The 57,057-nt window shown below is 72.4% G+C and carries 51 protein-coding genes (1 of these 51 only partly in view); 8 read left to right on the top strand and 43 right to left on the bottom strand.

Annotated features, from left to right (window positions below; all coding sequences use genetic code 11):
- Positions 1–46: 46 nt before the first annotated feature.
- The 27 genes from fmt to ACODR5_RS00890 form a co-directional block, all read right to left on the bottom strand.
- Entirely contained in the window at positions 47–982 is a 936-nt protein-coding gene (gene fmt / locus ACODR5_RS00760; protein WP_488982424.1) for a methionyl-tRNA formyltransferase, read from the bottom strand.
- Between the two features lie 65 nt (positions 983–1,047).
- Positions 1,048–3,024, bottom strand: a complete 1,977-nt coding sequence (locus ACODR5_RS00765) for a primosomal protein N' family DNA-binding protein (RefSeq protein ID WP_488982505.1) — start codon at positions 3,022–3,024, stop codon at positions 1,048–1,050.
- A gap of 112 nt (positions 3,025–3,136) precedes the next feature.
- Positions 3,137–4,330, bottom strand: a complete 1,194-nt coding sequence (gene metK / locus ACODR5_RS00770) for a methionine adenosyltransferase (RefSeq protein ID WP_488982506.1) — start codon at positions 4,328–4,330, stop codon at positions 3,137–3,139.
- Positions 4,331–4,435: 105 nt separating this feature from the next.
- A complete protein-coding gene (gene rpoZ / locus ACODR5_RS00775; protein WP_449853163.1) occupies positions 4,436–4,690 on the bottom strand; it encodes a DNA-directed RNA polymerase subunit omega in 255 nt (84 codons plus the stop codon).
- Positions 4,680–5,654, bottom strand: coding sequence for a guanylate kinase (gmk, locus tag ACODR5_RS00780; protein WP_449853164.1), 975 nt, complete (start codon positions 5,652–5,654; stop codon positions 4,680–4,682). Before gmk ends, rpoZ begins: the two co-directional genes overlap by 11 nt.
- On the bottom strand, positions 5,651–6,508 hold the full coding sequence (gene pyrF / locus ACODR5_RS00785; RefSeq protein WP_488982425.1) for an orotidine-5'-phosphate decarboxylase: 858 nt from the start codon (positions 6,506–6,508) through the stop codon (positions 5,651–5,653). Before pyrF ends, gmk begins: the two co-directional genes overlap by 4 nt.
- A complete protein-coding gene (gene carB / locus ACODR5_RS00790) occupies positions 6,508–9,801 on the bottom strand; it encodes a carbamoyl-phosphate synthase large subunit (RefSeq protein WP_488982426.1) in 3,294 nt (1,097 codons plus the stop codon). Before carB ends, pyrF begins: the two co-directional genes overlap by 1 nt.
- Positions 9,794–10,954, bottom strand: coding sequence for a glutamine-hydrolyzing carbamoyl-phosphate synthase small subunit (gene carA, locus ACODR5_RS00795; RefSeq protein WP_449853301.1), 1,161 nt, complete (start codon positions 10,952–10,954; stop codon positions 9,794–9,796). Before carA ends, carB begins: the two co-directional genes overlap by 8 nt.
- A gap of 14 nt (positions 10,955–10,968) precedes the next feature.
- A complete protein-coding gene (locus tag ACODR5_RS00800; protein WP_449853167.1) occupies positions 10,969–11,481 on the bottom strand; it encodes a PH-like domain-containing protein in 513 nt (170 codons plus the stop codon).
- Positions 11,481–12,782, bottom strand: coding sequence for a dihydroorotase (locus ACODR5_RS00805; RefSeq protein ID WP_449853168.1), 1,302 nt, complete (start codon positions 12,780–12,782; stop codon positions 11,481–11,483). Before ACODR5_RS00805 ends, ACODR5_RS00800 begins: the two co-directional genes overlap by 1 nt.
- Entirely contained in the window at positions 12,779–13,738 is a 960-nt protein-coding gene (locus ACODR5_RS00810; RefSeq protein ID WP_449853169.1) for an aspartate carbamoyltransferase catalytic subunit, read from the bottom strand. Before ACODR5_RS00810 ends, ACODR5_RS00805 begins: the two co-directional genes overlap by 4 nt.
- Complete coding sequence (pyrR, locus tag ACODR5_RS00815) at positions 13,735–14,271, bottom strand: bifunctional pyr operon transcriptional regulator/uracil phosphoribosyltransferase PyrR (protein WP_449853170.1); 537 nt, start codon at positions 14,269–14,271, stop codon at positions 13,735–13,737. The genes ACODR5_RS00810 and pyrR overlap by 4 nt, the downstream gene beginning before the upstream one ends.
- Before the next feature lie 107 nt (positions 14,272–14,378).
- Positions 14,379–14,786: a transcription antitermination factor NusB gene (gene nusB, locus ACODR5_RS00820; protein WP_449853171.1), complete on the bottom strand. Its 408-nt coding sequence runs from the start codon at positions 14,784–14,786 to the stop codon at positions 14,379–14,381.
- A 1-nt stretch (position 14,787) separates the two neighbouring features.
- Positions 14,788–15,351 (bottom strand): elongation factor P, encoded by a 564-nt coding sequence (gene efp, locus ACODR5_RS00825; RefSeq protein ID WP_449853172.1) that lies wholly within the window; start codon positions 15,349–15,351, stop codon positions 14,788–14,790.
- A 107-nt stretch (positions 15,352–15,458) separates the two neighbouring features.
- Positions 15,459–16,577 (bottom strand): 3-dehydroquinate synthase, encoded by a 1,119-nt coding sequence (gene aroB, locus ACODR5_RS00830; RefSeq protein WP_449853173.1) that lies wholly within the window; start codon positions 16,575–16,577, stop codon positions 15,459–15,461.
- Position 16,578: 1 nt separating this feature from the next.
- Positions 16,579–17,133: a shikimate kinase gene (locus tag ACODR5_RS00835; protein ID WP_449853174.1), complete on the bottom strand. Its 555-nt coding sequence runs from the start codon at positions 17,131–17,133 to the stop codon at positions 16,579–16,581.
- Positions 17,120–18,373 (bottom strand): chorismate synthase, encoded by a 1,254-nt coding sequence (gene aroC / locus ACODR5_RS00840; RefSeq protein ID WP_488982427.1) that lies wholly within the window; start codon positions 18,371–18,373, stop codon positions 17,120–17,122. The genes ACODR5_RS00835 and aroC overlap by 14 nt, the downstream gene beginning before the upstream one ends.
- A gap of 5 nt (positions 18,374–18,378) precedes the next feature.
- A complete protein-coding gene (locus ACODR5_RS00845) occupies positions 18,379–19,200 on the bottom strand; it encodes a shikimate dehydrogenase (RefSeq protein ID WP_488982428.1) in 822 nt (273 codons plus the stop codon).
- Positions 19,194–20,690 carry an endolytic transglycosylase MltG gene (mltG, locus tag ACODR5_RS00850; RefSeq protein ID WP_488982429.1) on the bottom strand — a complete coding sequence of 499 codons (1,497 nt, stop codon included), beginning with the start codon at positions 20,688–20,690 and terminating at the stop codon, positions 19,194–19,196. The genes ACODR5_RS00845 and mltG overlap by 7 nt, the downstream gene beginning before the upstream one ends.
- Positions 20,691–20,696: 6 nt before the next feature.
- Complete coding sequence (gene ruvX, locus ACODR5_RS00855) at positions 20,697–21,164, bottom strand: Holliday junction resolvase RuvX (protein ID WP_488982430.1); 468 nt, start codon at positions 21,162–21,164, stop codon at positions 20,697–20,699.
- 2 nt (positions 21,165–21,166) lie between these two features.
- The gene (gene alaS, locus ACODR5_RS00860) at positions 21,167–23,827 is read right to left on the bottom strand and encodes an alanine--tRNA ligase (protein ID WP_488982431.1); all 2,661 of its coding nucleotides are present in this window, start codon (positions 23,825–23,827) and stop codon (positions 21,167–21,169) included.
- 74 nt (positions 23,828–23,901) lie between these two features.
- Entirely contained in the window at positions 23,902–24,090 is a 189-nt protein-coding gene (locus tag ACODR5_RS00865; protein ID WP_449853180.1) for a hypothetical protein, read from the bottom strand.
- Positions 24,091–24,271: 181 nt separating this feature from the next.
- The gene (gene rpsD, locus ACODR5_RS00870) at positions 24,272–24,901 is read right to left on the bottom strand and encodes a 30S ribosomal protein S4 (protein WP_449853181.1); all 630 of its coding nucleotides are present in this window, start codon (positions 24,899–24,901) and stop codon (positions 24,272–24,274) included.
- Positions 24,902–25,062: 161 nt separating this feature from the next.
- Positions 25,063–26,316, bottom strand: a complete 1,254-nt coding sequence (locus ACODR5_RS00875) for an ABC transporter permease (protein ID WP_488982432.1) — start codon at positions 26,314–26,316, stop codon at positions 25,063–25,065.
- A complete protein-coding gene (locus ACODR5_RS00880; protein ID WP_460815468.1) occupies positions 26,313–27,044 on the bottom strand; it encodes an ABC transporter ATP-binding protein in 732 nt (243 codons plus the stop codon). Before ACODR5_RS00880 ends, ACODR5_RS00875 begins: the two co-directional genes overlap by 4 nt.
- A 1-nt stretch (position 27,045) precedes the next feature.
- Positions 27,046–27,993: a permuted SH3 domain-containing protein gene (locus ACODR5_RS00885; RefSeq protein WP_460815466.1), complete on the bottom strand. Its 948-nt coding sequence runs from the start codon at positions 27,991–27,993 to the stop codon at positions 27,046–27,048.
- Positions 27,994–28,175: 182 nt separating this feature from the next.
- Positions 28,176–29,483 carry a replication-associated recombination protein A gene (locus ACODR5_RS00890; protein ID WP_449853302.1) on the bottom strand — a complete coding sequence of 436 codons (1,308 nt, stop codon included), beginning with the start codon at positions 29,481–29,483 and terminating at the stop codon, positions 28,176–28,178.
- A gap of 101 nt (positions 29,484–29,584) precedes the next feature.
- On the opposite strand from ACODR5_RS00890, the gene ACODR5_RS00895 reads away from it, so the two are divergent.
- From ACODR5_RS00895 to ACODR5_RS00905, 3 genes are all read left to right on the top strand, one after another.
- Positions 29,585–29,863, top strand: a complete 279-nt coding sequence (locus ACODR5_RS00895) for a dioxygenase (protein WP_449853185.1) — start codon at positions 29,585–29,587, stop codon at positions 29,861–29,863.
- 78 nt (positions 29,864–29,941) lie between these two features.
- Positions 29,942–31,546 (top strand): DUF349 domain-containing protein, encoded by a 1,605-nt coding sequence (locus tag ACODR5_RS00900; RefSeq protein ID WP_488982433.1) that lies wholly within the window; start codon positions 29,942–29,944, stop codon positions 31,544–31,546.
- A 98-nt stretch (positions 31,547–31,644) separates the two neighbouring features.
- Positions 31,645–32,199, top strand: coding sequence for a type IV toxin-antitoxin system AbiEi family antitoxin (locus ACODR5_RS00905; protein WP_449853187.1), 555 nt, complete (start codon positions 31,645–31,647; stop codon positions 32,197–32,199).
- Here ACODR5_RS00905 and ACODR5_RS00910 read toward each other — a convergent pair.
- The 12 genes from ACODR5_RS00910 to ACODR5_RS00965 form a co-directional block, all read right to left on the bottom strand.
- Entirely contained in the window at positions 32,178–34,427 is a 2,250-nt protein-coding gene (locus ACODR5_RS00910; protein WP_449853188.1) for a RelA/SpoT family protein, read from the bottom strand. The two genes, ACODR5_RS00905 and ACODR5_RS00910, sit on opposite strands and share 22 nt — an antisense overlap.
- Positions 34,428–34,482: 55 nt before the next feature.
- Positions 34,483–35,472 (bottom strand): protein translocase subunit SecF, encoded by a 990-nt coding sequence (gene secF, locus ACODR5_RS00915; RefSeq protein ID WP_449853189.1) that lies wholly within the window; start codon positions 35,470–35,472, stop codon positions 34,483–34,485.
- Complete coding sequence (secD, locus tag ACODR5_RS00920; protein WP_449853190.1) at positions 35,472–37,187, bottom strand: protein translocase subunit SecD; 1,716 nt, start codon at positions 37,185–37,187, stop codon at positions 35,472–35,474. The genes secF and secD overlap by 1 nt, the downstream gene beginning before the upstream one ends.
- Before the next feature lie 21 nt (positions 37,188–37,208).
- Positions 37,209–37,619, bottom strand: a complete 411-nt coding sequence (locus tag ACODR5_RS00925) for a preprotein translocase subunit YajC (RefSeq protein ID WP_449853191.1) — start codon at positions 37,617–37,619, stop codon at positions 37,209–37,211.
- A 97-nt stretch (positions 37,620–37,716) separates the two neighbouring features.
- A complete protein-coding gene (gene ruvB, locus ACODR5_RS00930; protein WP_488982434.1) occupies positions 37,717–38,757 on the bottom strand; it encodes a Holliday junction branch migration DNA helicase RuvB in 1,041 nt (346 codons plus the stop codon).
- Positions 38,750–39,367 carry a Holliday junction branch migration protein RuvA gene (gene ruvA / locus ACODR5_RS00935; RefSeq protein WP_460815451.1) on the bottom strand — a complete coding sequence of 206 codons (618 nt, stop codon included), beginning with the start codon at positions 39,365–39,367 and terminating at the stop codon, positions 38,750–38,752. The genes ruvB and ruvA overlap by 8 nt, the downstream gene beginning before the upstream one ends.
- 136 nt (positions 39,368–39,503) lie before the next feature.
- On the bottom strand, positions 39,504–40,058 hold the full coding sequence (gene ruvC / locus ACODR5_RS00940) for a crossover junction endodeoxyribonuclease RuvC (RefSeq protein WP_460815621.1): 555 nt from the start codon (positions 40,056–40,058) through the stop codon (positions 39,504–39,506).
- A 185-nt stretch (positions 40,059–40,243) separates the two neighbouring features.
- Positions 40,244–40,657 (bottom strand): nucleoside-diphosphate kinase, encoded by a 414-nt coding sequence (gene ndk, locus ACODR5_RS00945; protein WP_460815449.1) that lies wholly within the window; start codon positions 40,655–40,657, stop codon positions 40,244–40,246.
- Positions 40,658–40,698: 41 nt separating this feature from the next.
- On the bottom strand, positions 40,699–41,079 hold the full coding sequence (locus tag ACODR5_RS00950) for a DUF4233 domain-containing protein (protein WP_488982435.1): 381 nt from the start codon (positions 41,077–41,079) through the stop codon (positions 40,699–40,701).
- Entirely contained in the window at positions 41,076–42,428 is a 1,353-nt protein-coding gene (locus ACODR5_RS00955) for a bifunctional folylpolyglutamate synthase/dihydrofolate synthase (protein ID WP_488982436.1), read from the bottom strand. The genes ACODR5_RS00950 and ACODR5_RS00955 overlap by 4 nt, the downstream gene beginning before the upstream one ends.
- On the bottom strand, positions 42,425–45,763 hold the full coding sequence (gene ileS, locus ACODR5_RS00960) for an isoleucine--tRNA ligase (RefSeq protein WP_488982437.1): 3,339 nt from the start codon (positions 45,761–45,763) through the stop codon (positions 42,425–42,427). The genes ACODR5_RS00955 and ileS overlap by 4 nt, the downstream gene beginning before the upstream one ends.
- 370 nt (positions 45,764–46,133) lie before the next feature.
- Positions 46,134–46,970, bottom strand: a complete 837-nt coding sequence (locus ACODR5_RS00965) for a DUF559 domain-containing protein (RefSeq protein WP_488982438.1) — start codon at positions 46,968–46,970, stop codon at positions 46,134–46,136.
- Positions 46,971–47,204: 234 nt separating this feature from the next.
- On the opposite strand from ACODR5_RS00965, the gene ACODR5_RS00970 reads away from it, so the two are divergent.
- The 4 genes from ACODR5_RS00970 to ACODR5_RS00985 all read left to right on the top strand — a co-directional run bounded on the left by ACODR5_RS00970 (position 47,205) and on the right by ACODR5_RS00985 (position 52,738).
- Positions 47,205–47,741 (top strand): pentapeptide repeat-containing protein, encoded by a 537-nt coding sequence (locus tag ACODR5_RS00970; RefSeq protein ID WP_488982439.1) that lies wholly within the window; start codon positions 47,205–47,207, stop codon positions 47,739–47,741.
- A 91-nt stretch (positions 47,742–47,832) separates the two neighbouring features.
- Positions 47,833–50,400 carry a valine--tRNA ligase gene (gene valS, locus ACODR5_RS00975; RefSeq protein WP_488982440.1) on the top strand — a complete coding sequence of 856 codons (2,568 nt, stop codon included), beginning with the start codon at positions 47,833–47,835 and terminating at the stop codon, positions 50,398–50,400.
- Positions 50,397–50,633, top strand: a complete 237-nt coding sequence (locus tag ACODR5_RS00980; protein WP_460815437.1) for a hypothetical protein — start codon at positions 50,397–50,399, stop codon at positions 50,631–50,633. The genes valS and ACODR5_RS00980 overlap by 4 nt, the downstream gene beginning before the upstream one ends.
- Positions 50,634–50,695: 62 nt before the next feature.
- Positions 50,696–52,738, top strand: a complete 2,043-nt coding sequence (locus tag ACODR5_RS00985; RefSeq protein ID WP_488982441.1) for a M3 family metallopeptidase — start codon at positions 50,696–50,698, stop codon at positions 52,736–52,738.
- A gap of 57 nt (positions 52,739–52,795) precedes the next feature.
- On the opposite strand, the gene clpX is transcribed toward ACODR5_RS00985, so the two are convergent.
- The 3 genes from clpX to ACODR5_RS01000 form a co-directional block, all read right to left on the bottom strand.
- Positions 52,796–54,067, bottom strand: coding sequence for an ATP-dependent Clp protease ATP-binding subunit ClpX (clpX, locus tag ACODR5_RS00990; RefSeq protein ID WP_488982442.1), 1,272 nt, complete (start codon positions 54,065–54,067; stop codon positions 52,796–52,798).
- Positions 54,068–54,206: 139 nt separating this feature from the next.
- The gene (locus ACODR5_RS00995; protein WP_449853204.1) at positions 54,207–54,866 is read right to left on the bottom strand and encodes an ATP-dependent Clp protease proteolytic subunit; all 660 of its coding nucleotides are present in this window, start codon (positions 54,864–54,866) and stop codon (positions 54,207–54,209) included.
- 21 nt (positions 54,867–54,887) lie between these two features.
- Positions 54,888–55,475, bottom strand: a complete 588-nt coding sequence (locus tag ACODR5_RS01000) for an ATP-dependent Clp protease proteolytic subunit (RefSeq protein ID WP_449853205.1) — start codon at positions 55,473–55,475, stop codon at positions 54,888–54,890.
- A 215-nt stretch (positions 55,476–55,690) separates the two neighbouring features.
- On the opposite strand from ACODR5_RS01000, the gene ACODR5_RS01005 reads away from it, so the two are divergent.
- Positions 55,691–56,662, top strand: a complete 972-nt coding sequence (locus ACODR5_RS01005; RefSeq protein ID WP_488982443.1) for a TIGR03557 family F420-dependent LLM class oxidoreductase — start codon at positions 55,691–55,693, stop codon at positions 56,660–56,662.
- A 61-nt stretch (positions 56,663–56,723) separates the two neighbouring features.
- Here the strand turns inward: ACODR5_RS01005 and tig are convergent, their stop codons facing one another.
- Positions 56,724–57,057: the 3' portion of a trigger factor gene (gene tig / locus ACODR5_RS01010; protein ID WP_488982444.1), read on the bottom strand. It continues 1,004 nt past the right edge of the window; only the last 334 of its 1,338 coding nucleotides appear in the window; its start codon lies off the right edge, out of view; it ends in the stop codon at positions 56,724–56,726.

The following is a 57,057-nucleotide window of genomic DNA, read 5'->3' on the forward strand; positions in this document are numbered from 1 at the left end:
CTGCCTCGCTCGCGGCGCGCGCCGCCGGCCGCGTCGTCCCGCTCGCTCACGCGCCCAGCCTCGGCACGGTGCGCAGCCCGCGGAACCAGTCGGCGGCGGCCATCTCGGCGCGCCCGGCGGGCTGCAGCCGCGTCACGAGCAGCGGCGCGCTCGCCGTGCCGACGAGCACGCCGCCCTTCGCGGGGGCGATCTCGCCGGGGCGCAGCGCGGCGGCGTCGCCGAGGTGCGAGGAGGCCGGCGCCGGCGACAGCGCGCGGATCTTCAGGCGCTCCTCCCCGATCGTCGTGAAGGCGCCCGGCTCGGGCGTGACGCCGCGGAAGCGGTCGCGCACGCGCTCGGCGGGCTGCGCCCAGTCGAGCCGCCCGTCCTCGAGCGCGAGCTTGGGCGCGAACGTCGGCTCGCCCTGCTGCGCCCGCGGCACGGCGGTGCCGGCGGCGATGGCGTCGACCGTGTCGCGCAGCAGCTCGGCGCCGCTCGCGCTCAGCGTCTCGAGCAGGTCGCCGGCGGTCGCGTCCGGCCCGACCTCGTGCTCCGCCATGCCCAGGATGTCCCCCGCGTCGAGCTCCGGCACGAGCTGGAAGACCGTCGCGCCGGTCACGGCGTCGCCGGCCATGAGGGCGTGCTGCACGGGCGCCGCGCCGCGCCAGCGCGGCAGCAGCGAGAAGTGCAGATTGATCCAGCCGTGCGCGGGGCCGGAGAGCAGCGGCTCCCGCACGAGCCCGCCGTAGGCGACGATCACGCCGAGGTCGGGCTCGTGCGCGAGGATGCGCGCGGTGGCCTCGTCGTCCAGCCGGGCGGCCTTGATCACGGGCAGCCCCAGCTCCTCGGCCGTCCGGCCGACCGGCGAGGGCGTCAGCACGCGCTTGCGCCCCAGCGGGGCGTCGGGGCGCGTGACGACGGCGGCGACCTCGTGGCCGGAGGCGTGCAGCGATCGCAGCGACGGCGCCGCCGCGGACGGGGTGCCGGCGAAGATCAGCCTCATGCGGTCCTTTCGGGTGGTTCTGTGGTGCGGCGGATCGGGTGCGCGGCTCGTGCGACGAGTCGGTCTCAGAGCTCGGGATCGGCGATGTCGACCCGCACTGCGAGTGTATTGCGCGTGCCTGCGTGGCCGCCGGGGCGGCGCCCCCCGCCGCGGCGGCGTCGGCCCGCGACGGCCTCGGCGACGACGGATGCGCGCAACGAGGCCGTGACACGGGCGCCCCTCGCGTAGTCGAAGCGGATGAGCGCCCGCGCGCCGGGCGGCCCGTCGGCCCCCTCGAGCGGGACGGGCCCGAGCACCGCGTCGGGCGGCAGGTCGGGCACGTCCTCGCGCAGCGACGCGAGCGCACGGTCCACCGCCGCCGCGTCGCCGTCGAGGCGGGCGATGCGCGCGGCCGGCGGCAGGTGCAGCGGCAGACGCTCGGCGAGCTCCTGCCGCGCGTAGGCGGGCTGGGTCCACGACGCGAGCGCCCGCGCCACGGGCCCCGTGACGCCGACGAGGTGCACGGGGGCGCCCGGGGCCGCGAGCGCCGCCGCGTTCGACCACCAGCGCAGGCACGCCTCCCCCACGCGCAGATCCGGCGACTGCAGCATGCGCTCGCCGTCCAGCAGGATGACGGCGCGGTAGCCGCCGCGCGCCACCGGCTCCGCGCCGCGCGTGGCCACGACGAGGGCGGGCCGCTCGTCGACCTCGGTGACCGGGTGGGCGCCGTCCGACACGATCACGCGCGTGCCGGCGAAGGCCCGGCCCAGCTCGTCCGCGGTCCGCTCGCTGCCGGAGGAGGCCAGGCGCACGCGCACCGACGAGCACTTCGGGCACGCCCACGCGTGCGCCGACCGGCCGCACCAGCCGCACACCGGCACGGCCCCGCGGGAGCGGGCGTGCAGCGGACCGCCGCACGCCGCGCACCGGGCCGGCACGCGGCAGTCGGCGCAGACGAGGGAGGGCGCGTAGCCGGGCCGAGACACCTGCACGAGCACCGGACCGTGCGCGAGCGCCTCGCGCGCCGCCCGGAACGCCGCCGACGGCACGCGCGCGCCGCGCTCCCCCTCGTGCACGGGGCTCAGCACGACGTTCGGCACCGGCCGTCGCTGCTGCGGCGCCTCCTTCACCCAGTCGAGCTCGACGAGCCGCTGCACGTCGCTCGTGCGGGTGTGGCCGGCGAACAGCAGCGCGCAGCCGTCCAGCTCCTGCCGCACGAGGGCGGCGTCGCGCGCGTGCACGTAGGGCGCGAGCTGCTCCTCGAACAGCGTGTCGCCGTCGTCCCACAGCGCGACCAGGCCGGGATCGGCCACCGGCGCGTACACCGCCGAGCGGTTTCCCACCACGACGCACGGGGCCTCCTCGAGCGTGCGCAGGTAGCCCGCATAGCGCTCCGGCCCCGACTGCGCGGCGTCGTGGCGCACGATCGCCTCGGCAGGCACGAGGGGCGCGAGCGCGGCCTGCAGGCGGTCGAGGTCGCGGTGATCGGGTACGGCGAGGATCGCCGAGCGCCCGCGCGCGAGGGTGTCGGTCGCGGCCGCCGCGAGCAGCAGCGCCCAGGCGGGCAGCACGGCGTCACCGACCTCCACGAGGCCGGGCGGTGCGTCGACCGCCAGGCGCTCGCCCTGCGCGATCCGCTCGCCCAGCCCGGGGAACTCGCCGAGCGCGGCCGCGGCCCGCTCGCGGGCCCCGGCCGTGACCACCGGCGCGGCGGCGCGCGGCCCGGCCAGCCACGACTTCTCCGCCCGCACCATGCGCTTGGGCACCGCGAGGCGCAGGATGTCGGAGGCCGAGCCCGCGGCGCGATCGGCCACGCGGCGCGCGAGCCGGTAGAGCCGATCGGGCAGCACCGGCGCGGCCGACACGACGGCGTCGAGCTCCGACAGCGCGCGGTCGGCGTCGCTCTCGACGGCGCGCTCGACGACGAAGCCCTCGATCACCCGGCCCGCCGTGCGCAGCGGCGCCTTCACGCGCACGCCGGGCTGGGCCTGCTCCTCCAGCTCGGGCGGGATCGCGTAGTCGAACAGCCGGTCCAGCTGCGGCAGCGGCGAGTCGATGAGCACCCGCGCGACGGATCGCGGACCCCGCGCGGCGCGGCCGCCATCCGCGTCCGGCCGCGCGCCATCGGCGCCCCGGTCGGTGACCGGCTCCTGGTCGGGCGGCGCGGTCACGCCCTCAGAGCCCGGCGGCCCGGCGCAGCTCGTCGACGCGGTCGACGCGCTCCCACGTGAACTCGGGCAGCTCGCGCCCGAAGTGGCCGTAGGCCGCCGTCTGCGCGTAGATGGGCCGCAGCAGGTCGAGGTCGCGGATGATGGCCGCGGGGCGCAGGTCGAACACCTCGCGGATCGCCGAGATGATGGCCTCATCCGCCACCGCGCCCGTGCCGAACGACTCCACGTAGAGGCCCACGGGGTTCGCCTTGCCGATGGCGTACGCCACCTGCACCTCGAGGCGCTCGGCGAGCCCCGCCGCGACGGCGTTCTTCGCCACCCAGCGCATGGCGTAGGCCGCCGAGCGGTCGACCTTCGAGGGGTCCTTGCCGCTGAACGCGCCGCCGCCGTGCCGCGCCGCGCCGCCGTAGGTGTCGATGATGATCTTGCGCCCCGTCAGGCCCGCATCGGCCTTCGGGCCGCCGAGCACGAAGCTGCCGGAGGGGTTGATGTGCAGCTGCACACCCGAGGCGTCGAGGCCGGTCTCCTCGAGCACGGGCCGGATCACGACGCGCTCGACGGCGTCGGCGAGGTCGGCCTGCGAGATGTCCGGGTGGTGCTGCGTCGACAGGACCACCGTCTCGACCGTCTTCGGCGTCTGCCCGTCGTAGCCGAGCGTCACCTGCGTCTTGCCGTCGGGGCGCAGGAAGGCGAGCTCCCCCGACTTGCGCACCTTCGTGAGCCGCTCCGACATGCGGTGCGCGGCCCAGATGGCCATCGGCATGTACTCGGGCGTCTCGTTCGTGGCGTAGCCGAACATGATGCCCTGGTCGCCGGCTCCCTGGCGGTCGAGCTCGTCGCCCGACAGGCCACCGCGCTGCTCCTCCGACGACGTCACGCCGTCGCCGATCTCGCGCGACTGCTCGCCCACCGACACCGTGACGCCGCACGAATCGGCGTCGAAGCCCATCTCGCTCGAGGTGTAGCCGATGCCGCGGATGACGTCGCGGACGATCGACGAGATGTCGGCGTATCCCTCGGTGCGGATCTCGCCGGCGACGTGGACGAGGCCCGTCGTCACGAGCGTCTCGACGGCGACGCGCGCCCGCGGATCCTGCGCCAGCAGCGCGTCGAGCACGCTGTCGGAGATCTGATCGCAGATCTTGTCGGGGTGGCCCTCGGTGACGGACTCCGAGGTGAACAGGCGCAGGGTCATGATGCTCCGAGGGGAATGCGGCGGGATCGCGCCCGGTCGGGGGCGCGGCTCAGAAACAGGAACGGTGGTCGCCGTCCATGATGACAGCGACCACCGACTCCGATGGGATCACTCCACAGGACGAAGGCGCAGCTTGTCCTCGTGGATCTCGCGCAGCGCGATCGTGAGCGGCTTGTCCTGGATCTCCGAGTCGACGAGCGGGCCGACGTTGTCGAACAGGTTCCCCTCGTGCAGATCGGTGTAGTAGTCGTTGATCTGACGGGCGCGCTTGGCGCCGTAGATCACGAGCTGGTACTTCGAGTCGACTCGATCGAGCAGCTCGTCGATGGGCGGGTCGATGATGCCCTTGTTCTCAGCGGCCATGCGCGTCCTCCTGAATTCGCGATCCGAGCGGATCGAAAGCCTGTCCCCCGGCGCCGGGGCGCGCGGGTCCATCCGTCAATTCTACGACCTGGCGCGCGGCGTCGGCGACGACGTCGTTGACGACGAAGAAGTCGAACTCGCGCTGCGCCGCCAGCTCGACCTTCGCGGTGCGCAGGCGGCGCGCCCGCTCCTCCGCGTCCTCGGTGCCGCGGCCCACGAGCCGGTGCACCAGCTCGTCCCAGCTCGGCGGCAGCAGGAACACGAGCGTCGCGCTCGGATCGGTCGCCCTCACCTGGCGCGCGCCCTGCAGATCGATCTCGAGCAGCACGGTGTGGCCGGCCTCCAGCGCCTGCTGCACCGGTCCGCGCGGCGTGCCGTAGCGGTAGGCGTTGTGCACGGTGGCGTACTCGAGCAGCTCGCCGTCGGCGATCATCCGGTCGAACTCCGCGTCGTCGACGAAGTAGTAGTGCTCGCCGTGCACCTCCCCCGGCCGGGGCTTGCGCGTCGTGGCGCTCACGGAGAGGCGCACCTCGGGATAGTGGTCGCGGATGTACGTCGACACCGTGCCCTTGCCCACCGCCGTCGGGCCGGCGAGCACGATGAGCCGACTGCGACCGGGCCGGGGGCGCGGCTCGGGCATGCGGCGGTCGAGCCACGCGGCGAGGTCGGTGCGCTGGCGCGGCCCGAGGCCCCCGAGTCGCTTCACGGGCGAGATGCGCAGCTCGGCCAGGATGCGGTCGCGCTTGCCCTCGCCGATGGCGGGAAGGGCGGTCAGGAACTCCGTGACGCGCAGGGTGCCGGCGGGTGAGGCGGGATCGGCCACGGCGCGGCGCAGCACCTCCTGGGGCGTGACCACGCGCATGGCGATGTCGCGCTTCAGGCTCGCGCGGGCGCGCCGCGCGGCGACCGCCTTGCGCGAGGCGGCGGCGCGGTCGACCTCGGGGGGACGGCGTGCGTCGGTCATGTGTCTACTCCCCTGTCCGGTAGCGCTGTCCGGTACGCGGCGGCCGCGCCGCGGACCGCGTCGGCGACGCCCGCGGGCCCCGCCGACAGGATCGACCGGCTCTCCGCGGCCAGCACGCACGGGGCCATCGCCCCGAAGCGGGCGGCCAGATCACTCGGCACGGCGCCCTGGTGGCCGAACCCGGGCGCGAGGATCGGCGCGGGCGGGGCGAACGGCTCCAGTCCGACCTCGGCCCAGTCCACCGTCGCGCCGACGACGAGGCCGAGCGAGCCCCACTCGTCGCCGCTCACGGATGCCGCGTTGCGCGCGGCGACCTCCGCGACCACGCGGGCCGCGACCGTGCCGCCGTCCACGGCGGCGGACTGCAGCGCGCGCGCCTCCGGGTTGCTCGTGGCGGCGAGAACGAACACGCCCTTGCCCTCGCGGTAGGCGAGGTCGAACGTGCCCGTCAGCGCGCCGACACCCAGGTACGGGCTCGCCGTCAGCGCGTCGGCCTCGAGCGCGGCGCCCGGCCGCAGCCACGCCTCGGCGTAGGCGTCCATGGTGGAGCCGATGTCGCCCCGCTTGGCGTCGGCGATGACGATCAGCCCCGCCGCGCGCGCGGCCGCGATCACCTGCTCGAGGGCGGCGAGGCCGGCCGACCCGTGCCGCTCGAAGAACGACACCTGCGGCTTGACGACGCCGGTGCGGCCGGCGGCGGCCTCGACCACACGCAAGCCGAAGTCGCGCACGCCCTCGGCCGAGTCGTCCAGCCCCCACTCGCCCAGCAGGCCCGCGTGCGGGTCGATCCCCACGCACAGGCGTCCGCGCGACGCGATCGTCTCGCGCACGCGGGCGCCGAAGGACTGCACCATCAGGCGCCCACCCGGGCCGCGCGGTCGGCGGCGTACTCCTGCAGGCTCTTCACCTCGTAGCCCGCGCGCGTGGCGTCCATCGCGCTCACCGCGGCGCCGAGGGTGACGATCGTCGTGAACAGCGCCTTGTCGGCCGCCACGGCGGCGGCGCGGATCTCGTAGCCGTCGGCGCGTGCCGACATGCCGCTCGGCGTGTTCACCACGATGTCGATGGCGCCCTCGTTGATGAGGTCGACGACGTTCTTCTGACCCGAGTCCTGCGTCTCGCTGTACTTCGCGACCACCTCGGCGGGGATGCCGTTGCGCACGAGGATCTCGGCCGTGCCCTCGGTCGCGTACAGGCGGAAGCCCAGCTGGTGCAGGCGGTGCGCCGGCAGGATGACGTCGCGCTTGTCGTCGTCGGCCACCGAGATGAACACGGATCCCTCGGACGGCACGCCGCCGTAGGCCGCCGACTGGCTCTTGGCGAACGCGATCGGGAAGTTCCGGTCGATGCCCATCGCCTCGCCCGTGGAGCGCATCTCGGGGCCGAGCACGGAGTCGACGACCTTGCCGTCCTTCGTCCGGAAGCGCTTGAACGGCAGCACGGCCTCCTTGACGGAGACCGGCGAATCGGCGGGCACGACCGACCCGTCCCGTGCCGGCAGCAGGCCCTCGGCCTTCAGCTGCGCGATCGTCGCGCCGGCCATGATGCGGCTGGCCGCCTGCGCCATCGGCAGGCCGAGCGCCTTCGACACGAACGGCACCGTGCGGCTGGCGCGCGGGTTGGCCTCGATGACGTAGAGCACGCCGGCGCTGATCGCGAACTGCACGTTGAGCAGCCCGCGCACGCCCACGCCCTCGGCGATGGCGCGGGTCGCCTCGCGCACGCGGTCGATCTCGCCCTTGCCGAGCGACATCGGCGGCAGCGCGCAGCTCGAGTCGCCGGAGTGGATGCCGGCCTCCTCGAGGTGCTCCATCACGCCGCCCACGTAGAGGTCGTCGCCGTCGAACAGCGCGTCGACGTCGATCTCCACCGCGTCGTCGAGGAAGCGGTCCACGAGCAGCGGCGCGTCCGGTCCGATGATCGCGTGCTCCGCGATCCGCGCGAAGTAGTCGCGCAGGTTCGCCGTGTCGTAGACGATCTCCATGCCGCGGCCGCCGAGCACGAACGACGGGCGCACGAGCACGGGGTAGCCGATCTCCTCGGCGATGCGCACGGCCTCGGCCTCGTCGGTGGCCGTGCCGTTGCGGGGCGCCATGAGGCCGCCGCGCTCCAGGATCTCGCCGAACAGCTTGCGGTCCTCGGCCAGGTCGATGGCCGCGGGGCTCGTGCCGAGGATGCGGAAGCCGGCCTCCTCGATGCCCTTGGCCAGGCCGAGCGGGGTCTGGCCGCCGAGCTGGCAGATGACGCCGTAGATCTCGCCCGAGGCCGCCTCGGCGTGCAGCACCTCGAGCACGTCCTCGAGCGTGAGCGGCTCGAAGTAGAGGCGGTCGGACGTGTCGTAGTCGGTCGAGACCGTCTCGGGGTTGCAGTTGATCATCACGGTCTCGAAGCCCGCGGCGCCGAGCGCGAACGACGCCTGCACGCACGAGTAGTCGAACTCGACGCCCTGGCCGATGCGGTTGGGGCCCGAGCCGATGATGACGACCTTGCGCCGATCGGACGGCGTGACCTCGGTCTCGAGGTCGTACGACGAGTAGTGGTACGGCGTGAGGGCAGGGAACTCGCCGGCGCACGTGTCGACCGTCTTGAACACCGGGCGCAGCCCGAGGCCGTGGCGGACGCCGCGCACCTCGGCCTCGCCGACCCCGCGCAGCTGCGCGATCTGGGCGTCCGAGAAGCCGTGCTCCTTCGCCAGGCGCAGCACGCGCTCGTCGAGCTCGGGCGCCTCGGCGACGAGGCTCGCGACCTCGTTGATCAGCACGATCTGGTCGAGGAACCAGGGGTCGATCTTCGTGGACTCGAACACCTGCTCCACCGTCGCGCCGAGGCGCAGCGCCTGCTGCACGTCGACGATGCGGCCGTCGGTGGGCGTGCGGATCGACTCGAGCAGCTCGTCGACCGAGCGCGTCTGCTCGCCCCAGTGGAACGACGAGCCGCGCTTCTCGACCGAGCGCAGGGCCTTCTGCAGGGCCGTGGCGTAGTTGCGGCCGATCGCCATGGCCTCGCCGACCGACTTCATGGCCGTCGTGAGCGTGGGGTCGGCGGCCGGGAACTTCTCGAACGCGAAGCGCGGCACCTTGACGACGACGTAGTCGAGGGTCGGCTCGAACGACGCCGGCGTGACCTTCGTGATGTCGTTGGGCACCTCGTCGAGGCGGTAGCCGAGCGCGAGCTTGGCCGCCAGCTTGGCGATGGGGAAGCCCGTCGCCTTCGACGCGAGCGCCGACGAGCGCGAGACGCGCGGGTTCATCTCGATGACGATGATCCGCCCGTTCTCGGGGTTCACGGCGAACTGGATGTTGCAGCCGCCGGTGTCCACGCCCACGGCGCGGATGATGTCGATGCCGATGTCGCGCAGCTTCTGGTACTCGCGGTCGGTCAGCGTCAGCGCCGGGGCGACCGTGATCGAGTCGCCCGTGTGCACGCCGACCGGGTCGACGTTCTCGATCGAGCAGACGACGACCGTGTTGTCGGCCGTGTCGCGCATGAGCTCGAGCTCGTACTCCTTCCAGCCGAGGATCGACTCCTCCAGGAGCACCTCGGTCGTGGTCGACTCGCGCAGGCCCTGTCCGGCCATGCGGCGCAGCTCCTCCTCGTCGTGCGCGAAGCCCGAGCCGAGCCCGCCCATCGTGAACGAGGGGCGCACGACGAGCGGGTAGCCCAGCTCGTCGGCCGCCGCGAGCACCTCGTCCATCGTGTGCGCGATGGCGCTGCGGGCCACGTCGGCGCCCGCGTCGAGCACGAGCTGCTTGAAGACCTGGCGGTCCTCGCCCTTGCGGATGGCCTCGACCTTCGCGCCGATCAGCTCGACGTCGTACTTCTCGAGGATGCCGCGCTCGTGCAGCGCCATGGCGGCGTTGAGCGCCGTCTGGCCGCCGAGGGTCGGCAGGATCGCGTCGGGGCGCTCCTTGGCGATGATCGTCTCGATGACCTCCGGGGTGATCGGCTCGACGTAGGTCGCGTCCGCGAAGTCCGGGTCGGTCATGATCGTGGCCGGGTTGGAGTTCACGAGGATGACGCGCACGCCCTCCTCGCGCAGCACGCGGCACGCCTGGGTGCCCGAGTAGTCGAACTCGCAGGCCTGGCCGATGACGATCGGGCCCGATCCGATGACGAGGACGGAGTGGATGTCGTCGCGCTTAGGCATTGGCGTCCTTCTTGCCGAGGTGGTCGATCACCATGGCCTGGAAACGGTCGAAGAGGTAGTTGGCGTCGTGCGGGCCGCCGGCCGCCTCGGGGTGGTACTGCACCGAGAAGGCCGGGATGTCGAGGGCGCGCAGGCCCTCCACGACGTCGTCGTTGAGGTCGACGTGGCTCACCTCGACGCGGCCGAAGCCGGCCGGGCTGTCGAAGGGCCCGTCGAGGGGCGCGTCCACCGCGAAGCCGTGGTTGTGCGCGGTGATCTCGACCTTGCCCGTGGTGCGGTCGAGCACGGGCTGGTTGATGCCGCGGTGCCCGTACGGCAGCTTGTAGGTGCCCAGGCCCAGGGCGCGCCCGAGCAGCTGGTTGCCGAAGCAGATGCCGAAGAACGGCAGCCCGTCGCGCAGCGCGTCCTGCAGCAGCGCGACGTGCGCATCGGAGGCGGCGGGATCGCCCGGCCCGTTCGAGTAGAAGACGGCGACGGGATCGATCGCCTTGAGCTCGGCGAACGTCACGGACTGCGGCAGCACGTGCACCTCGAACCCGCGGCGCGCGAGGTTCTCGACCGTGGCCTGCTTGATGCCGAGGTCGATGACGGCGAGGTTGCCGATCTTCTCCCCCACCGCGGGTGTCACCGTCGCGGCGTCCACCGACACCTCGGCCGACAGGTTCTGGCCGCTCATCTGCGGCGCCTCCGAGACGATCCGCAGCTGCTCCTGCGGGTCGAGCGCCGCGGCCTCGCCCGAGAAGATCGCGCCGCGCATGGATCCGTCGGAGCGGATGTGGCGGGTCACGGCTCGGGTGTCGATGCCGGCGATGCCGACGATCCCGTCGCGCGTGAGGGCGTCGTCGAGCGACTCCTCGGCGCGCCAGCTCGACACGACGCGGGACGGGTCGCGCACGATGTAGCCGGCGACCCAGACGCGACGCGACTCGGGGTCCTCGGTGTTCACGCCGGTGTTGCCGATGTGCGGGGCGGTCTGGAGGACGATCTGGCCGGCGTAGGACGGGTCGGTCAGGGTCTCCTGGTACCCCGTCATGCCGGTGGTGAAGACGACCTCGCCCACGGTGGTGCCGCGCGCGCCGTACGCGGTGCCGGGGAAGCGGGACCCGTCCTCGAGGACGAGCACGGCCGGCTCGCGGTCGAGCAGCGAGCGGATGGCGGTGTTGGCGGTCACAGGGATGCTCCTGTCGTGGTGGTGCGCAGGTCCTCGATCGCCGCGACGAGCGCGTCGGGGTCGGAGGACTGCAGGCGGAGATAGCTGTCGACGACCGTGCCGTCGTCGGTGGTCCACGCGATCAGCACGAGGCCGTCGCGCTCCACGACGCGGTCGATCGTCCAGGTGGCGCGGCCGGCGCCGACGAGGCGGGAGGCCGCGAGGAAGACCGTCGGGGCGCCGGGCATGTCGAGCGCGAGCCCCTCGGTGGTGACGGTGGCGGTGACCTTCGCACGGAAGCCGAGGTGCGGCAGCGCCAGGCGCTGCAGCGGCTCGTCGTGCGCCGTGGTGGCCACGTACAGGCCGCCGAAGGCGGCGACCTCGGTGCCGGAAGCCGGGCCGAACGGCACGCCCAGGGCGGCCGCGGCGCGGGATCGTCGTCGCCAGCTGCGCCACATGCCGAACAGCGCGAGGGCGATGAGGGCCGCGAGGAGCGCGAGCCCCGGCACGTACGCCATGACGTCGTCCATCAGCGGGCCACCTCCACGAGCTCTCCGTCGGCGAGCGTCGGCGCGCCGCGGTGGATCGTCCACACGACGCGGCCGGGCAACTCGCGGCCGAGGTAGGGCGAGTTCACGCTGCGGCCGCGCAGGTCGGCCTCGGTGAACGCGCCGCCGGCGGACGGGTCGTACAGCGTCAGCTCGGCGGGCGCCCCGGCGACCAGGTCGGTGCCGTGGCCCTCGAGGCCGCCGATGCGCGCGGGCGCCTTCGACAGCACGCGCGCGACGCCGTCCCAGTCGAGCAGCCCGGTGCGCACCATCGTCTCGTCGACCACGCGCAGCGCGCTCTCCAGCCCCACCATGCCATGGGCCGCCGCCTGCCACTCGCAGGCCTTCGCCTCGTGCGGGTGCGGCGCGTGGTCGGTGGCGACGATGTCGATCGTGCCGTCGGCGAGGCCCTCGCGGACCGCCTGCACGTCCTCCTCGCGGCGCAGCGGCGGGTTGACCTTGTACCGGGCGTCGTAGCCGCGCACGAGCTCGTCGGTGAGCAGCAGGTGGTGGGGCGTGACCTCGGCGGTGACGGCGATGCCACGCCTCTTGGCCCAGCGGATGATGTCGACGGAGCCCGCGGTCGACAGGTGGCACACGTGCAGCCGCGAGCCGACGTGCTCGGCCAGCAGCACGTCGCGGGCGATGATCGACTCCTCGGCGACGGCGGGCCAGCCGGCGAGCCCGAGCTCGGCCGACACGACGCCCTCGTTCATCTGGGCGCCCTCCGTGAGGCGCGGGTCCTGCGCGTGCTGCGCGACGACGCCGCCGAACGCCTTCACGTACTCGAGCGCGCGGCGCATGATGAGCGGGTCCCACACGCAGAAGCCGTCGTCGCTGAACACGCGCACGCGGGCGCGGGACGAGGCCATCGCGCCGAGCTCGGCGAGCCGCTCGCCCTTCTGCCCGACCGTGACGGCGCCGATGGGCTGCACGGTCGCGTAGCCGGCGGCCTCGCCGAGGGCGAGCACCTGCTCGACGACGCCCGCCGTGTCGGCCACGGGGCTCGTGTTGGGCATGGCGAAGACGGCGGTGAAGCCGCCCGCGGCGGCGGCGCGCGTGCCCGTGAGCACGGTCTCGCTCGCCTCGGCGCCCGGCTCGCGCAGGTGCGTGTGCAGGTCGACGAGGCCGGGCAGCGCCACGAGCCCCTCCGCATCGATGACCGTCGCCCCGGCGCGCGACAGACCCGTGCCGACCTCCGCGATCCGGCCGTCCTCGATGATCAGGTCGGCGCGTGCGCCGCCCTCGATCGCCGCTCCGGTGATGAGGAGCACCTCGCTCATCGCTCCTCCTCCGTCGTCCGCTCGCCCGTCAGCAGCAGGTAGAGCACCGCCATGCGCACCGAGACGCCGTTCGCCACCTGCTCGAGCACGGTCGAGCGCGGCGAGTCGGCAGCGGCTGCGCTGATCTCCATGCCCCGGTTCATGGGACCCGGGTGCATCACAATCGTATCCGCCGGCAGCTGTGCCAGGCGCACGGGGTCGAGCCCCCACCTGCGCGAATACTCCCGTTCAGACGGGAAATAGGCCGCGTTCATGCGCTCCAGCTGGATCCGGAGCAGCATGACCGAGTCCGGCCCCTCGGCGATCGCCTCGTCGAGGTCGTACCGCACGGTCGCCGGCCAGGCCGACAGGTCCTGCGGCAGCAGCGTGGGCGGCGCGACGAGCGTGACGTGCGCGCCGAGCGTCGTGAGCAGCCAGACGTTGGATCGCGCGACGCGCGAGTGCAGGATGTCGCCGACGATCGCGACGCGCACGCCCTCGAGGTCGCGACCGCGGCTGGCGGCGCCGTGGACGCGGCGGCGCAGCGTGAACGCGTCGAGCAGGGCCTGCGTGGGGTGCTCGTGCGTGCCGTCGCCGGCGTTGACGACGCCCGCGGTGATCCAGCCGCTCGTCGCGAGGGTGTGCGGCGCGCCGGACGCCCCGTGGCGGATCACGACGGCGTCGGCGCCCATCGCCTGCAGCGTCTGCGCCGTGTCCTGCAGGCTCTCGCCCTTCGAGACGCTCGAGCCCTTCGCGGCGAAGTTGATGACGTCGGCCGAGAGCCGCTTCGCGGCCGCTTCGAACGAGATGCGCGTGCGCGTGGAGTCCTCGAAGAAGAGGTTCACGACGGTGCGGCCGCGCAGGGTCGGCAGCTTCTTGACCTCGCGCCCCTGGGTGGCGGCCATGTCCTCGGCCACGTCGAGGATCCGGATCGCCTCGTCGCGCGCGAGTGTCTGGGTGTCGAGCAGGTGCCTCATCGTGCCTCCTCGATCGTGACCTCGTCGGCGCCGTCGATCTCCGCCAGGCGCACGTTCACCCGCTCGGCGCGTGCCGATGGCAGGTTCTTGCCGACGAAGTCGGGCCGGATCGGCAGCTCGCGGTGACCCCGGTCCACGAGGATCGCGAGGCGCACGGCGGCGGGCCGGCCGATGTCCTTGAGCGCGTCGAGCGCCGCGCCGATGCTGCGGCCCGAGAAGAGCACGTCGTCGACGAGCACGACGACGCGGCCGTCGATCCCGCCGTCGGGGATCTCGGTGGGGCGCGGGGCGCGCGTCGGCTGGTGCGCCAGGTCGTCGCGGTACATCGTCACGTCGAGGGCGCCGGTCGGGACGGGCGCACCTCCGAAGCGCTCGATGAGCGCGGCGAGCCGTCGGGCCAGGAACACGCCGCGGGTGGGGATGCCCAGCAGGACGAGATCGTCGGGGCCGCGATTCGCCTCGAGGATCTCATGGGCGATCCGGGTGAGAGCCCGGCTGATATCGGCTTCTGCAAGCACGGCACGCGTACTCATCCGCCGCTCCCTTCTCCGCCTCACGGGACGGTGTTAAAGGTGCACGTTCTGTCGAGTCTAGCGGGGTCCGCCTGGTCGCTTGCGGCCCCGCAGCGTGCGAGACGAAATCAAGAACGCGCGATGCGCGCGAGCACGCCGTGCACGAAGGCGGGCGAGTCGTCCGTCGACAGCTCCTTCGCGAGCTCCACGGCCTCGTCGATCGCGACGGCCGTCGGGACCTCGTCGTTGTAGAGGATCTCCCACGCCGCGATCCGCAGCAGGGCGCGGTCGACCGCCGGCATGCGCTCGAGCTTCCAGTCGCGGCTGTGCGTGGCGATCTGCTCGTCGATCTCGTCGCGGTGGTCGATCACCCCGTCCACGATCTCGCGGGCGTACAGCCACGACGCCTGCCGAGCCGGCTCGCTCGCGGCGCGCTTGGCCTCGGCGGCCAGGGCGACGGGGATCGCGTCGCCGCGCACGTCCGCGGCGAAGAGGATGTCGAGGGCGCGCTTGCGCGCCTTGGTGCGTGCCGACAACTCAGTCGTTCACGCGGCCGAGGTAGTCGCCCGTGCGGGTGTCGACCTTGACCTTGGTGCCGGCGTCCACGAAGAGCGGGACCTGGATCTCGGCGCCGGTCTCGACCGTCGCGGGCTTCGTGCCGGCGTTCGAGCGGTCGCCCTGCAGGCCGGGCTCGGTGTACGTGATCTCGAGCACGACCGACGGCGGCATGTCGATGTACAGCGGCGTGCCGTCGTGCATCGCGATGGTGACGTTCATGTTCTCGAGGAGGAACCGCGAGGCGTCGCCGACGACGGTGGCGGGGACGTTGATCTGGTCGTAGTCCTTCACGTCCATGAAGACGAACGACTCGCCGTCGGTGTACAGGTACTGGTAGTCGCTGCGGTCGACGTTCTGGATGTCGACCTTGGCGCCCGCGTTGAAGGTCTTGTCGACGACCTTGCCGCTGACGACGTTCTTCAGCTTGGTGCGCACGAAGGCGCCGCCCTTGCCGGGCTTGACGTGCTGGAACTCGATGACGCTCCAGAGCTGCCCGTCGATGGACAGCACGACGCCGTTCTTGATGTCTGCGGTGGATGCCATGGAATGAGTTCCGTTTCGTGTGATGTGAAGCTGCGGGGGCGCGGCGGCCCGACGGACGATTCTATCGGGTCGCCGGCGCCGCTTGCTGAGGGCGGCCCGACGGACGCCTACAGGCGGACGGTGGTCGCCTTCCGGATGCCCGGCTGCTGCTCCTCGCCGATCTCCTGGTACGCCGCGAACAGCAGGGACTCGTCGGGCGCCTGCAGCACGGTCGGCTTCGCGATGTCGTCCAGCACGATGAAGCGCAGCATGTCGCCGCGGGTCTTCTTGTCGCGCTTCATGGTGGCCAGCAGCTGCGCCCAGGCGCCCATCCGGTAGGTCGTGGGCAGCCCGAGCGACGTGAGGATCGCGCGGTGCCGGTCGACCGCCTCGTCCGAGAGCCGCCCGGCCAGGCGCGACACCTCGGCGGCGAACATCATGCCGATCGAGATCGCGGCGCCGTGCCGCCACTGGTAGCGCTCGGCGTGCTCGATCGCGTGCCCGAGCGTGTGGCCGTAGTTCAGGATCTCGCGCAGGCCGGCCTCGCGGAAGTCCTCGCCCACGACGTCGGCCTTCATGCGGATGGCCAGCTCGATGCACCGCCGGAACTCGGCGCTCGCCACGTCGACGGCGCGCTCGGGATCGGCCTCGACGATCTCGAGGATCTCGGGGTAGCGGATGAAGCCGGCCTTGACGACCTCGGCGAAGCCGGCGACGACCTCGTTGCGGGGCAGGGTGGCGAGCAGCTCGAGGTCGCAGAGCACGGCGTGCGGGGCCCAGAACGCGCCGACGAGGTTCTTGCCCTCGGTCGTGTTGACGCCCGTCTTCCCGCCCACGGCCGCGTCGACCATGCCCAGCACCGTCGTCGGCACCTGCACGACCGCGACGCCGCGCAGCCAGGTCGCGGCGACGAAGCCCGCGACGTCGGTGACCGCGCCGCCGCCGAGGCCGATCACGGCGTCGGAGCGCGTGAAGTCGGCCTGCCCCATGATCTGCCAGCAGAACGCCGCGACCTCGATCCGCTTGCCACTCTCGGCGTCGGGGATCTCGGCCAGCAGCACCTCCCGCTCGCCCAGCAGGCTCTCGCGCAGCGCCTCGGCCTCGCGCTGCAGCGTGGGCGCGTGGATCACGAGCACCTTGCGCGCGGCGGGCGGCAGCGCCGCGCCGAGCCGGTCGCGCACCCCGTGCCCGATCGTGATCTCGTACCCCGGCGTGCCACTCACGGCGATCGTGGTGATGTCGGTCATCTCACTCCTCCCGGGCGCCGGGGACGATCCCCTCGGCGCGCGCCCATGCGACGATCTCGTCGACCACCGCCTGCATCGGCCGCCCGGAGGTGTCCAGGCGCACCGTCGCGACGGCGTCGTACACCGGCCGGCGCTCGTCGCGGATGCGGATCCACTCCGCGACCGGATCGCGGTCCTCCCCGTTCAGCAGCGGGCGCTTCTGCCCGCGGATCCGCCCCGCCACGGCGTCATCGGCCACGTCGAGCAGCACGACGGGAAGCCCCGTCAGCGCCTCGCGCGTGCCGGGGTGCAGCGGCGCTCCCCCGCCCAGCGCGACGATCCCGCCGGCGCCCAGCGCGCGCAGCACCGTGTCGTGCTCGATCGCGCGGAACGCGCTCTCGCCGCGGCGCTCGAAGATCTGCGTGATCGGCCCGTGCTCCTGCACGATCACCGAGTCGGTGTCGGTGAAGCCGAGGCCGAGGGCCTTCGCCACGCGCCGGCCCACGCTCGACTTGCCGGCTCCCATCGGACCGACGAGCACGACGACGGGCACGGCCCGCGGCTCAGGAGAGCCCATCGCCCGCGGTGCCCTCGTCGACCAGGGGGTCGTCGTGCCCCAGGGCGTCGTCCTCGCTCGTCCGGAGGTTCGCGGGGATGGCGGCGACGTACGCGCCGAGGTTGCGGCGCGTCTCGGCCACCGAGTCTCCCCCGAACTTCTCGAGCACCGCCTCGGCCAGCACGAGGGCGACCATGGCCTCGGCGACGACGCCGGCGGCGGGCACGGCGCACACATCGGAGCGCTGGTGATGCGCGGAGGCCTCCTCGCCGGAGGCGACGTCGACCGTGCGCAGCGCGCGCGGCACGGTCGCGATCGGCTTCATCCCGGCCCGCACGCGCAGCGGCGTGCCCGTCGACATGCCGCCCTCGGTGCCGCCGGCTCGTCCCGAGGCGCGCCCGATGGCGTCGCCGCCGGCGATGAGCTCGTCGTGCGCCTGCGAGCCGCGGCGCGTTGTCGTGAGGAATCCGTCGCCCACCTCCACGCCCTTGATCGCCTGGATGCTCATGAGCGCCTGCGCGAGGCGGCCGTCGAGGCGGCGGTCCCAGTGCACGTGCGATCCGAGCCCGGGCGGCAGGCCGTACGCGAGCACCTCGACGATCCCGCCGAGTGTGTCGCCGGCCTTGCGCGCGTCGTCGACCTCGGCGACCATCGCCGCGCTCGTGGCGGCGTCGAAGCAGCGCAGCGGATCGGCATCGAGACGGTCGACGTCGTCCGGCACGGGCAGCGGCGACCCCTCGGGCACGCGCACCGGCCCGATCGAGAGGGTGTGGCTCACGAGCCGGATGCCGAGCTCCCCCAGGAACGCGCGGGCAACCGCGCCGAGGGCGACGCGGGCGGCCGTCTCGCGGGCGCTGGCGCGCTCCAGCACGGGGCGCGCCTCGTCGAAGCCGTACTTCTGCATGCCCACGAGATCCGCGTGCCCCGGGCGGGGCCGCGTGAGCGCGGCGCCGCGGCCGCGCGACTTCTCCGTGAGCTCCACCGGCGCGGGGCTCATCACCTCGGTCCACTTGGGCCACTCGGTGTTGCCGATCCGCAGCGCGATCGGGCTGCCGAGCGTGAGGCCGTGCCGCACGCCGCCCGAGATCGTCAGCTCGTCCTGCTCGAACTTCATGCGCGAGCCGCGGCCGTAGCCCAGCTTGCGGCGCTGCAGATCGGCCTGGATCTGCTCGGCCAGGATCGGGACGCCGGCGGGCATTCCCTCCATGACGGCGATGAGTTCGGGGCCGTGCGATTCGCCGGCCGTGAGCACGCGGAGCATGCTCCCTAGTCTCCCATGGCGGCGCGCATCGCCTCGACGACCGCGTCCTCGCGCGGCAGGGGCTCGTCCACGTCGCCCGAGGTGAACACGCGCACCTGCAGCACGGCCTGGTGCAGGAGCATGCCGAGGCCGGAGACGGCGCGCGCCTCCCAGCGCGTCGCGAGCGGCGACGGCCACGGGCTGTACGCCACGTCGAACAGCGCACCGCCCGAGCCGGCGATCCGGTCGAGCTGCGCGGCCGGGAGGGAGGCGCCGCCGGGCAGCGTCGAGATCGTGAGCTCGGCCGAGCCCGAGACCTCGCCGAACGACGTCGCCGCGACCGAGAGGCCGAGCCGCTCCCCCAGCGCGACGAGCGCCGCGGCGCGCTCGGGCCGGCGGGCGACGATCGTCGCCCGCTCCGCGCCCCGCTCCGCGACGGCGACGAGGGCCGACGCGCCCGTGGCCCCGGCGCCGAGGATCCGCACGGCGCGCGCCGCGCCGAGGCCGGCCTCGTCGAGGGCGCGGACGATGCCGCCGACGTCGGTGTTCCAGCCGCGCGGCCCGCCGTCGCCGAGCAGCAGCGTGTTCACGGCGCCCGTGAGCTCGGCGCGCCGGTCGCGACGGACGGTGGCCGCGAAGGCGCGCTCCTTGCCGGGCATCGTCACGGCGAGCCCGCGGAACGACGCGTCGAGCGACGCGAGCTGCGCGTCGAACGAGGCCGCATCGACCCGTCGCCGCTCGAAGCTCCAGTCCAGACCCAGCGCGCGGTACGCCGCGAGGTGCAGCTGCGGCGAGCGGCTGTGCGCGATCGGGTCGCCCCAGACCTCGAGGCGCGTGCCGGTCAGCATCCGTAGTCGGGGTTCTCGGCGCACCACTGCCGCAGCTGCGCGACGCCCTCCTCGTGCTCGGCCAGCGTCTCGCTGAACGTCGACTCGCCGGGATCGAGGTTGACGGCGGTGAAGTAGAGCCAGGGCCCGTCCGCCGGGTGCATCGCCGCGTCGATCGCGAGGTCGCCGGGGTTCGCGATCGGCCCGACCGGCAGCCCGGGGTGCACGTAGGTGTTCCACGGGTTGTCGTCGGTCAGGGCCTCCTCCGAGCTCCACACCTCGCCGGCGTGGATCTCGCCGACGCCGTACTGCGCCGTGGAGTCCATCTCGAGCTTGCCGCCCGTCTCCTGGTTGCTCGGATCCAGGCGGTTCTGGATGACGCGCGAGACGCGGTAGTAGTCCTCCTCGAAGCGCCCCTCGCGCTCGATGATCGACGCGATCGTGAGGATGCGCTGTCGATCCTGCTCCGGGACGCCGGCCGCGTCGAGCGACTGGACGGTGCGGTCGACGAGCGTGCGGATCACGTCCTGCGCCGTGACGTCGGGGCCGAACGTGTAGGTCGCCGGGAAGAGCCAGCCCTCGAGGCTGTCGGCCTCGACGCCGTACGCACGGGGATCCGCGACGGCGGCCTGGAGCTCCTCGATCGGCATCTCGAGCCCGTCGGCGAGGATCGGCAGGGTCGCCTCGACCGTGAGGCCCTCGCGCAGCTGGGCGGTGTCCTCGAGCTTGTTCTCGGGGTCCTCGAGCGCCTCGAGCACCGCCTCGGACGTCATCCTCTCCTGCAGCCGGTAGGTGCCGGGGTAGAACGTGGGCGACTTGCTCTCGCGGATCAGGTAGTCGTAGAAGGAGCCCGACTTCAGCGTGACGCCCGCCTCGTGCAGCTTCGGGGAGATGGACGAGCCGGTGTCGCCCTCCTCGATCGTGAACAGCACCTCGCCCGTCGCCTCGCCCGGCTCGTAGTCGTCGGGGCCGTCGAAGCCCAGCTGCTCGGCGATCCGGTCGCCGTACTGGTTCCACACCCACCAGCCACCGGCGGCGATACCGCCGAGGATGACCGCGACGATGAGGAACGCGATGAGGCAGCCGAGCCCGCGACGCCTGCGCCGGGGCGGCTCCGGCTCCCCGAAGAGGTCGTCGAGCGAGCCGTCCGCGCCCGCCTGCTCGTGCGTGTCGCCGCTCGCGGCCTCGGCCAGCGTGGTGCGCGACGCCGGACGGGCGTCGTGCGCCTCCGTGTCGGCGTCCACCTCGGTCGGCCGCGCGCCGTCCCCGTCCTCGGCCGGCCGCGGCGCGCTTCGTGCCGCGGCGGGGTGCGCCTCCGCCGCGGCGCCGGTCTGCGCGTCCGCGGCGGCGGTGTGTTCCTCCGGGCGCGCCGACGCCGTGCGCCCCGCGGCGTCCTCCGTCGTCTCGGCGTCGGCCGGCACGCCCATGGCCCCCGTCCCGGCGCGGCGTGCCTCACGGAGCGCGCGACGCGACAGGGGGCGCGGCGCGTCCGATTCGGGGGTCTCGGGCATGCGGATCTACTCCTGGATCGACGGGACCGGCTCACCGGCGGGTAACCCGGTGCGCTTCTCGCTGTCGACGGCATGCTGCAGCAGCACCACGGCGGCGACCTGATCCACCATGCTACGAGAACCCTTCTGGCTTCGCCCGGACTGGCGCAGTGCCGCGTGGGCCGTCACCGTGCTGAGGCGCTCGTCCACGAGGCGCACGGGGCGCTCGTCGCGGGCGGCGAGCTCGGCCGCGAAGGCGCGGGCGTCGGCGGTCGACGGCGTGTCCTCGCCCCGCAGGTTCAGCGGCAGGCCCACCACGTACTCGAGGGGATCGTGCTCGCGCGCGAGCTCGAGGATCCGCGCGATCGACCCCTCCGAGCGGGGCACCGTCTCGACGGGGACGGCGAGCATGCCGTCGGCGTCGCAGCGCGCCACGCCGACGCGGGCGCGGCCCACGTCGATGCCGAGCCGCACCCCGCGACGGAACTCCGCCACGCCTACAGCGCCTCCACCGCGGCGCGCACGGCGTCGAGCGCCGCGGGGATCGCCGCGGCGTCCTGCCCGCCACCCTGGGCGAGGTCGTCCTTGCCGCCGCCGCCTCCGCCGAGCGTCGTCGACGCGGTGCGCACGAGCGCCCCGGCCTTCGCGCCCGCGCCGCGGGCGGCGTCGTTCGTCGCGACGACGACCACGGGGCGGCCGTTCGCCGTGCCGGCCAGCGCCACGACGGCCGGCTCCGACCCCAGGCGCTCGCGCACCTGCGTGACGAGCGAGCGCACGTCGTCCGCCGATCCGACCGCACCGAGGTCCTGCGCCACGAGCGTCACGCGCCCGGCGCGCTTCGCCCCGGCGACGAGCTCGGGCACTCGCTGCTGCAACGCCTGCGCCTCGTACTGGGCGATCCGCTTCTCGGCCGCCTTGAGGCTCGCCGACAGCTCCGCCACGCGCGTGGCGAGCTGGTCCTTCGGGGTCTTCAGCGCGTTCGTCAGCTCGGCCACGAGCGCCCGCTCGCGCGTGAGCTCGCGGAACGCGTCGAGCCCGACGAGCGCCTCCACGCGGCGGTTGGACGCACCGACCGACGACTCGCCGATGAGCGAGATGAGGCCGATCTCGGCGCTCGAGCCCACGTGCGTGCCGCCGCAGAGCTCGCGCGACCAGGGGCCGCCGATGTCGACCATGCGCACCGTCTCGCCGTACTTCTCGCCGAACAGCGCCATGGCGCCCGCGGCCTTCGCCTCGTCCAGCGACATGACGCGCGTGGTGACCTCGAGGTTGTCGCGCACGGCGTTGTTGGCGATCTCCTCGACCTCGCTCTTCGTGGCGTCCGAGAGCGCCTGACCCCACGAGAAGTCGAAGCGCAGGTAGCCGGCGCGGTTGAGCGATCCGGCCTGCGTCGCGCCCTTGCCGAGCGTGTCGCGCAGCGCGGCGTGCACGAGGTGCGTGGCCGAGTGCGCCTGCTGTGCGGCGCGCCGGTTGACGGCGTCGACGACGGTCGTGGCCGCGGCTCCCACGCCCACCTCGCCGCGCGTGACCTCGACCGTGTGGCTGACGAGGCCCGCCACGGGGCGCTGCACGTCGAGCACCTCGAGCTCGAAGCCGGGGCCGACGATGGTGCCCTTGTCGGCCACCTGGCCGCCCGACTCGGCGTACAGCGCCGTCTCGGCGAGGATGACCTCGGCGATCTCGCCCTGCGTGGCGCGCGGCACGGGCGCGCCGTTCACGATGACGCCCAGCACGCTCGACTCGGTCTCGAGGTCGGTGTAGCCGGTGAAGACGGTCTCGCCCTGCGCCCGGAACTCGCGGTACACGCTCACGTCGGCGATCGCGCGCTTGCGCGCCTTGGCGTCGTCCTTTGCGCGGCGCTTCTGCTCCTGCATGAGCGCGTCGAAGGCGGCGCGGTCGACGCCGAGGCCGGCCTCCTCCGCGATCTCCATCGTCAGGTCGATCGGGAAGCCGTAGGTGTCGTGCAGCAGGAAGGCCTGGTCGCCCGCGAGGGCCGGCGTGCCGGCCTGCTTCGCCTTCGTGACGGCGGTGTCGAGGATCGTCGATCCGCTCGACAGCGTGCGCAGGAACGTCTCCTCCTCGGCGAACGCGTAGGCCGACAGGCGATCCCACTCGGTCTCGAGCTCGGGGTAGCCGGCCTTCATGGCGTCGCGCGACGCGGCGAACAGCTCGGGGAAGGTGGCCTCCTCCACGCCCAGCAGGCGCATGGAGCGCACGGCGCGGCGCATGAGGCGACGCAGGATGTAGCCGCGGCCCTCGTTCGACGGCGTCACGCCGTCGGAGAGCAGCATGAGCGACGAGCGCACGTGGTCGGCGATCACGCGGAAGCGCACGTCGTCGGCGGCGTCGGCGCCGTAGCGGCGCCCGCTCAGCTCGCTCGCGCGGTCGAGCACCGGCCGCACCTGGTCGGTCTCGTACATGTTCTCGACGCCCTGCTTGAGGAACGCGACGCGCTCGAGGCCCATGCCCGTGTCGATGTTCTTCTGCGGCAGCTCGCCGACGATGTCGAACTCGGTCTTCGAGCGGACGTTGTCGATGGCGTACTGCATGAAGACGAGGTTCCAGATCTCGAGGAACCGGTTGTCGTCGACGGCGGGACCGCCGTCGGCGCCGTACTTCGGGCCGCGGTCGAAGTAGATCTCGGAGCAGGGCCCCGCCGGTCCCGGCTGGCCCGTCGTCCAGTAGTTGTCCTCGCGGCCCAGCCGCTGGATGCGGCTCTTCGGCAGCCCCGCGACCTTCTGCCACAGCTGCTCGGCCTCGTCGTCGTCCTCGTAGACGGTGACCCACAGGTCCTTCTCGTCGAAGCCGAGGCCGCCGTCGGCCTCGCTGGTCGTCAGCAGCTCCCAGGCGTACGCGATCGCGCCTTCCTTGAAGTAGTCGCCGAACGACCAGTTGCCCATCATCTGGAAGAACGTGCCGTGGCGGGCGGTCTTGCCGACCTCCTCGATGTCGTTCGTCCGGATGCACTTCTGCAGGTCGGCGGCGGACGGGTACGGCGCGGGCACGACCCCCGTGAGGTAGGGGATGAACGGCACCATGCCGGCGATCGTGAACATGATCGACGGGTCGTCGCTCACGAGCGATGCGGACGGGACGATGGTGTGGCCGTTCTTCTCGAAGTAGTCGAGGTAGCGCTTCGCGATGTCCGCGGTCTTCATGGGGGTGTGCTTCGTCCTTGCTGGTGCGTGCGGGGATCGCCGCTCGGGCGGCGGCGTCCGTCTCGAGGGGAGGATTACTCGGCGGCGTCGGCGCCCAGTCGCGCCTCCTGCGCGCGATACGCGTCGGTCAGGCGGTCGGTGAACTCCGTGACGCGCGCGTCGATCTCGCCGAGCAGCTCGTGCCCGCGCGGGTCCTTGTTCATGAGGTGCGCGGCGACGAATCCGCCGATGATGCCGAGCAGGAACCACACCACGTTCTTCATGTCACCCGTCCTCACGTGATCGTTGTCGTCCATCGTATAGACACGAAGGGCGCCGGATCTCTCCGGCGCCCTTCGATGACAGCGCGCTTTAGCGCGCCGCGTAGGCGAATCCCGCTGACGCGGGCTTCGCACGCACCAGTGCTGGTCTGGCCGCTACGCGGCCGCGAGTACTACGCGCCTCTTAGCGCGCCGCGTAGTACTCGACGACGAGCTGCACGTCACACGTGACGGGCACCTCGGCACGCTTGGGGCGACGCACGAGCTTGGCCTGGAGCTTGTCGAGCTCCACCTCGAGGTAGCCCGGAACCGGGGGCAGGACCTCGGCGTGGCCACCGGCGGCGGCGACCTGGAAGGGCTCGGTGCCCTCCGAGCGCTCCTTGACGTGGATCGTCTGGCCCGGCTTCACGCGGAACGACGGGCGGTCCACGATCTGGCCGTCGACCTTGATGTGGCGGTGCACGACGAACTGGCGGGCCTGCGCCGTGGTGCGGGCGAAGCCCGCGCGCAGCACGAGCGCGTCGAGGCGCATCTCGAGCAGCTCGACGAGGTTCTCACCCGTCAGGCCGTCGGTGCGGCGCGCCTCGTTGAAGACGATGCGCAGCTGCTTCTCGCGGATGCCGTACTGCTCGCGCAGACGCTGCTTCTCCTTGAGGCGCACGGCGTAGTCGCTGTCGGCCTTGCGCTTGGTGCGGCCGTGCGGGCCGGGCCCGTAGGGGCGCTTCTCCATGTAGCGGGCGGCCTTGGGCGTGAGCGCGACGCCGAGCGCGCGCGACAGGCGGACCTTGCGGCGGTCCTGGGACTTGGTGGTCATGACTCCCTTTCACGTGGCCGCGACTCTCGCGGACCGACGGACGTACATGCCCCTCTCCCCCGTATGCGCGGCGTACGCCGGACTGCCGCTGGGGACTGCGAGATGGGATGTGCTCGGATTTCGAGCCGATCCAGGTTACCAGACCCGCCTGCGGAGCCCGCTCAGAAGCGGATCGCGTCGATCGGGCGCACGCGCATCGCGATGAGCGCGGGCACGAGTCCCGTGAGCGCTCCCACCCCGGCCGAGACGAGCAGGCCCGTCACGGCGGCGCTCATCGGGAAGCCGACGGCATCCTGCAGCCCCGCGAACATGTTCTCCTGCACGACCGGCAGGCGCAGCGCGAAGATCGCCAGCACGATGCCGACCACGCCCGCGACCACCGTGCCGACGACGCTCTCGAGCATGACCGAGAAGAACACCCGCCCGCCGGTCGCGCCGAACGACCGGCGCACGCCGATCTCGCGGATGCGGAAGCGCGTGGTCACGAGCGTGATGTTGAGCAGGCTGAGCGCGCCCAGCGCGAGCACGAGGATCGAGATGCCGCCGAGCACGAGGAGCATGGGGCCGAACGGGTCGTACCCGTCCTGCATCTGCGCCTCGTAGTCCATGCGGTACGCGTCGACCTGGAAGCCCTCGCCCAGGTGCAGGCCGAAGGACGCCCGCAGCGACTCCATCAGCTCGTCGGCCGTCTCCGGGGGGATCCACGCCTCATACGACGTGTTCGCGCCCAGCACCTCGGGCGACAGGACCGATCCGGCCTGGTCGTAGAGGATGTAGCCGGACTGCGCGTACTGCCCTCCGGTGTTCTGGTCGGGCATCACGCCCACGACGATGGCCTCGAACGAGCCGGCGGCCGTGGGCATGCCGTCCTCGCCCCACGTCTGCAGCTCGATATCCACGCGCGGCGAGCCGGTCAGCGCGGGGGCGCCCAGGCGCTGCCACCAGCTCTCGTTGATGACCGCGGTCGGCACCAGCCGTGCCTCGTCGCGCTCGCCGAACCACGCGCCCTCCACGAGCGGCACGCGGTGCATGACCCCGAAGTCCGCGTCCACCGCGCGCACGTCCGCCCAGCCGTCGGCCGGCGGCACCACCTCGAGCCACGCCACGCGGCTGGACCACTCGATGCCGTGCCGCTCCACGCTCTCGTCGAACGCCCGCTGCAGCACGCCCGCCTCCGGCATCGCGCCCGTGTCCGGGTTGTACGCCGACAGGCTGACGAGCGCCGGGCGGCCGGAGCTGCGCTCCATCGACTCCTGGAAGCCCTGGTTCAGCATCTGGCCCAGCGCGACCACCGCTGTGAAGGCCGCCACCGAGATCGCCACGACGATGAGGCTCAGCAGCACGCGCATGCGGTGCACGCGCAGCTCCTGCCACGCCTCGGCCAGCGAGGAGACGAGGCCCGTCGCCCACCTCATGCGCTCACGCTTCCCTCGCGCGCGGCCGCCACCGTCTCGAGCGTCGGCTCGTCGGCCCGCAGCACGCCCTCCTGCAGCCGGTACACGCGCTGGGCCCGCGCGGCGACATGCGGGTCGTGGGTGATGGTGATGAGCGCCGCGCCGGCCTGCGTGGCGATCTCGTCGAGCAGCGTCATGATCACGGCGCCGGTCTCGACGTCGAGGGCTCCCGTGGGCTCGTCCGCGAGGATGAGGCGGGGCGCGCGCACGAGGGCGCGCGCGATCGCGACGCGCTGCTGCTCGCCGCCCGAGAGGCGCTCGGGCATCTGGTCCATGCGCCCGCCGAGCCCGACGCGCTCCAGCATCTCGGCCGCGAGGGCGCGGCGGCGCCAGAAGGCGCGGCCACCGTCGTAGAGCAGCGGCATCTCGACGTTCTCGAGCGCCGTGCGGCGCGGCAGCAGGTTGAACTGCTGGAACACGAAGCCCACGCTGCGCCCGCGCGTGCGGTCGCGGCGCCCCGCCGACATCCGGTCCAGCGGCACGCCGTCGAACTCCAGCGTGCCGGAGGTGGGGGCATCGAGCAAACCGAGGATGTTCAGCAGGGTGGACTTGCCCGAGCCCGAGCGGCCCATGATGCTCACGTGGTCGCCGACCTCGACGTCGAGGTCGACGCCGCGCAGGATGTGCAGCGGCTCGGCATCGGGCAGCGACACCGTGCGCGTGATGCCGCGTGCGTGCAGGAAGACCACGTCAGACCCCCGACTCGTCGCCGGCGAGCAGGACCGAGGTCGGCACGTACTCGTATACCATCTCGCCCTCGGCCACGCCCTCGACGATCTCGATCTTCTCGGCGTCGGCGATGCCCAGCGTCACCTCGCGCTCCTCGGGCAGGCCGTCGTCGCCCACCACGAAGACGGTCCCGGTGCCCGCCGCACCGAGCACGGCCGTGACCGGCAGCACGACGACGTCCTCCGCGAGCCCGCCCGCGATCGTCATCGTCGCGGCCAGTCCGGGGAACACGCGCACGCCGTCGGGCACGGGGCACCGCACGGTCGTGGTCACCTCCGCGGGGGCCTCGCCGTCGTCGGCGCCGGGCAGCGGCGTCTCGAGCACGAGCCCCGTGCACGTGAACGGGGCCGGCCCGTTCGTGATCTGGATCGACGCCTCGGTCGGCTCCGACAGCAGGCGGTACCGATCGGCGGGCGAGATCGATCCCTGCACGCGGAAGGTCGAGGGCGCGACCGCGCCGACGGTGTCGCCCGGCGCGACGGTCGCGCCGCTCACGAGCGTCAGCGACGAGAGCGTGCCGCCGGCCGGTGCGACGACCTCGCTCCAGATCGCGAAGGTGCTGCCGTCCTCGAGCGGCACGTCCTCGCGCACGCTCGCGACGACATCCCCGATCGCGACGGCGTCGCCGACCGCGTGGAAGACGTCCACGACGACGCCCGCCTTGTGCACCGTGAGGCTCACGGCGGGGTCGTTCTGCACCGTCGCGGCCACCTCCAGGTCGTTGCGCACGGTGTCGCGCCAGGCGGCCACCTGCGGCTCGGAGATCTCCCCCGTCGGCATCTCGCCGCCGCCGAGGCCCTGCACGCTCTCGCCGTCCGGGAAGAACGCGAGCTTGATCAGGCCCGCGGCGATCACCGCGAACACGAGCAGCCAGGCGACGGGCAGGATCACGCGGCGGAACACCATCATCGGCGTCGTCCCTTCGGGGGATGATGCGGGGGCATCGGGGCGGGATCGCGGACGATCGCCGCGGGTTCTCATCCTGTCGGATCGGATGTGTGCTCGGCAATCAATTCAGGGTGAGAGGCGCGCAGTACCCGGGGATCCCCCGATTCCACCCCTGACATCCCGCCCCGAACGGGCGCGGCCCGTCAGCCGTCGATGATGCGGCGCAGCTTGTCGAGACGCTCGCCGATCTCCCGCTCGCCGCCGAGCGGCCGCGGCTCGTAGTACCGGCGCCCCTGCAGCGCGTCGGGCAGGTACTGCTGCGCGACGACGCCGATCTCGCTGTCGTGCGGGTAGCGGTAGCCCTTGCCGTGGCCCAGGCGCTTGGCCCCGGCGTAGTGCGCGTCGCGCAGGTGCTTCGGCACCGGCCCCATGCGCCCGGCGCGCACGTCGGCGAGGGCGGAGTCGATCGCGTTGATGGTCGCCGGCGACTTCGGGGCGGTCGCGAGATACAGCGCCGCCTCCGCCAGCGGGATCCGCCCCTCGGGCATGCCGATGAAGGCGACCGCGTCGGCCGCGGCCACCGCGATCTGCAGCGCGCGCGGATCGGCCAGCCCGATGTCCTCCGCGGCGTGCACGACGAGCCGGCGGGCGATGAAGCGCGGGTCCTCCCCCGCCTCGATCATGCGCGCGAGGTAGTGCATCGTCGCGTCGGGGTCGGATCCGCGGATCGACTTGATGAACGCGCTGATGACGTCGTAGTGCTCATCGCCCTGGCGGTCGTAGCGCAGCAGCGCGCGGTCGACCGCCTGTGCCACCTGCTCGGCCGTCACCGTGGGGATGGCGTCCTCGGCCGCGGGATCCTCGGCGTCGGGCCGCTCCGCGGCCTCCGACAGGGCGACGCCCGCGGCGGCCTCGAGCGCCGTCAGGGCGCGGCGCGCGTCGCCCGAGGCGAGCTGGATGAGCGCCCGCCGGGCCTCGGGATCGAGCGCGACGGCGCCCGCGAGGCCGCGCGCGTCGGTGAGGGCGCGATCCACGAGCGTTCCGAGGTCGTCGTCGGTGAGCGGCTGCAGCGTGAGCAGGAGCGAGCGCGACAGCAGCGGCGAGATGACCGAGAACGACGGGTTCTCGGTGGTGGCGGCGATGAGGATGACCCAGCCGTTCTCCACGCCGGGCAGCAGGGCGTCCTGCTGCGCCTTCGTGAACCGGTGGATCTCGTCGAGGAACAGGATCGTCGACTGGCCGTACAGATCGCGCTGGTTCAGCGCCTCCTGCATCACCTCGCGCACGTCCTTGACGCCCGCGGTGATCGCCGACAGCTCGACGAAGCGGCGCCCCGACGAGCGCGCGATCGCCTGCGCCAGCGTCGTCTTGCCGGTGCCGGGCGGCCCCCACAGGATCACCGAGACGGTGCCGGGCTTCGTCGCCTCCGGATCGGCGAGCGCCACGAGCGGCGAGCCGGGCCTGAGCAGGTGCGCCTGGCCCGCCACCTCGTCGAGGGAGATGGGGCGCATCCGCACGGCCAGCGGCGTCTGCCCCTGGAACAGCGCGGATCGACTCACCCCGCCAGCCTACGCGCGAGGTCCGACACCCGTCTCTCGCGTAGGCTCTTTCCGTGGCAGTGAAGACGAAGTCGCCCTCACGCGAGGAACGCGAGCGCGCCCGCATCTACGAGGCGCGCAAGAGACTGCGCGATGCGCAGCTGCGCCGCCGGACGCGCGACAACGCGATCGTGTCGATCGTCGCGGGCCTCGTCATCCTCGGCGCGGTCGGCGCGCAGGCGCTGTACTACACGAGCGGTCCCGGCGCGCCCGCGCCCGCCCCCTCGGAGACGCCCGGTGCCGGCACCCCGGCGGTGGAGCCGACGCCGCCGCCCGTCACCCCCGCGTCCTGACCCTCTGCCCCGATCCGTTCATCCCGTAGGCTGGGCGGCGTCCCTCCCTTCCCGCGGCCAGCCGCCAAGGAGTCTCCCGTGAGCACGTCCGATCACACCCCCGAATCCGCACCGCCCGTCGACGCCGAGTTCCCCGTCGCCGAGCCCGCAGAGCCCGCCGCCGACGAGGTCGTCGCGCCGGCCGAGCCCGCGTCCGCCGACACGCCCGAGGACCCCGCGCCCGAGGATCCCGCGCCCGAGGGCCCGGCGCCGGAACCGGCCGACGAGCCGCAGACGGAAACGCCCGAGGCGTCGGAGTCCGCCGAGGCACCTCAGCCGCAGGCCGAGCCGGCCGCCGCCGCGCCCGCGTCGCCGCGACCCACGCCCGCGCCGCGACCGATGCCCCGCCCCGTGCCGTCGCCGGCCGCCGTCGCGCGCCCGAAGGCCCCGGCCGCCGCGGCGCCCGTCGTGACCCGCAAGGACTACAGCGAGTGGGGTCGCATCGAGGACAACGGCGCGGTCGCCGTGCGCGAGGGCGACGAGTGGCGCGTGGTCGGCGAGTACCCCGACGGCACGCCCGAGGAGGCGCTGCAGTACTTCGGCCGCAAGTTCGACGACCTCGAGGTGCGCGTCGTCACGCTCGAGCAGCGTCACGCCCGCGGCGGCGCCTCGGCGTCGGATCTGCGCAAGCAGGCGGCGGCGCTGAAGGACGAGGTGGTCGGCGCGGCCGCCGTCGGCGACCTGCAGGGCCTCGCCGCCCGCCTCGACGCGCTCACCACCGAGCTTGCCGCCGCGAGCGAGGAGGAGGCCGCCGCCAACCGCGCGGCCCTCGAGGCCGCTATCGCGGAGCGCACCGCCATCGTCGAGCAGGTCGAGGCCCTCGCGGCGCGCGACCCCCAGTCGGTGCAGTGGAAGCAGGCCTCGAGCGAGCTCGACGCGCTCTTCGCCTCGTGGCAGCAGCACCAGAAGACCGGCCCGCGGCTGCCGAAGGGCACGGCGCAGTCGCTCTGGAAGCGCTTCCGCGATGCCCGCGCCACGTTCGAGCGGCACCGCAGGGCGTTCTTCGCCGAGCTGGACGAGGCACACAAGGAGGCGCGCGACCGCAAGACGCGCATCGTCGAGCGTGCCGAGGCCCTCGCCCCGCAGGGCGAGGACGGCATTCCCGCCTACCGCGCGCTGCTCGACGAGTGGAAGGCCGCCGGACGCGCCGGCCGCAAGGTCGACGACGCGCTGTGGACCCGGTTCAAGGCCGCCGGCGACGTGCTGTACGGCGCGCGCGCCGAGCGTGACCAGGCCGAGCAGGCCGAGTCCGCTCCGCGCATCGCCGCCCGCGAGGAGCTGCTCGTCGAGGCGCAGGCCGTCACCGCCGAACGGGATCTCGTCGCGGCGCGCCGGCTGCTCACCGACATCCAGCGCCGCTGGGACGAGGTCGGCCGCATCTTCCCGCGCGAGACCGAGCGCGCGCTCGACGACCGCCTGCGCAAGATCGAGCAGGAGCTCAAGGGCCGCGAGGACGTCGACTGGAAGAAGAACAACCCTGAGACCAAGGCGCGCGCCAACGACATGGCCCAGCAGCTGCAGGACTCGATCGACAAGCTCGAGGCCGAGCTCGCCGCGGCCGAGGCCGCCGGCGACAAGCGGGCCGCGGCCGAGGCCAAGGAGGCCCTCGACGTGCGTCGCGCCTGGCTCAACGCCATCGGCTGAGCCTCGCACGCCCCGAACGGCCGGTCCCGCACGCGGGGCCGGCCGTTCGTCATCCACAGGGCTACCGCCCGCGGGCCGCCGCGGTCGACACTCGGTGCATGCGGATCTACTTCCCGGCGCCCGGCGAGCTCTCGGCCCCCGAGCTGCGCGCGGCGGGCCTGGACGGCGAGCTCGTGCCGCTCGGGCTCGGCTGGGTCCCGGCCGACGCGGTCCAGACGCCCGCCCTGCGGGCCGCGTCGCTCGCGCCGCTGGTCACGCCGGGCCTGGCCGCCGTGGGGCTCACCGCGGCGTGGGTCCACGGTGCGCTCGACCAGCTGCCGCTGCCGTGCCAGGCGCAGCGCGCGACGGCGGGCGGGGCGCGCCGGACCGGCGGCGGCGCGCTGCACGTGCGCGACGCGCTGCTGCCCGCCGACGACCAGGAGGCCACGGTCGGGGTGCGGGTCAGCACGCCTGCCCGCACCCTCGTCGACCTCACGGGCGACGAGATCGCGGGCGCCGCCGCGGCGCGCCCTCGGGCGGAGGCGATCCGCCGGCTCGCCGCCGATCCGGGCATCCTCGCCGCCGCGATCGCCGTCGCGCGGCGCCGCGCGCGCATGCCGCGCCGACCCGAGATCCTGGCGCGGCTGCGCGCTCAGGAGGACGTGACGCGGTAGACGTCGTACACGCCGTCGATGCGGCGCACGGAGCTCAGCACGCGGTCGAGGTGCACCGAGTCGCCCATCTCGAACACGTAGCGGCTGATCGCCAGCCGCTCCTTCGTCGTCGACACGTTCGCCGAGAGGATGTTGACGTGGTTCTCGCTGAGCACGCGCGTGATGTCGGAGAGCAGCCCGGAGCGGTCGAGGGCCTCGACCTGGATCTGCACGAGGAACACGCTCTTGGTCGTCGTGCCCCAGGTCACGTCGATGAGGCGCTCGGCGTCCTCCTTCAGCGACTTCACGTTGGTGCAGTCCGCGCGATGCACCGAGACGCCGGAGCCGCGCGTGATGAATCCGACGATCTCGTCGCCCGGCACGGGCGTGCAGCACTTCGCGAGCTTGACGAGGATGTCGTCGGCCCCCCGCACGAGCACGCCGGATTCGCCGCCCCGGCCGCGCCGCTGCGCGGGCGGGGCCGGCAGCTCGATGGGCCCGGTGACCGGCTCGCTCGTCTCGAGCAGGCCCTGCACCTTCTCGAGCACCGACTGGCTCGACACGTGACCCTCGCCGACGGCGGCGTACAGCGCCGAGACGTCGTCGTAGTGCAGCTCGTGCGCGACGTCGCCGAGCGAGTCCTTGAGCTGCTGCAGCGGCAGGTGGTGCCGGCGCATCGCGCGCAGCAGCGAGTCCTTGCCCTGCTCGATCGCCTCCTCGCGGCGCTCCTTCGTGAACCAGCCGCGGATCTTGTTGCGCGCGCGCGTGCTCTTGACGAACGTGAGCCAGTCCTGGCTGGGCCCCGCGTCCGGGTTCTTCGACGTCAGCACCTCGACGGCGTCGCCCGAGCGCAGCTGCGACTCGAGCGGCACGAGCCGGCCGTTCACCTTCGCGCCCATCGTGCGGTGGCCGATCTCGGTGTGCACCGCGTATGCGAAGTCCACGGGTGTCGCGCCCGCCGGGAGCCCGATCACGCGGCCCTTCGGGGTGAAGACGTACACCTCCTTGGCGCCGATCTCGAACCGCAGCGAGTCGAGGAACTCCCCCGGGTCCTTCGTCTCGGCCTGCCAGTCCGAGATGCGCGCGAGCCATGCCATGTCCTGACTCGAGGCGCGCTCGTCCTGCTTGCCGCTCGTGGCGGACATCCGCTCCTTGTACTTCCAGTGCGCCGCGACGCCGAACTCGGCCTGCTGGTGCATCTCCTGCGTGCGGATCTGGATCTCGACGGTGCGGCCGCCGGGACCGATCACCGTGGTGTGCAGCGAACGGTACAGGTTGAACTTGGGGGTGGCGATGTAGTCCTTGAAGCGGCCGGGCAGCGGCGTCCAGCGCGCGTGGATGGCGCCGAGCACCGCGTAGCAGTCGCGCACCGTGCTCACGATGACGCGGATTCCGATGAGATCGTAGATGTCGTCGAAGTCGCGGCCGCGCACGACCATCTTCTGGTAGACCGAGTACAGCTGCTTGGGCCGGCCCGACACGGTGCCCTTCACCCGCAGGGACTGCAGGTCGCTGCGGACATCGTCGATCACGTGCTGCACGTACTGCTCGCGCTGCGGCGTGCGCTGCTTCACGAGGCTGTCGATCTCGTTGTAGATCTTCGGGTGCAGCACGGCGAACGAGAGGTCCTCGAGCTCGGACTTGATGGCCTGGATGCCGAGGCGATGCGCGAGCGGCGCGTAGATCTCGAGGGTCTCGGTGGCCTTCTTCTTCGCCTTCTCGGGCGGCACGAAGCCCCACGTGCGGGCGTTGTGCAGGCGGTCGGCGAGCTTGATGACGAGCACGCGGATGTCCTTCGACATCGCGACGATCATCTTGCGGACGGTCTCGGCCTGCGCGCTCTCGCCGTACTTGACCTTGTCGAGCTTGGTGACGCCGTCGACGAGCAGCGCGACCTCGTCGCCGAACTCCGCGCGCAGCTCGTCGAGGGGGTAGCCCGTGTCCTCGACCGTGTCGTGCAGCAGCGCCGCCGCGATCGCGCGCGGGCCGAGCCCGAGATCGGCGAGGATCTGCGACACCGCGAGCGGATGCGTGATGTACGGCTCGCCGCTCTGGCGCTTCTGGCCGCGGTGCTTCTCGTCGGCCACGCGGTACGCGCGCTCGATGATGGCGAGGTCGCCGCGCGGGTGGTTCGCCTTGACCGTCGTGATGAGCTTCGTCAGGTCGGCGTGGCGGGGGGCGCGCGAGAAGATGCGCGGCACCAGACGTCGCAGGGACGACGTCGACGCCGGCTGCACGGTATCGACCATCGCTCGCCTCCCCCAGCCCGCGGACTCGTTCATCCTACGCCCGCGGGCGAAGGGCTCAGGCGGTCCGAGCCGCACGCTCGCGTGCGTCGCGCACTCGCGCGTCGCGCTGCCGGACGGCGGGCTCCCGCTCGCGCAGCAGCGAGTACAGCGGGGCGGCCACGAACAGCGTCGAGTACGTCGCGACGATGATGCCGACGAAGATCGACAGCGAGATGTCCGAGAGCGTGTCGGCCCCCAGCCACAGCGCGCCGATGAAGAGGATCGCGGCCACGGGCAGCGCGGCGACGATCGACGTGTTGATCGAGCGCACGAGGGTCTGGTTCACCGCGAGGTTCACGGATTCGCCGAACGTGCGATCGGAGATCTCCCCGTCGTCGCGCGTGTTCTCCCTGATCTTGTCGAACACGACGGTCGTGTCATACAGCGAGTACGCCAGGATCGTGAGGAAGCCGATGACCGCCGCCGGCGAGACCTCGAAGCCGGCGAGGGCGTAGATGCCGATCGTCACGACGAGCACGTCCACGACGCCGACGATGGCCGCGACCGACATCTTCCAGGTGCGGAAGTAGATCGCGAGGATCAGGAACGTCAGCGCCAGGAAGATGCCGAGCCCCCACAGCGACTGCCGCGTGACGTCCGCACCCCAGGTGGGGCCGATGAACGACGACGTGATCTCGTCGGCGGAGACACCGTACGCCTCGGCCAGTGCGTCGCTGAGCTCGCGCGCGTCGTCGTCGCCCAGCTGCGCGGTCTGGACCCGGATGTCCTGGCCGCCGATCGTCGTGACCCGCGCCGCCGACTCCGGCACGATCTCGTCGACCACGTCGGAGGCGATGAGCTGGTCCGTCGTCTCGGGGCCGGAGATCGTGAACTGCGATCCGCCCGTGAACTCGATGGACGGCGAGATGCCGCGCACGAAGGGCACGAGCGCCGAGAGCAGCACGAGCGCGATGGCGATGAGGAACCACAGGTTGCGCCGTCCCACGAAGGGGAACGAGGTCTTGCCGGTGTAGAGGTCGTTGCCGAGCTCGTTGAATGAGCGCATCAGGCGTCTCCCTCCCCCGTCTTGCCGGGTTTCTCGGCGGCCGCGAGCTCGGCGGCCCGCTTGCGCTCTGCGATGGTCTGGCGGCGCTCGGCCTCGGCGACGGAGCGCTTGGCCCTGGCCACGGGCGCGACCGACCGCTTGAACTCCGCGCGGCCGCGGTAGACGGCGCCCAGCGCGGCGGGGTCGAGGCCCGAGAGGCGGTGCCCGCCGCCGAAGAAGCGCGTGCGGGCGATGAGCTGCATGACCGGGTGCGTGAAGATCACGAAGATGAGCACGTCGAGCGCGGTCGTGACGCCGAGGGTGAAGGCGAAGCCCTTCACCGTCGCGTCGGCGAGGATGTACAGCACGACCGCCGCGAGCACGTTGATCGACTTCGAGATGTAGATCGTGCGCTTGGCGCGATCCCATCCGTCCTCGACGGCCGACGTGATCGACTTTCCGTCGCGCAGCTCGTCGCGGATGCGCTCGAAGTACACGATGAACGAGTCGGCCGTGAAGCCGATCGTCACGATGAGGCCCGCGACGCCCGCGAGCGACAGGCGGTAGCCGAGACGCCACGAGAGCAGGCAGAGCAGGATGTACGTGAGCACGCCCATCACCACGAGCGACGCGATGATGACCGAGCCGAGCGCGCGGTACGACAGCAGCGAGTAGAGCGCCACGAGCGCGAGGCCGATGAGGCCGGCGAGGAGGCCGATCTGCAGCTGCTGCTCGCCGAGGGTGGCCGAGATGGTGTCGGAGCTGACCACCGTGAAGCTCAGCGGCAGCGCGCCGAACTTGAGCTGATCGGCGAGCTCCGAGGCGCTCTCCTGGTTGAACGATCCCGAGATGCTCGGGCGGCCGTCCATGATGACCGCGTTCATCTGCGGGGCCGAGATGACGTCGCCGTCCAGGACGAACGCGAACATGCTGCGCGGGTCGGACGGGTTCTGCTGCCCGAGCGCGTAGAGGCGCTGGCTGACCTGACCGAACACGGTGGTGCCGTGGTCGTCGAGGTCGAGCTGCACGGCCCACTGGCCGTTCGTCTGGTCCACGGTCGCGGCGGCGTCGTCGATGGAATCGCCCGTGATCTCCACCGGGCCGAGCACGTACTTCGAGCCCGCGCCGTCACATGCGATGACCGGCTCGTCCGCCGCCGCCGACGCGGGGTCGACGTCCGGATCGGCGCAGTCGAACGCGAGGTAGCGGGACCACAGGTAGTCCGACACCCAGTTCGGATCGGACCCGTCGGTCGGCTCGATGGAGGGCGTCGCGGGCAGCGCGGTGTCCGGCGCCGGGTATGGCGTCTCCTCGCCGTCCTCGCCCACGAAGCTCGTGGCCGCATCGCCCGCGTAGATGACCGAGCGCAGCTCGAGCTGCGCGCTCGCCTCGATCCGGTCGCGCGTCTCGTCGTCGATGCGCCCGGGCATCTGCACGACGATGTTGCGCGCGCCCTGGGTCGTGACCTCGGCCTCGGCGACGCCCGACGCGTCGACGCGCTGGCGGATGATCGACACCGCCTGCTGCATCTGCTCGCCCGACGGGTCCGCGCCCTCGGTCTGCGCCTCGAGCACGATCTGCGTGCCGCCCTGCAGGTCGAGCGCGAGCTCGGGCAGCCAGGACGACTGCTTGAACACGTACACGCCGAGCGCGTTGGCGCCCGCGAGCACGGCGGTCAGGATGAGGAGTCCCGTCAGGGCGCGCCACGCGCGCCGCACAGGGGTCGGTGTCGCCACGTCTCAGCTTCCGTGCGGGGGTTACTTGGCGTCGTCGTCGCCGCGGAGCTTCTCGATGCGCTCCCCGTTGAGCGTGTAGCCGTCGGCGTCCGTGGTCTCCTGCTCGGTGACGTCGTCGTCGGTCGCGACGTCCTCCGCCTCGTCCGCGGCGGTCTCGGCGGCCACCGTCTCGGGCACCAGATCCACCGCCTGCGCGTGCACCTCGGCGATCACGCCGGGGGCGATCTCCACCTTGGCCGGCTGCGTGAGGTCCTCGGCGTCGAACTCGACGAGCGTGCCGAACAGGCCCGAACGCGTCATGACGCGCGCGCCCGGCACCATCTGCGTGCGGCGCTGCTCCTCCAGCTCCTGGCGCTTCTTGGCGTTGCGGCGCGAGCTGATGAACATGAACACGACCATCACGGCCAAGACGACGAGGAGGAGCAGATTCATGTCCATACGGATGCAGCGACCTTTCGGGGGTGGACGCCCGCCGTCGGCGGCGAGAGCGTGAGAGACGCCGAGTCGGGCCGGCGCAAGTCTTCAGCGATTATAGGTCATCGAGGGGAACGGCCCCCGACGCCCCGAGCGGGTGCGCGACGCCCAGATGCGCGTACGCCTCCGGCGTCGCGACCCGCCCGCGCGGCGTGCGGCCCATGAAGCCGATGCGCACGAGGTACGGCTCCACGACGCTCTCGACGGTGTCGGCCTCCTCGCCGACGGCCACGGCGAGCGTGCTCAGCCCGACGGGTCCGCCGCGGAAGCGGCGCACGAGCGCGTCGAGCACGGCGCGGTCGAGCCGGTCGAGGCCGATCGCGTCGACGTCGTACAGCTCCAGGGCGGCGCGCACGTCGCTCAGCTCGGGCGCCGCGCCGTGCGCGTGCACGAGTGCGTAGTCGCGCACGCGGCGCAGCAGGCGGTTGGCGATGCGCGGCGTGCCGCGCGAGCGCATGGCGATCTCGGCCCGCTGTTCCGGGCCGAGCCGTACCCCGAGCATGGCCGCCGAGCGCTCGACGACGCGCTCCAGCTCCTCGGGCTCGTAGAACTCCAGGTGCGCCGTGAAGCCGAAGCGATCCCGCAGCGGGTTGGGAAGCAGGCCCGAGCGCGTCGTGGCGCCCACGAGCGTGAACGGCGCGAGGTCGAGCGGGATGCTCGTCGCGCCGGCGCCCTTGCCCACCATGATGTCGATCCGGAAGTCCTCCATGGCCAGATAGAGCATCTCCTCGGCGGAGCGCGCCATGCGGTGGATCTCGTCGATGAAGAGCACCTCGCCGGGCGTGAGGCTTGACAGGAGCGCGGCCAGATCGCCCGCGTGCTGGATCGCCGGGCCGCTCGACATGCGCAGCGGGCGGGCGCTCTCGTGCGCGACGATCATCGCGAGCGTCGTCTTGCCGAGGCCCGGAGGGCCCGCGAGCAGGATGTGGTCGGCGGGGCGATCCTGGATCCGCGCCGCGTCGAGCAGCAGCTGCAGCTGGCCGCGCACCTTGTGCTGGCCCACGAAGTCCGCCAGGCTGGCCGGCCGCAGCGCGCCCTCGATCGCCAGCTCGGTCTCGTCCTGCGGCTGGGGCGAGGCGGCGTCGCGCTCAGACACGGGCACCGCCGTTCGCCGGCCCGAGTGCCGCGAGTGTGAGGCGCAGCAGGGCCTGGACGGAGGCGCGGTCGGCCTCCGAGGCCCCCTCGGCGGCGGCCGCGACGGCCTCGCCGGCCACGCGCTCGGGCCAGCCGAGTCCCGCGAGGGCCTGCGTCACCTGGGCCAGGACGTCTCCGGCCACGCCCTGCGGGGCGGCGGCGGGGGCCGACGGCGGCGCGAGCTTGCCCTGCAGCTGCACGGCGATCAGCTTGGCCGTCTTGGGCCCGATGCCCGACACCTTCCGGAACGGTCGGTCGTCTTCGGCCTGCACGGCCTCCGCGATCCGGTCGATGCTCATGGCCCCCAGCACGCCGAGCGCCGACTTCGGTCCGACGCCGCTCACGCCGAGCAGCGTGCCGAACACGTCGAGCTCGGCACGGGTGGCGAAGCCGAAGAGCGACAGCGCGTCCTCGCGCACGATCAGGTGGGTGTGCAGCGCCAGCTCCTCCCCCGGCCGCGCGCCGCGGGCGACCTCGGGCACCACGGCCACGGAGAAGCCGACCCCGCCGACGTCGAGCACCACCGAGTCGAGGCCGGCGTGCAGGACGTCGCCGCGCAGGAACGAGATCATGCCTCCACCCTACGCATCCGTTCGCACATCCGTTCGAGCCACGCGGATTCCCCGTCCCCCTGCCGCGAGACAGCAACTGCGCGCCGAGACCGCGTCGTTACGCCGCTGTCTCGGCTCCCGATGCTGTCTCGCCGATTCAGCGGCGCGCCGGGGCGCGGCGGGAGCGCTTCTCGGCCTCGGCCCACGCGCGCTGCGCCGGGGTGAGCGCGCCCTCGGGTGCGGCCGCGGGGGCGCCCCGCCACGCGTGGCAGAGCGCGAGCGCGAGGGCATCGGCCGCGTCGGCCGGTTTGGGCAGCTCGTCGAGCCGCAGCACGCGCGCCACCATGTGCTGCACCTGCGCCTTGTCCGCCGACCCGTAGCCGGTGATGGCCGCCTTCACCTCGCTCGGCGTGTGCGTCGCGGCGGGGATGCCGTGCTCCGCCGCGAGCATGAGCGCCACGCCCGAGGCCTGCGCCGTGCCCATGACGGTCTGCAGGTTGTGCTGCGCGAACACGCGCTCGACCGCGAGCACCTCGGGTCGGTGCGCGGCGAGGGCCTCGCGGATGCCGCGCGCGATCGCGGCAAGCCGCTCCGCCACCGGTGCGTCCGGCGCCGAGCGGATCACGCCGACGTGCACGAGCGTGGCCGAGCGGTCGCGCGCGACGTCGACGATCCCGACGCCGCAGCGCGTCAGCCCCGGATCGATGCCCATGATGCGCCGCGTGCTCACCCCGCCACGCTAGGCGCCCCCTCCCGCGGGCCGGTGAGGCGCGCGGAAGGGGGCGCTGACGCAGTGGCGCACGATGCTCGCACTTCGACTCCGGTCGCTTCGCGCCCTCCGCTCAGTGTTGACCCGTCACGCATCAACGCCGCTGCGCGGCATTGATCCGCGCCGCGTCAAAACCAGATCTCGAGCTCGCGCGCGGCCGACTCGGGCGAGTCCGAGCCGTGCACGAGGTTCTGCTGCACGGCCACGCCCCAGTCGCGGCCGTAGTCGCCGCGGATCGTGCCGGGCGCGGCGGTGGTGGGATCCGTCGTGCCCGCGAGCGAGCGGAAGCCCTCGATGACGCGGTTGCCGGCGACCCGGATCGCGACGACCGGCCCCGACATCATGAACTCCAGGAGCGGCTCGTAGAACGGCTTGCCCTCGTGCTCGGCGTAGTGCTTCGCGAGGAGCTCGCGGCTGGGCTCGACCAGCCGGATGTCGACGAGGGAGTAGCCCTTCGCCTCGATGCGAGCCAGGATCGCGCCCGTCAGGCCGCGCGCGACGCCGTCGGGCTTGACGAGGACGAGGGTCTCTTCGGTGGCCATGGATGGTCCCTTCGTGTGTTGCGGATCTCGAGTCGGCGGCGTCAGCCGTCGGCTCCGGCGCGCTGCGCGCTCACGCGGCGCTCGATGCGCGCCCCACCGATCGTCGCATACGCCCACATCCCGCCGAAGATCAGCGCGATGAGCAGGATCGCCGGCACGAGCAGCGCGCCGAGGGCGACGACCGCCTGCAGCGCCCAGCCGAGGGCGAATCCCCAGTCCCAGCGCAGCAGGCCGGAGACGGCGAACATGAGGACCGCGACCACCGATCCGGCGACGATCCCCCACCACGACGGCATGCCGTCCGGCATCGCCTGGAGCCCGTGCACGGTGAGGCCGCCGAGGAAGACGACGATCGCCTCGAACACGAGCACGACCTGGCCGAGCTTCTCGGGCAGCGGGCGGTAGCGGCGCGGGCGGCTCATGCGCTCCACCCCGACTTCCAGTCCTCGCTCTCGGCCAGCACGAGCGCCTCGCCGGCGAGCACGACGGATCCGGCGACCACGACGCCGCGCTTGGGTGCCGATGCCGCCCACTCGCGCGCCGCGTCGGCGGCGTCGGCGAGATTCGGGTGGACCGTCACGCGCAGCCCGGCGGCCTCGGCCATGTCGGCGAGGTCGTCGGGTGAGGCCGACCGGTCGGACTCGGGGTTCGTCGCGAACACGTGCGTCGCGACGGGCGCGAGCTGCGCGACGATGCCGGCCGCGTCCTTGTCGGCGAGCACACCGAGCACGACGCCCCACTCCTCGAAGTCGAAGGACTCGCGCAGCGCCCGCGCCAGCGCGGCGGCGCCGTGCGGGTTGTGCGCCGCGTCGACGACGACCGTCGGATCGATGCCCACCAGCTGCAGGCGGCCGGGCGAGGTGGCCTCCTGCAGTCCCTCGGTGAGGACCTCGTCCGTGATCGCCTGCGAGGCGTCGCCGATCAGCGCCTCCACGGCCGCGATCGCGAGCGCCGCGTTCTCGCCCTGGTGCCGCCCGAGGATCGGCAGGTACTGCTCGGCGTACTCGCCGGCGAGCCCGCGCACCGTGATGAGCTGGCCGCCCACGGCGAGCTTCTGCTCGGCGAGCGCGAACTCGCGGCCTTCGAGCGCCAGGTTCGCCTCGCGCTCCCCCGCCACCCGGCGCAGCACGGCCTCGGCGGCCGGCACCTGACGCGCCGACACGACGCGCGCGCCCTGCTTGATGATGCCGGCCTTCACCTCGGCGATCTTCTCGATCGTGCCGCCCAGGCGATCCGCGTGATCCATGTCGATGGTCGTGAACACCGCGACGTCGCCGTCGGCGGTGTTCGTCGAGTCCCACGATCCGCCCATGCCCACCTCGAGCACGAGCACGTCCACGGGCGCGTCCGCGCACGCGACGAACGCGAGCACGGTGAGCAGCTCGAAGAAGGTCAGCGGCTCCTCGCCCGCCTCCTGCAGCTCGGCGTCGACCATGCCGACGAAGGGCTCGATCTCGTCCCACGCGTCGGCGACGGCCGCGTCCGCGATCGGCTCGCCGTCGATCTGGATCCGCTCCGTGAAGCGCTCCAGGTGCGGGCTCGTGAACAGGCCCGTGCGCAGCCCGTGCGCCCGCACGAGGCTCTCGATCATCCGCGCCGTCGAGGTCTTGCCGTTCGTGCCCGTGATGTGCACGACGCGGTACGTGCGCTGCGGGTCGTCCAGCAGCTCGAGCACGCGCGCGGTGCGCTCCTTGCGCGGCTGCACCCAGCGCTCGCCCGCCCGCGCGAGCAGCGCCTCGTAGACGGCGTCGGCGCGTTCCCGGTCGTTCATCGCTCTCCGATCTCGGCGGCTTCAATGACCACGCGGGTCACGGCCACCTGGAAGTCGCCGGCGTTGGCATACGTGCCGGCCGGCACGGTCGCGACGTGCTCGGCGTCGCCGCCGAACGCGCCGTCGCGCACCTCCGCCTCGACGGCCAGCGTCTCGCCCGCCACGTCCGCGGCGTCGAACGCCTGCCGCACGGCGGCGGCGTCGTCGGCCGACGCGAACGCCAGCTCGAGGCGGATCCGGTCGCTCACGTCGAAGCCCGCGGCCTTGCGGGTGTCCTGCACGGCGCGGATGATGTCGCGGGCCAGGCCCTCGGCGGCCAGCTCGGGCGTCACCACCGTGTCGAGCAGCACGAGGCCGCCGCCCGGCAGCAGCGCGAGCGCCTCGCCCTCGGGCCGGCCCGTGGTCTCGAGCACGAGCTCGTACTCCCCGTCCTGCAGCTCGATGCCGCCGGCCGTGACCACGCCGTCGCGCTCGGACCAGTCGCCCGACTTCGACGCCGCGATCACCTGCTGCACCTGCTTGCCGATGCGCGGGCCGAGCGCGCGCGCGTTGACCGTGAGGCGGTGCGAGATGCCGTAGGCCGCCGCGGTGTCCTCGCCGAACTCGACGAGCGAGACGCTCTTGACGTTCAGCTCGTCGCGCAGGATGTCCTCGAACTGCGTGAGCTCGGCGGCGCCGGGCACGACGACGGTGAGCCGCGCGAGCGGCAGCCGCACGCGCAGCCCCTCCTTCTTGCGCAGCGCGTTGGCGACGCTCGAGACCTCGCGCACGGCGTCCATCGCGCGGCGGATGTCCGCGGCCGGCGCGAACTCGGCCGCGTCGGGCCAGTCGGTCAGGTGCACGCTGCGCCCGCCCGTGAGGCCCTGCCACACGCGCTCGGACACGAGCGGGATGAGCGGCGCGGCGACCCGGCACAGGGTCTCGAGCACCGTGTAGAGCGTGTCGAACGCCTCCGTGCTCTTCGGATCGTCGGTCACGCCCGTCCAGAACCGGTCGCGCGAGCGGCGGATGTACCAGTTGGTCAGCACCTCGGCGAAGTCGCGGAGGCGGGCGGACGCCGTCGTCGAGTCGAGCTTCTCGAGGTCGTCGGCGACGTCGCGCACGAGGTCGCCGAGCAGCGCGAGGATGTGCCGATCCAGCACGTCCGTCGAGTCGGTGCGGCGCGTCGCCTCGTAGCCGGCGGCGTTCGCGTAGGTCGAGAAGAAGTACCACGAGTTCCACAGCGGCAGCAGGAACTCGCGCACGCCGGCGCGGATCCCCTCCTCCGTGACGATGAGGTTGCCGCCGCGCAGCACGCTCGACGACATGAGGAACCAGCGCATGGCGTCGGAGCCGTCGCGATCGAACACCTCCGACACGTCGGGGTAGTTGCGCAGCGACTTCGACATCTTCTGCCCGTCGTTGCCGAGCACGATGCCGTGGCACGAGACGCCGGTGAACGCGGGGCGGTCGAACAGGGCCGTGGAGAGCACGTGCATGACGTAGAACCAGCCGCGCGTCTGGCCGATGTACTCGACGATGAAGTCGGCCGGCGCGTGCGCGTCGAACCAGTCCTTGTTCTCGAACGGGTAGTGCACCTGCGCGAAGGGCATCGATCCGGAGTCGAACCAGACGTCGAAGACGTCCTCGATCCGGCGCATCGTGCTCCGCCCCGTCGGGTCGTCGGGGTTCGGGCGCGTCAGCTCGTCGATGTACGGGCGGTGCAGGTCGACCTCTCCGCGCTCGTTGCGCGGCAGCCGGCCGAAATCGCGCTCGATCTCCTCGAGCGAGCCGTACACGTCCACGCGCGGGTGGTTCGGGTCGTCCGACTTCCACACCGGGATGGGCGAGCCCCAGAACCGGTTGCGGCTGATCGACCAGTCGCGCGCGCCCTCGAGCCACTTGCCGAACTGGCCGTGCTTGACGTTCTCGGGCGCCCACGTGATCTGCTCGTTGTTCGCGAGCAGGCGGTCCTTGATGTCGGTGACGCGCACGAACCAGCTCGAGACGGCCTTGTAGATGAGGGGGTTCCGGCAGCGCCAGCAGTGCGGGTAGCTGTGCTCGTAGGACTGCAGGCGCAGCAGCCGGCCCTCGCCGCGCAGCTTGCGCACGATGTCCATGTTGGCGTCGAGCCACAGCTCGCCCTCGAAGTCGGAGACGAACGAGAGGAAGCGGCCGTCGTCGCCGAGCGAGACGATCGTCGGGATCCCGGCGGCGTCGTTCAGGCGCTTGTCGTCCTCACCGTAGGCGGGCGCCTGGTGGACGAGGCCGGTGCCGTCGGACGTCGTGACGTAGTCGTCGACGAGGATCTGCCACGCGTTCTGCATGCCCCACGTCTCGACGTCGGCGAAGTAGTCGAACAGCGGCTCGAAGCGCACGCCGCCCAGCTCCGTGCCCGGCACGCGGATGCGGATCGCGGCGCGGGCGTCGTCGGCGGACTCGTAGCCCAGGTCCTTCGCGTAGCCGGCGAGCAGATCCTCGGCGAGCAGGAACTCGGCGCCCTCGGCGCCCTCCTTCGCGCCGTTCGGCCCGACGGGCACGACCGCGTACGAGATGGCGGGCCCCACCGCGAGCGACGCGTTCGTCGGCAGGGTCCATGGCGTCGTCGTCCACGCGAGCGCGCGCACGCCCTCGAGGCCCAGCGCCTGCGCCTTCTCGCCCGTGAGCGGGAACGACACCGTCACCGACGGGTCCTGCCGCGTCTGGTAGACGTCGTCGTCCATGCGCAGCTCGTGGTTGGACAGCGGCGTCTGGTCGCGCCAGCAGTACGGCAGCACGCGGTACCCCTCGTACGCGAGGCCCTTGTCGTGCAGCGTCTTGAACGCCCACAGCACGCTTTCCATGAACGTGGGATTGAGCGTCTTGTAGCCGTTTTCGAAGTCCACCCAGCGGGCCTGGCGCGTGACGTACGCCTCCCACTCGTCCATGTAGCGCAGCACCGACGCGCGGGCCTTGCCGTTGAACGCCGCGATGCCCATGTCGACGATCTCGCTCTTCTCGGTGATCCCGAGCTGCTTCATCGCCTCGAGCTCGGCCGGCAGGCCGTGCGTGTCCCAGCCGAAGACGCGGTCGACCTTCCGTCCGCGCATGGTCTGGAAGCGCGGGAAGAGGTCCTTGGCGTACCCGGTGAGCAGGTGGCCGTAGTGCGGCAGGCCGTTGGCGAACGGCGGGCCGTCGTAGAACACCCACTCGTCGGCGCCCTCGCGCTGCGCGATCGAGGCGCGGAACGTGTCGTCCGCCTCCCAGAAGCCGAGGATGTCGCGCTCGATGTCCGGGAAGCGCGGGCTCGCCGCGACGCTCGACGGGGCGGCGGCCTGCTCGGCCGCGGGTCCGAACGGGGACTTCGGGTAGGTCATCTCACTCCAGCAGTTCCAAGGGGACTGCGAGGACGACCCGTGCTGTGCAGCCCCGGCCGCGGTACCACCCCGCGTTGCGACGCGTCCCGGAGGACGCGCCACCACTCTCACTGCGGCTGTGACGGGCCTGCCCCGCGCGGTTCTACTGAGGGCCGAGGCCCCGTTCTTCCGCGTGCTCCCCGGTGATGGCCGGATCGATGCGTTTCGTCGATTCTACGCGCCCGGCGCTCGCGTTTCTGCACGTTCACGAGCGGATTCCGCGCCCGCCCCTCGCGTGCCGCGCGTAAACTCACAGAACGCGACGTCGTCCACACGGATATCGAGTCACGCCTGTGCGGGATGACGACATCTGTGCGCGAAGGCGCGGACGTCACCGTCCGCTCGGCGCCAGATGAAGACCTCGCGCGATCGCTCCCGTGATCATCGCCTGCACGGCGGGCCACTCGTGCAGCACCTGGCGGTAGCCGATCCGGATGACGTGATAGCCGGCGAGGCGCAGCTGCGCGTCGTGGGCGTTGTCCTGCAGGCGCTGGGCGTCGACGTGATGGCCGCCGTCGATCTGCACCACGAGGCGCTCGCCGATCAGGAGGTCGACGCGGTGGCCGAGGATCCACGCCTGCTGCTGCATCGGGAGTCCGAGCCACCGCAGTCGCGACACGACGAGGCTCTCCGTCCCGGCATCCGAGTACGGACTCGCCTCCGCGAGGATCCGCCGCGCATTGGGCCCGAGCGGCAGCGTCGCCAGCTGGTCGATCACGACCAGCCTCTGTCGGATCGCCGACTCCCAGACCGCGAGCGCCTGCTCATGGGGTTGGCAGTCCGACACCAGCGCGAGGGCGTTCTCCACCGGATCCTCGAGCGCCCCGGGATCACGCGGCACGATCGGCTTCGCCCAGTGCACATGCGCCGTCGTGGGTCGGCGGAGAGCGCGCCCGGGCGTCGCGGCGACGTGCATCGCACTCGCGCCGACGTCCCACAGCCCCCTGCGCGCCGCCAGCGTCACGCATGTGACCACGACCCCGACCGCCGCCGCCGCGGTCAGGACCGGATCCGCATCGGTCGTGGCGACCCACCCCCGCGCCGGCCGGACGAGCTCTCCCCGCGCGACAGCCCGGTCGATCGCATGCCGGCTTCCGCCGACGGCGTCGCGCAGCGCCGTCGTCCGCATCACCCCGCCGTGCCGACGCACGACCGACCTGTAGCTCATGTCGTCACGGTCTCACCCGCTGTCCCCCGAGCACCCGATGCCCGCCCTCTCTGTGGAGAGATCCCGGCACTCCGGCACCCTGTGAGCGAGCGCTGCCTCCGCGCGCAACCTCCCAGGCCGGGCCTTCGTCAACACCTGCAGCGCATATCTCGTGTGCGTGAGGACGAAACCTGTGCGGGAAGGCGCGGATGCCACCAACCGGCGCGATGCACCCGATCCGCATAGGCTCGGCCCATGGCTCGCACGAAGGATCGTCCGATCGCGCCGCGCGTGTCCGCGCCCGACCTGCCGCGCGAGCTCACGGACGCCGTGGCCGGCCCGCGCCGCGAGCTGCGGCAGGCGCGGCTGGGCGGGCTGACCGGCGACGTCGATCTCTCGCATGCGTCGCTCGAGGAGTGCGTGATGCCGTCGCCGTCAGTCGACGCGATCGCCCTGCGGGGCGCGACGCTCATCGACGTCGAGGTGTCCGACATCCGCGCCGTCGCCGTCAGCGCGCGCGATGCCACCCTGCGCCGTGTGCGCATCGCGGGGTGCGACATCCGGGCCCTGGACCTGCCGCAGGCACAGCTCACCCGCGTGGCGTTCACCCGGTCGCGCGTCGACGAGCTCGACCCGCGCGGCATGCGGGCGACGAACGTGGACCTGCGCGGGCTCGACATGCTCGCCTGCCTCGACGTGCTCGCGCTGCGCGGAGCGACGCTCACCTCGGATCAGGTGCAGCTGCTCGCCCCGGCGTTCGCCGCAGCGGCCGGGATCGACGTGCGCGACTGATCCGAGAGCGCGCCGCCCCGTCCCGGTAGACTCGGCGCACCAGCACACTCAGGCACGCACACACCGTGCCGCACATAGCGAGGAGCGTCACATGACCGCGATTCCCGACAAGCCCGCCCTCGAGGGCCTCGAGGCGAAGTGGGGTGAGCGCTGGGAGCAGGACGGCACGTTCCTCTTCGACCGCGACGCCGCCCTCGCCTCCGGCCGCGCCGGGGTCTACTCGGTCGACACGCCCCCGCCCACGGCCTCGGGGTCGCTGCACATCGGCCACGTGTTCTCGTACACGCACACCGACGTCAAGACGCGCTTCGAGCGCATGCGCGGCAAGACGGTGTTCTACCCGATCGGCTGGGACGACAACGGCCTGCCCACCGAGCGCCGCGTGCAGAACTACTACGGCGTGCGCTGCGACCCGTCGCTGCCGTACGACCCCGACTTCACGCCGCCGTTCGAGGGCAACGCGAAGAGCCTCAAGCCCGCGGATCAGGTGCCCATCAGCCGCCGCAACTTCATCGAGCTGTGCGAGACGCTCACGGTCGAGGACGAGAAGACCTTCGAGTCGCTGTGGCGCCAGCTCGGCCTGTCGGTGGACTGGACGCAGACCTACCGCACCATCTCGGACGACACGATCCGCACGAGCCAGCTCGCGTTCCTGCGCAACTACGAGCGCGGCGAGGCGTACCAGGCGCTCGCGCCCACGCTCTGGGACGTGGACTTCCGCTCCGCGATCGCGCAGGCCGAGCTCGAGGACCGCGACCAGCCGGCCGCCTACCACCGGCTCGCGTTCCACAAGACCGATGGATCGGGCGACATCCTCATCGAGACCACCCGGCCCGAGCTGCTGGCCGCGTGCGTGGCGCTCGTGGCGCACCCGGACGACGAGCGGTACCAGCCGCACTTCGGCACGACCGTGACCACGCCGGTGTTCGGCGTCGAGGTGCCGGTGCTCCCCCACCCCCTCGCGCAGCCGGACAAGGGATCGGGCATCGCGATGATCTGCACGTTCGGCGACATGACCGACATCGTGTGGTGGCGCGAGCTGGATCTGCCCAACCGCACGATCATCGGCCGCGACGGCCGCGTCGTGGCCGAGGCCCCCGAGGCGATCACCTCGGAGGCCGGGCGCGCCGCCTTCGCCGAGCTGGCAGGCAAGACCGTCTTCAGCGCCAAGAAGCGCATGGTCGAGCTGCTCGAGGAGTCGGGCGAGCTGATCGAGGTCGGCAAGACCTTCCAGCACCCCGTGAAGTTCTTCGAGAAGGGCGACCGTCCCCTCGAGATCGTCTCGACCCGCCAGTGGTACCTGCGCAACGGCGCCCGCTCCGAGCAGCTGCGCGAGCGCCTCCTCGAGCTGGGCCGGCAGATCGAGTGGCACCCCGAGTTCATGCGCGTGCGCTACGAGAACTGGGTGAACGGTCTCACGGGCGACTGGCTCGTCTCGCGCCAGCGCTTCTTCGGCGTGCCGATCCCCGTCTGGTACGGCCTCGACGAGAACGGCGAGCGGGACTACGCGCGGGTGCTCGTGCCCGATCTCGCGTCGCTGCCCGTCGACCCCTCGACCGACGTGCCGCCCGGCTACACCGAGGAGCAGCGCGGCGTGCCCGGCGGCTTCGAGGCCGAGACCGACGTGTTCGACACGTGGGCCACGTCGTCGCTGACCCCGCAGCTGGCGGCCGGCTGGGAGCGCGACGCGGAGCTGTGGGATCTCGTGGCGCCGTTCGACGTGCGCCCGCAGGGCCAGGACATCATCCGCACCTGGCTGTTCTCCACCCTGCTGCGCAGCGCGCTCGAGGACGACAGGGCGCCCTGGGCGCACGCGTCGATCTCGGGCTTCATCGTCGACCCCGACCGCAAGAAGATGTCGAAGTCGAAGGGCAACGTGGTCACCCCGGCCGACATCCTCGCGCAGCACGGATCGGACGCCGTGCGCTACTGGGCGGCCTCCAGCCGCCTGGGCGCCGACGCGGCCTTCGACCCGCAGAACCCGACGCAGATCAAGATCGGTCGCCGCCTGGCGATCAAGGTGCTCAACGCGGCGAAGTTCGTCCTCGGCTTCGAGGCGCCCGCCGGCGCCGCCGTCACCGAGGCGCTCGACCTGTCGATGCTCGCGGCGCTCGACGAGGTCGTGACGCAGGCGACCGCGGCGCTCGAGAACTACGACCACGCGCGCGCCCTCGAGCTCACCGAGGCGTTCTTCTGGACGTTCTGCGACGACTACCTCGAGCTCGTGAAGGAGCGCGCGTACACGGGCGGGGACGCCGGCGCCTCGGCGGCCGTCGCGCTGCGCACGGCCCTGTCGACGCTGCTGCGCCTGCTCGCGCCGGTCATCTCGTTCGCGACCGAGGAGGTGTGGTCGTGGTTCCAGGACGGTTCCGTGCACCGCGCCCCGTGGCCGGAGCCGTCGGGCCTCGGTGGCGACCCCGCCGTGCTCGCGGCCGCGAGCGAGGCGCTCATCGGCATCCGCCGCGCCAAGACCGAGGCCAAGGCGTCGCAGAAGACCCCCGTCGCCGTCGCGACGATCGCCGCGCCCGCCGCGCGGACCGAACTGCTGCGCGCCGCCGAGGCCGACCTGCGTGCGGTCGGGCGGATCGCGCAGCTCGAGTTCGTCGAGGGCGAGCAGCTCGCCGTCACCCGGATCGACCTGGCCCCCGAGGAGGCATGATGCAGCTGGGAACGCGCTGGTCCGCGGGCGATGAGCCGCCCCGCTCGGTGCCGCAGGAGCTGCGGGAGGAGATCGCCCGCGTCGAGGCGACGCTCCCGCCCGGGCAGCCTGCGCCCTCGTGGACGCTCACGTGGCTCGAGGGCCGGCCGATCGCCGAGCTCGCCACCGGCATCGAGGTGCGACTGGACGAGGACGGCCGCGCCGTCGCCAGCCGCTTCGATCCGATGGAGTGACGCGCGTCGCGACCCGGCCGGATCACGCGATCGGCCGGGTCGCGCGCACGTAGGCTGACGGGGTGCCTGATCTGGACTTCAACCCCCTTCTCGCCCCCTCGCCGCTGCCGTACGGCGTGCCGGACTACGCCGCGATCCGGCCCGAGCACTATCTGCCCGCCTTCGAGCGCGCGTTCGCCGAGCACCGCGACGAGGTCGCCGCGATCACGGCGCAGGCGGACGAGCCGACGTTCGAGAACACGATCGAGGCGCTCGAGCGCTCGGGCCGCCTGCTCGATCGCGTGAGCCGCGCCTTCTACACGGTCAACTCGGCCCACGCGACGCCCGAGATCCAGCAGATCGGCGAGACGCTCGCGCCGCTGCGCGCCGCGCACGACGACGCGATCCAGCTCGACGCCGCGCTGTTCGCCCGCATCGCGGCCGTGCACGACCGCCTCGACGAGCTCGCCCTCGACGCCGAGCAGCGCTACCTCGTCGAGCGGCGCTTCCGCGAAATGCAGCACGCCGGAGCCGGCCTCGACGAGGCGGCCAAGGCCCGGCTCACCGAGCTGAACACGCGCCTGTCGACGCTCACGACGCAGTTCGAGAAGAACCTGCTCGCCGACACGAACGAGCTCGCGCTCGTCGTCGACGACGCCGCCGAGCTGGACGGGCTGACCGAGGGCGAGATCTCGGCCGCGCGACAGGCGGCCGCCGATCGCGGAATCGATGGCCACCTCATCTCGCTCACGCTGTACACGGGCCACCCGTACCTCTCGTCGCTCACGAACCGCGGCGTCCGCGAGCGACTGCTGAACGCGTCGCGCTCGCGCGCCTCGCGCGGCAACGAGAACGACAACGCGCAGGTGCTGCTCGAGATCGTGCGCCTGCGCGCCGAGCGCGCCCGCCTGCTGGGATACGCGAGCCATGCGGAGTACATCACGTCCGACCAGACCGCCGGCTCCCCCGCCGCCGTCGAGGAGCGGCTGCGCCGTCTCGCCGGCCCCGCGGCGCGCAACGCGCAGCGCGAGCGCTTGGCGCTCGAGCAGATCGCGGGCCACGCGATCGAGGCGCACGACTGGGCGTTCTACACCGAGAAGGTGCGCCAGGCCGAGTACGACCTCGACACCGCCGCCCTGCGCCCCTGGTTCGAGGCCGAGCGCGTGCTCCAGCAGGGCGTGTTCCACGCCGCGCACCTGCTGTACGGGCTGACGTTCCGCGAGCGGGCCGACATCCCCTCGTACCACCCCGGCGTGCGCACGTTCGAGGTGTTCAACGAGGACGGCTCGCCCCTGGGCCTGTACCTGCTCGACCTCTACACCCGCGACACGAAGCGCGGCGGCGCGTGGATGAACTCGATCGTCGTGCAGTCGCGACTGCTGGGCGACGAGCGCCCCGTCGTCGTGAACAACCTCAACGTGCCGCAGCCGGCCGAGGGCTCCCCCACGCTGCTGACGCTCGACGAGGTCAACACGCTGTTCCACGAGTTCGGGCACGCCCTGCACGGCCTGTTCGCCACCGTCACCTACCCGCACTTCGGCGGCACCCAGGTGTACCGCGACTTCGTGGAGCTCCCGAGCCAGGTGAACGAGATGTGGATCCTGTGGCCCGAGATCGTCCGCAACTACGCCGTGCACCATGAGACCGGCGAGCCGCTGCCGGACGACGTGATCGAGCGACTGCAGGCGTCGGGCACGTTCAACGAGGGCTTCGCGACGAGCGAGTACCTCGCGGCCGCGTGGCTCGACCAGGCCTGGCACACCCTCACCGTCGAGCAGGCGGCCGAGGTGCGCGACGTCGCGGCGTTCGAGGCGGCGGCCCTCGCCGACATCGGGCTGGACGACCCGGCCGTCCCGACCCGCTACTCGTCGACGTACTTCCAGCACGTGTTCGCCGGCGGCTACAGCGCCGGGTACTACTCGTACATCTGGAGCGAGGTGCTCGACGCCGACACGGTCGAGTGGTTCCACGAGAACGGCGGCCTCACGCGGGCGAACGGCGACCGGTTCCGCGAGCGCCTGCTGGGCGTGGGCGGATCGAAGGACCCACTCGAGGCGTACCGCGACTTCCGCGGCCGCGACGCCGAGATCGAGCCGCTCCTGAAGCGCCGCGGCCTCACGGCCTGACGCACGAAGGAGGCCCCCGGATCCGCGGATCCAGGGGCCTCCTTCACGTCCTGACGCCTACGCGCTCTTCTTCTTCCGGGCGAAGACGAACGTCGGCTCGCCGCCGTCCTCCACCGCCGCACGCGTGACGATGACCTTGACGATGTCGTCGTTCGACGGGATGTCGAACATGATCGGGCCGAGCACGTCCTCGAGGATCGCGCGCAGGCCGCGGGCGCCGGTCTTGCGCGCCACCGCGAGGTCGGCGATCGCCCGAAGCGCGTCCTCCTCGAACTCCAGCTGCACGCCGTCGAGCGCGAACATGTGCTGGTACTGCTTCACCAGGGCGTTGCGCGGCGTCGTGAGGATCTCCATGAGCGCGTCCTGATCGAGCGGGTTCACCGACGCGATCACGGGCAGGCGCCCGATGAACTCGGGGATGAGACCGAACTTGTGCAGGTCCTCGGGCAGCACCTCGCCGAAGAGCGTGTTCTCCTGGCTCTTGTCGTGCAGCGGCGCGCCGAAGCCCACGCCGTGCTTGCCGACGCGCGCGGAGACGATATCCTCCAGGCCCGCGAAGGCGCCCGCCACGATGAACAGCACGTTCGTCGTGTCGATCTGGATGAACTCCTGGTGCGGGTGCTTGCGGCCGCCCTGCGGCGGCACGGAGGCAACCGTGCCCTCGAGGATCTTCAGCAGCGCCTGCTGCACGCCCTCGCCCGACACGTCGCGCGTGATCGAGGGGTTCTCGGCCTTGCGCGCGATCTTGTCGACCTCGTCGATGTAGATGATGCCGGTCTCGGCGCGCTTGACGTCGTAGTCGGCGGCCTGCAGCAGCTTGAGCAGGATGTTCTCGACGTCCTCGCCCACGTAGCCGGCCTCGGTCAGCGCCGTCGCGTCGGCCACCGCGAACGGCACGTTGAGCCGCTTCGCGAGCGTCTGCGCGAGATACGTCTTGCCGCAGCCGGTCGGCCCGAGCATGAGGATGTTGCTCTTGGCGACCTCGACGTCCTCGGCCTTCTGCTCGGCGGGGCGCAGCTCGCTGCGCGCGCGGACGCGCTTGTAGTGGTTGTAGACGGCCACGGACAGGGCGCGCTTGGCGTCCTCCTGGCCGATGACGTACTCCTCGAGGAAGTGGAAGATCTCGCGGGGCTTGGGCAGATCGAACTCGGCGGCCTCGCCGTCGGACGACGACTCCGCCATCCGCTCCTCGATGATCTCATTGCACAGCTCGACGCACTCGTCGCAGATGTACACGCCCGGTCCCGCGATCAGCTGCTGGACCTGCTTCTGACTCTTGCCGCAGAAGGAGCACTTGAACAGGTCGGCGCTCTCACCGATGCGTGCCATGGGTCCTCCTGAGCTGATCCTGTCGGGTCATGGTCCCGAGCCTAGCCGCTGCCACCGACACGGGCGTGTTGCCGCGCGCCCGGCGCGTATCCGGTCCATAACGAAGGCCCCGGCGTCTCCGCCGGGGCCTTCGCCATCGTCACTTCGAGACCGGGCCTCGCTTGCGGGTGCTGAGCACCTGGTCCACCAGGCCGTACTCGACGGCCTCGGCGGCGCCGAGGATCTTGTCGCGGTCGATGTCCTTGTTCACCTGCTCGATCGAGCGGTTGGAGTGCTTCGCGAGTGTCTCCTCGAGCCACGTGCGCATGCGCAGGATCTCGGCCGCCTGGATCTCGATGTCCGACGCCTGCCCGTGACCGGCCTCGCCGACGGCGGGCTGGTGGATGAGCACGCGCGCGTTCGGCAGCGCGAGGCGCTTGCCCGGCGCGCCGGCGGCGAGCAGCACGGCCGCGGCCGAGGCGGCTTGGCCGAGCACGACGGTCTGGATCTGCGGCGAGATGTACTGCATCGTGTCGTAGATCGCCGTCATCGCCGTGAACGATCCGCCCGGCGAGTTGATGTACATGATGATGTCGCGGTCGGGGTCCTGGCTCTCGAGCACCAGCAGCTGGGCCATCACGTCGTCGGCGGACGCGTCGTCCACCTGCACGCCGAGGAAGATGACGCGGTCCTCGAACAGCTTGTTGTAGGGGTCCTGGCGCTTGTAGCCGTAGGCCGTGCGCTCCTCGAACTGCGGCAGGATGTAGCGGCTCGACGGAACCTGGAAGCCCTGCGGCGTGGAGGTGTGGGGGGTGTGCATCTCTCCTGTTGTCCTTGTCCCTCAGTTGCGATCCGTGCCGCCGGCGCCGACGACGTCCTGCGCGTGCTCGCGGATGTGGTCGACGAAGCCGTACTCCAGGGCCTCCTCGGCCGTGAACCAGCGGTCGCGGTCGCCGTCCTCGTTGATCTGCTCGACGGTCTTGCCCGTCTGCGCGGCCGTGATCTCGGCCAGGCGGCGCTTCATGTCGAGGATCAGCTGGGCCTGCGTCTGGATGTCGCTCGCCGTGCCGCCGAAGCCGCCGTGCGGCTGGTGCAGCAGCACGCGCGCGTTCGGCGTGATGTAGCGCTTCCCCTTGGTGCCGCTGGTCAGCAGCAGCTGGCCCATCGACGCGGCCATGCCGATGCCGACCGTGACGATGTCGTTCGGCACGAACTGCATCGTGTCGTAGATCGCCATGCCGGCCGTGATCGAGCCGCCGGGCGAGTTGATGTAGAGATAGATGTCCTTGTCGGGGTCCTCGGCGGCGAGCAGAAGGATCTTCGCGCAGATCTCGTTCGCGTTCTCGTCGCGCACCTCCGAGCCAAGCCAGATGATGCGGTCCTTCAGCAGCCGGTCGAAGGCACTCTGTGCCATCAGCGGTTCGGGCATTCTCACTCCATTCGATGGTGCGTCGATACGACACTACCGGCGGGCCCCCGCACCCCCGGCCTTGTTCGCCGTCGGCATAGGAGCGTGTCAGCGCCGGCGCCCGTAGCACTCCCCGCGCCCGCGTCCAAGCCCTCGCGGCATCGCGCGCGGGCGTCCTAGCGTGGGCGGCGTCGGCCGTCGCGCCGCGGCCGATCCCCCGAACGAGAGAGGTGACCATGACGCGATTCGGATACACCCTGATGACCGAGCAGAGCGGACCGAAGGAGCTCGTCGGCTACGCCGTCGACGCGGAGCGCGCGGGCTTCGACTTCGAGGTCATGAGCGACCACTACTCCCCCTGGCTGGCCTCGCAGGGGCACTCCCCCTACGCGTGGTCGGTGCTGGGCGCCGTCGCGCACGCCACCGAGCGCGTCGGCCTCGCCACCTACGTGACGTGCCCCACCATGCGCTACCATCCGGCGGTCGTCGCGCAGAAGGCGGCGACCGTGCAGCTGCTCGCCGACGGGCGGTTCACGCTGGGCCTCGGCGCGGGCGAGAACCTCAACGAGCACGTCGTGGGCGAGCGCTGGCCGGGCGTCGACGAGCGCCACGACATGCTCGAGGAGGCCGCGCTCATCATCCGCGAGCTGCTGACGGGCGAGCTGGTCACGTGGGAGGGCGAGCACTTCCGCGTGGAGTCGGCCCGGCTCTGGGACGCGCCCGACGGCGGCGTGCCGATCGGCATCGCCGTGTCGGGCGAGAAGTCGCTCGAGCGCTTCGCGCCGATCGGCGATCACCTCATCACGACGATGCCGGACGCGACGCTCGTCGAGGGCTGGGGCGCGCGCACGCGGGGCGCGGACCCGCGCGCCATCGGCCAGGTTCCGATCTGCTGGGCACCCGACGCGGACGAGGCCGTGGCGCTCGCGCACGATCAGTTCCGGTGGTTCGGCGGCGCGTGGCGCGTGAACTCCGATCTGCCCACGCCCGCGGGCTTCACGCAGGCGACGCAGTACGTCCGGCCGGAGGACGTCGCACAGTCGATCGCGTGCGGTCCCGACCTCGACGCGCTCGCCGAGAGCGTGCAGCCGTTCCTCGACGCCGGTTTCACCGACATCGCCCTCGTGCAGGTGGGCGACCGGCACCAGCAGCGCTTCCTGGACGAGGCGGCCGAGCCGCTGCTCGAACGCCTGCGCGCGCTCGGCTGAGCGGGCGGGAACGACGAAGGGGCGGGCGCATCGCGCGCCCGCCCCTTCGTGTGAGAGGTGCTTACTCGGCTTTCTCGGCCTCGGCCTCGGCCTCGTCGCCCTCGTCCTCGGATGCGGCGTCCTCGACGAGCGCGAAGTCCGACACGTCGACCGGCTTGCCGTTGGTGTCGACGACCTCCGCCTTGCCGAGCAGGATCGACAGCGCCTTGTTGCGCGCGACGTCGCCCATGAGCGCGGGCAGCTGGCCGCCCTGCTGGATGGCCTGGATGAACTCCTGCGGCGCCATGCCGTATTGACCGGCCGACTGGATGAGGTACTGCGTGAACTCGTCCTGCGACACCTGCACGTCGAGCTGCTCGGCGTAGGCGTCGAGCAGCATCTGCGTGCGGAACTGC

Source organism: Microbacterium sp. FG3 (assembly GCF_057809335.1).

Excerpts from the sequence above, each read along its gene's own strand:
- ACODR5_RS00970 (WP_488982439.1), top strand. The coding sequence starts at position 47,205 with ATGGCTCGCACGAAGGATCGTCCGATCGCGCCGCGCGTGTCCGCGCCC.
- ACODR5_RS00865 (WP_449853180.1), bottom strand. The coding sequence starts at position 24,090 with ATGAAGAACGTGGTGTGGTTCCTGCTCGGCATCATCGGCGGATTCGTC.
- ruvA (WP_460815451.1), bottom strand. The coding sequence starts at position 39,367 with ATGATCTCGTTCCTGCGCGGCGACGTCCTGCACGCCGGCCTCGACTCG.
- aroB (WP_449853173.1), bottom strand. The coding sequence starts at position 16,577 with ATGACCGACATCACCACGATCGCCGTGAGTGGCACGCCGGGGTACGAG.
- ACODR5_RS00925 (WP_449853191.1), bottom strand. The coding sequence starts at position 37,619 with ATGAATCTGCTCCTCCTCGTCGTCTTGGCCGTGATGGTCGTGTTCATG.
- ACODR5_RS00845 (WP_488982428.1), bottom strand. The coding sequence starts at position 19,200 with ATGCTGACCGGCACGCGCCTCGAGGTCTGGGGCGACCCGATCGCGCAC.
- pyrF (WP_488982425.1), bottom strand. The coding sequence starts at position 6,508 with ATGGTGCAGTCCTTCGGCGCCCGCGTGCGCGAGACGATCGCGTCGCGC.
- ACODR5_RS00905 (WP_449853187.1), top strand. The coding sequence starts at position 31,645 with ATGCGGATCTACTTCCCGGCGCCCGGCGAGCTCTCGGCCCCCGAGCTG.
- valS (WP_488982440.1), top strand. The coding sequence starts at position 47,833 with ATGACCGCGATTCCCGACAAGCCCGCCCTCGAGGGCCTCGAGGCGAAG.
- ACODR5_RS00805 (WP_449853168.1), bottom strand. The coding sequence starts at position 12,782 with ATGAGCGAGGTGCTCCTCATCACCGGAGCGGCGATCGAGGGCGGCGCA.
- efp (WP_449853172.1), bottom strand. The coding sequence starts at position 15,351 with ATGGCATCCACCGCAGACATCAAGAACGGCGTCGTGCTGTCCATCGAC.
- ACODR5_RS00910 (WP_449853188.1), bottom strand. The coding sequence starts at position 34,427 with ATGGTCGATACCGTGCAGCCGGCGTCGACGTCGTCCCTGCGACGTCTG.
- ACODR5_RS00800 (WP_449853167.1), bottom strand. The coding sequence starts at position 11,481 with ATGGACGACGTCATGGCGTACGTGCCGGGGCTCGCGCTCCTCGCGGCC.
- gmk (WP_449853164.1), bottom strand. The coding sequence starts at position 5,654 with ATGACCGACGCACGCCGTCCCCCCGAGGTCGACCGCGCCGCCGCCTCG.
- ACODR5_RS00965 (WP_488982438.1), bottom strand. The coding sequence starts at position 46,970 with ATGAGCTACAGGTCGGTCGTGCGTCGGCACGGCGGGGTGATGCGGACG.
- aroC (WP_488982427.1), bottom strand. The coding sequence starts at position 18,373 with ATGCTCCGCGTGCTCACGGCCGGCGAATCGCACGGCCCCGAACTCATC.
- pyrR (WP_449853170.1), bottom strand. The coding sequence starts at position 14,271 with ATGAGTACGCGTGCCGTGCTTGCAGAAGCCGATATCAGCCGGGCTCTC.
- fmt (WP_488982424.1), bottom strand. The coding sequence starts at position 982 with ATGAGGCTGATCTTCGCCGGCACCCCGTCCGCGGCGGCGCCGTCGCTG.
- clpX (WP_488982442.1), bottom strand. The coding sequence starts at position 54,067 with ATGGCACGCATCGGTGAGAGCGCCGACCTGTTCAAGTGCTCCTTCTGC.
- ACODR5_RS01005 (WP_488982443.1), top strand. The coding sequence starts at position 55,691 with ATGACGCGATTCGGATACACCCTGATGACCGAGCAGAGCGGACCGAAG.
- ACODR5_RS00995 (WP_449853204.1), bottom strand. The coding sequence starts at position 54,866 with ATGCACACCCCCCACACCTCCACGCCGCAGGGCTTCCAGGTTCCGTCG.
- ileS (WP_488982437.1), bottom strand. The coding sequence starts at position 45,763 with ATGACCTACCCGAAGTCCCCGTTCGGACCCGCGGCCGAGCAGGCCGCC.
- ACODR5_RS00980 (WP_460815437.1), top strand. The coding sequence starts at position 50,397 with ATGATGCAGCTGGGAACGCGCTGGTCCGCGGGCGATGAGCCGCCCCGC.
- ruvC (WP_460815621.1), bottom strand. The coding sequence starts at position 40,058 with ATGGGCATCGATCCGGGGCTGACGCGCTGCGGCGTCGGGATCGTCGAC.
- rpsD (WP_449853181.1), bottom strand. The coding sequence starts at position 24,901 with ATGACCACCAAGTCCCAGGACCGCCGCAAGGTCCGCCTGTCGCGCGCG.
- secF (WP_449853189.1), bottom strand. The coding sequence starts at position 35,472 with ATGCGCTCATTCAACGAGCTCGGCAACGACCTCTACACCGGCAAGACC.
- carB (WP_488982426.1), bottom strand. The coding sequence starts at position 9,801 with ATGCCTAAGCGCGACGACATCCACTCCGTCCTCGTCATCGGATCGGGC.
- ACODR5_RS00890 (WP_449853302.1), bottom strand. The coding sequence starts at position 29,483 with ATGCGCCCCATCTCCCTCGACGAGGTGGCGGGCCAGGCGCACCTGCTC.
- ACODR5_RS00950 (WP_488982435.1), bottom strand. The coding sequence starts at position 41,079 with ATGAGCCGCCCGCGCCGCTACCGCCCGCTGCCCGAGAAGCTCGGCCAG.
- ACODR5_RS00810 (WP_449853169.1), bottom strand. The coding sequence starts at position 13,738 with ATGAGGCACCTGCTCGACACCCAGACACTCGCGCGCGACGAGGCGATC.
- ACODR5_RS01000 (WP_449853205.1), bottom strand. The coding sequence starts at position 55,475 with ATGCCCGAACCGCTGATGGCACAGAGTGCCTTCGACCGGCTGCTGAAG.
- ACODR5_RS00875 (WP_488982432.1), bottom strand. The coding sequence starts at position 26,316 with ATGAGGTGGGCGACGGGCCTCGTCTCCTCGCTGGCCGAGGCGTGGCAG.
- rpoZ (WP_449853163.1), bottom strand. The coding sequence starts at position 4,690 with ATGGCCGCTGAGAACAAGGGCATCATCGACCCGCCCATCGACGAGCTG.
- alaS (WP_488982431.1), bottom strand. The coding sequence starts at position 23,827 with ATGAAGACCGCGGACATCGCGAAGCGCTACCTCGACTACTTCGAGAAG.
- ACODR5_RS00835 (WP_449853174.1), bottom strand. The coding sequence starts at position 17,133 with ATGGGCTCTCCTGAGCCGCGGGCCGTGCCCGTCGTCGTGCTCGTCGGT.
- ACODR5_RS00955 (WP_488982436.1), bottom strand. The coding sequence starts at position 42,428 with ATGAACGACCGGGAACGCGCCGACGCCGTCTACGAGGCGCTGCTCGCG.
- ACODR5_RS00885 (WP_460815466.1), bottom strand. The coding sequence starts at position 27,993 with ATGATGGTGTTCCGCCGCGTGATCCTGCCCGTCGCCTGGCTGCTCGTG.
- mltG (WP_488982429.1), bottom strand. The coding sequence starts at position 20,690 with ATGCCCGAGACCCCCGAATCGGACGCGCCGCGCCCCCTGTCGCGTCGC.
- ndk (WP_460815449.1), bottom strand. The coding sequence starts at position 40,657 with ATGGCCACCGAAGAGACCCTCGTCCTCGTCAAGCCCGACGGCGTCGCG.